Here is a 54248-nt window from a genome sequence, read left to right as displayed (position 1 = left end):
TGTGATTCAGCCGATGTGATGTACGAGAAAAACCCCTATTCGATGCCGGTCTCGCTGACCATCGGAGACGAGGTTCTGATCGAAGGTACCGGGGCTTACACCACCACTTACTCGGCCGTTGCCTTCAACGGTTTCGAGCCTCTGCGATCCTACGTGATCTGAACAGCAGTCCGTACCGATCTGGCTTTCCGCAAGCGGTCGGTCGCTTGCGGACAGGCCTTTGTAACCAGTTTTTCGTGATTGTCGCAGTCGAGGATCAGCCCATGACAATCGATCTGTCAGTTTTCAGTGAAACCAGCTTCGTCGTTGGCGAGGAAATGCAGGGTGACGCGAATGTGCGGGAAGCCCTGCTTGATCGTGCGATGGGGGAAGGCCGCCGGCGCAAAAGCTCGGAGAAACTGCGTTGCGGCAGACTTCCGTCAGCCGGGCTTGCCTTCGTTGCGCGCGACGATTCGGAGCGTGTTATCGGCAGCGTTCGGCTGTGGGATGTTTCGTGTGGGGCAAGGCCGATGTTGCTGCTCGGACCGCTGGCGGTCGAGCCGTCATGCGCTGGGCAAGGTATCGGTACAGCCCTGATGCAGCATGCGATTACCCGGGCTGCTGACATGGACCACGGCGCAATCATTCTTGTCGGTGATGCGCCATACTACGCCCGTTTCGGATTTTCCGCCGGCAAGACCAGCGGAGTGATGATGCCGGGTCCCGTCGAGCGCAACCGTCTGCTGGGGTGCGAACTCAAGCAAGGGTCTCTTGATGGCGCCAGCGGACTGCTGATTCCTCGTGGCCGTCGCGTGGATCGTCACCAGTCGCACATCACTGCCGAGCGGCCCATCGTTCAGGGCCGGCTGGTCCAGGTGGCCTAGGCAACCATCCGTCTGACGCCTGGTGTCAAAAAGAATGCGCCGGAGCGGAGGGGCGTCCGGCGCATTCACAGTGATCGCGGGGTGTCGCGATCAGAAAACGATCCCGTTGCCGAAATTGACCGGGCCTGACGGGTATTGTTTTGCGGCCTTGTTTTCATCCCGATCGATGGCGGATGTAGCGGTGCAATCGATACCTGCCTTGGCGGCCTTTGCCGGGGCTTCGGTGCAAAGGGTGGCCTGCGACTTGGCTGTTTCAGCGAATGCCGGCGCCGAAGCGAAAGGCAGGATCGCGGCCAGTGCGATGGTTGCTGCTGCGAGGTTCATCTTGTTCATGATAGTCTCCTTCAAGTAGACTGATAATTGACGTGCCGGCCAGGTTTCATCTGGTGTGGATCAACCGAACCGGCGATGAGATGAAACTGGGGATTGAATGGCCGGAGTACCGCGCGAGTTCGAAATCCGAAGCGGAAGTTTCAGTTTCGGCGCGTGATTTCCGGAATCGATTGGACTCTTCGCAGGCCAATGCCTATCTCGGTTGCGTTGTCTGAGACGCACCGGATTGGCCGTGCGCAAAATGCGGACCTGTACATGTCAATGGAATTGACCCTGGCCGGTTTTATCGACCTCATCCTGCGTGGTGGAACCTTTGGCGTGCTGCTTTTGCTCATCATCCGTTTCGCCCGGAGACGGGAGTTCGGATCGCTGTGTGCAACCGGAATCCTGTTTGGCGTCACAGGCCTGATCGAGATTATTCTCAATGCTCCGCCGGTTCTTGGCATGCTCGCGCCGGCCACATCCGTGGTTGTCGGCTTCCAGCAATTGCATTTCATCACGTTGTGGTGGTTCATCGTGGCGCTGTTTAATGACCGGTTCAGGTGGCAATTGAGCTATTTCTGGCCAATCGCTGTCTCTGCGCCACTGATTGCCGGAGCGGCCCTGGCGCCGGTCGGCCTGCAATGGGGATTCACCTTCGGGCTGGTTCTGCTCAATACAGCGCTTCTGGCGCTGATCATCCACACAGCCTTGCGCCATCGGGCAAGCGATCTGATCGATGACCGGCGCGGCTTCAGCCTGGCACTGGCTTTTTCCGTGCCGCCTTTCACGCTGTTGGTGTTTGTCACAAACCTGATCAGTGTCGAAGGGCCTCAACTGTCAGCGCTGTGCCTTGTCTATTCGGCTGTGTATTTTGTTCTCACACTGGGATTTTCTGTTTGGCTGACAACGTTGAAAGAAGGGTTGTTCCAGCGCGCGGCAAACGGCTCGGTGCCTTCGGTTGTCCGTGGCGAGTTGTCCGGCGCGGACCGGCTGGAACTCGACCGCGTCGTCAAGGCGATGGATGGCGGACTTTATCTTGAGCCGGGCCTGACCATTGGAGGATTGGCCGACATTCTGCATGTTCCCGAACACCGGCTGAGACGTTTGATCAATGGTGGTCTCGGATACCGCAACTTCGCGGCATTCGTGAACGACTACCGGATCGAGGAAGCAAAGCGCCGGTTGGCCGACCCGGAGCTGGCGCGCGAACAGATCATCCAGCATGCCTTCAGTCTGGGCTATGCGTCGCTTGCTCCGTTCAACCGGGCCTTCCGCGAGCGGGTCGGCGTCAGCCCGACCGAGTTCCGCGAAGGCGCGCTGACGCGAGTGGCCGCGGAATAGCTCGAGGCCGCGTCTCCGGCTGCCCTATTGACATGGTGATTGCGCGTGCCTATCTGAGCGTCTTCGGGTCTGGAGCCCCGGCCGTCCGCAGGCATTACGCCATGGTGAAGTCTCCAGCTTTCAAGCAGTCACCTTTTTGATGACATGCCAGATGGTGGAATGCGGACACCCCTCGAACACGGTATGTCATGACAGGAGAACTGCCATGCGTGACCTCACGTCATTGCCAAATTTGAGCACACTGAAAGATCAGGCCAAACGCCTGAGAACCCGACTGGAATCCGGTGGTGAAACGATTGGACATTCCAGAGCGCTGGAATTGATTGCAGCCCAGCACGGCTTCAATGACTGGAATACGCTGCATGCCGCCCTGGGCAACCGGCCCGGCCCCGAAAGCCTTGCACCCGGTGCGTGCGTAACCGGAGCCTATCTCGGGCAACCTTTCTCGGCTCGGGTGGTCGGCATCCAGGCCATGACATCCTCACCGGGGAACTATCGGGTATCGCTGGATCTCGATGAAGCGGTCGACGTTGTCACCTTCGACAGCTTCTCGTCGTTCCGCAAGCGGGTTAACGGTGTCATTGGCAAGGATGGCGTCAGCCAAGCCCGGACGTCCAATGGCCGTCCGCACCTGGAACTGTCCTGGTCGTAACCGGGATGGCTGTTACCCAGCGATGTCGACAACACCACAGTCGCCTGCTTGCGATCCAAACGCGAGCAGGCGACCTGGCTTGTTCCAGGCCATGGCCGTGATCGGGCCCTTGCCGGGTCGACGCAACAGGGCTTCCTTGCTGTCGGCGATGCGGACGGCAAGCACCATGCCGTCACCGAACCCGATGGCGACAAGATCCTCTACCGGATGACAAGCGACACATGTCACCATGGTATCTGCGCGTTGTCCGAGCTCCAGCGGAGCCTTGCCCATAGGCCCGTCCTTGCCCGAGAACGGCCAGACAATCGCAGAGGGCGCGCCGGATGAAGCGAGCCATTTGCCCTTGTTCGACCATGACAGTGATTTGACTTTGGCGGGATAGCCGGTCATGCGCATGTGACGCTGTTCGCCGCCCGGCTTGCCATCAAGCTTCCAGCCATGCAGCGCGTTTTCCTGCATCGCGGTCACCAGAAAGCGGCCATCGGGGCTGAACATGACCTGATTGTGGGCGCCCTTCCATTCGAAATCGATTGCAGGTGCACTGCCTTGCACAAAGACCAGAGAGACGCCGTTGTAGCGTGCCATGGCCAGCCGTAGCCCCTTGGGAGTGAAGCCAAGGCCTTCAATGGTGCGCGCTTGCTCGAAACACCGCTCGGTTCCGTCGGCAAGCAGCACTGTTGCCGCGCGGCCTTCGGCATAAGCAACCGCGCCTTGCGGACCGGCCGCAACGGTGCTGACCCATTTGCGGGCAGAAGGACGCAGCGTGGTTTCGGTTCCGTCGGCGTCAAGCCGCATCACCTTGCCATCTTCACCACCGGTGATCAGGCTTTTGCCGTCCAAAGTGACGGCGGTGGCTAGCAAGCCATCATGCAGTTCATGGCGGTGGGTTCCATGGTCGAGGCGGACCACTTGTCCGGAAGCCATCGCAAACACCGGAACGTCGTCCAGAAATGCAGTTGCTAGGCAATGGTCATCGACATCGATCGGGGCAACTGTGGGCATGATCAGAAATCCCTCAGGCCTGGCACGCCAGGAAGGTCCGCTCGAGCTTCTCGCGGTCGAGATCCCGCCCGATGAAGACGATGCGGCTTTCGCGTTTTTCGTCCTGTTTCCAGGCGCGCTGGTGGTCACCTTCGACGATCATGTGAATGCCCTGGATGATGTAGCGGTCAGCATCGTCCTCAAAGGCGATAATGCCCTTGAGGCGGAGGATGTTGGGGCCATCCAACTGGGTGATTTTTTCGATCCAGGGGAAGAACCGCTTCGGGTTGAGCGGCCCGGCGCGCAACGAGATCGATTCGATGGTTGCATCGTGAATATCGGACGGGGCGGCGTGGTCATGATGGCTGTGGCCGTGATGGTCATGATCGTGCCCGTGGTGATGGTGGTCGTGATCGCAATCCGGTGTGCAGGCATGATCGGGGTGGTCGTGATCGAGGAAATGCGGATCGTTGTCGAGCGCGCGGCTGAGATCAAACGCGGCGCGGTCAAGCACGGCGTCAAGCGGCACGGCGGCGCGCTCGGTGCGGTGAATGCGGGCTGACGGATTGATCGCCCGCACGGTGCGTTCGATGGCTTCGAGCTGTTCCGGCGTCACCAGATCGGTCTTGTTGAGAATGACCACGTCGGCGAAGGCGATCTGGTCTTCGGCTTCGCGGCTGTCCTTCAGGCGGGCCGGCAGATGCAATGCATCGACCAGTGCGACGACGGCGTCGAGTTTGGTCTTGGCGCGGACGTCCTCGTCCATGAAAAATGTCTGGGCGACCGGCACGGGGTCGGCCAGGCCGGTGGTCTCGACGATGATGGCGTCAAAGCGGCCGGGCCGGCGCATCAGGCCTTCGACCACACGGATCAGGTCGCCGCGCACGGTGCAGCAGACGCAGCCATTGTTCATTTCGTAGATTTCCTCGTCGGATTCCACGATCAGGTCGTTGTCGATGCCGATTTCGCCGAATTCATTGACAATCACCGCATACCGCTTGCCGTGCGGCTCGGAGAGAATGCGGTTGAGCAATGTGGTTTTCCCAGCGCCGAGATAACCGGTCAGAACGGTCACGGGAATTGGGGAAACAGGGGTGGGGACGGGCGCTTCGCTCATGAGGGCTCTCTGTCAGGATGGAGTGTTTGACACCATATAGGCGCTTGGTGCGACATATGCCACTCACAAGGATATGATGTGATGCGCCAGTGCCAATCCGGGCAGATGTGGAGACTGTTCGGACGATCAATCCAGTTCGCTCACATCAAAAGCCGCCATGTCGGCCAGCAACTGGCTCAATCCGCGCACCGCGTGGGCCAAAATCGCTTCACCTTTTTCTGCGTTGGCCCGGCTGGCTTTGCCCGCCGCTCCATCCTTGTTGAGATCGGACATTTTCCAGCCGAATGCGTGCGGGCCATAGGCGCGCAAATGGGTGAACTGCCGGGCATAGTCAGCCTGCCGTGAAGGGAAATCCCGCAATGCGTCCAGGCGGACAAGCTCAGGCCGCAGCGCCAGCATCACCGAGGTTTCGATGTCGCCTGCATGAATGTCGAATGCCTTGTCGTGAGGTTTGATGATTTCAGCGGGAACCCCGAACCTGGTCCAGCTGGTGGCCACTGCGAGCATGTTGAAACGCACGCGGGCTTCAGTGGCCACAATCATGAGCAGGGGCGAGTTGCCGCCATGGGCGTTAAGCAGCAGCAAGCGGCGTATGCCGCGGCCGGCGCAATCGGCGGCGATGCCGATCCAGCGGTTGACCGCTTCGTCGAAAGCCAGCGTTCGCGTACCTGACACATCCATATGTTCGATAGAGTAACCAACTGATTCGACCGGCAGGAGCTCAAGCTGGATTGAGCCCTGTACAGCTTCGCGGAGTCTTTGGGTAACTGCGTGCGCGATCAGTGCATCGGTCTCGAACGGAAGATGCGGACCGTGCTGTTCATGGGCTCCCAGCGGCAATATCGCGATCGGCATGGATTGTGAGGGCATGTAGTGGTTTTTCCGCTCAGGCTTGGATAGGCTCGGATCAGCCTAGGGTGATGGAACAAAGGCCGCAAGAAGGAGCTATCCATGTCCGGTAAAAAGAAAAACAAGACCAAGAAGGCGAAGAAGTCCGCTCAGGCCGAAGCACTCTCGCTGATCAATCAGGTCGCACGTAACGCACGCACCGCACTGTCGCGCCAATTGCTTGATCTGGGGCTTTATGGCGGTCAGGACGGTGTCATGCTGGCGCTTGACGGAAACGACGGCCAGACGCCGGGCGCAATCGCCGCTTCGCTGGGAGTCAAGGCGCCGACGATCACCAAGACCATCGGCCGTCTCGCGGCCCAGGGGTTCGTGCGGCGCGAAGGCTCCAAGGATGACGGCCGCATGATGCTGGTGTTTCTTACCGATGCCGGGCGGGATCAGATCAAGTCGGTTCGCAAATCGCAAAGGCGGACCGAAAAGGCGGCCTTTGCCGGGCTGAAAGAGAAAGACGTCGCGCACCTGCTCGATCTGTTGTCCAGGGTTGATGCCAGCATTGCCGCTGAGCTGAGTTCAGGAAGCGTGGTGGTTGCCGACCGGCTGTTGGAGACGGACCCACTGGAGATCCATGGAAGCGATCTTCCCGGTGACGATGAGCAGGCTGCGGAAACTGTTTGATTGCCAGCCCGGTTTAAACCTTTTAGATTCGTTTAAACGTTTGAATCGGGACAGTGCCTCGGCAATGGGAATGGGGATTTGGCGCAAAAAATAAAACTTTCCACAATCGCGGAGGCTCTCGGGCTTTCCACGGCAACAGTTTCGCTGGCCTTGCGTGACAGCCCTCTGGTGGCCGATGTGACGCGCGACCGTATCAAGGAAAAGGCCGTCGAACTCGGCTATATCTATAACCGGCGCGCGGCTTCTCTGAGAACATCGCGGTCGGGTATTATCGGTGTTGTTGTGCATGACATCATGAACCCGTTTTATGCCGAGATCCTGAAGGCGATCGAGACGGAGCTCGACCGCAGCCGGCAAACCTTCATTCTTTCCAACCATTATGATTCGGTCGAGAAGCAGCGCAACTTCATTGAAACCCTGCTGCAATTGGGCGGCGATGGGGTGATCATGTCGCCGGCGATCGGTACGCCGGCGTCGGACATCCGCCTCGCTGAAGACAATGGCATGCCGGCCATTCTGATTGCACGGTCTGTCCCCGAGATCGATGTGCCGACCTTTCGCGGTGATGACGCCTATGGAACCGCTCTGGCGACCAATCATCTGATCAGCCTGGGACACACCCGCATTGCCATGATTGGCGGCACCGACCACACCTCAACGGGGCGCGACAGATATGCGGGTTATGCCAATGCGATGCAGAAGGCAGGGCTCGCCCTGGATCCGGCGCTGAGAATACCCGGACCACGCACCAAGCAGAGCGGCTTCGAGGCGGCGGTGAATTTTCTCGCCAATCCACTCAAACCAACCGCGGCGGTGTGCTGGAACGATCTGGTGGCCATCGGCCTGATGAACGGCATTGCGCGTGCGGGCCTGGTGCCCGGCAAGGACATATCGGTCACCGGGTATGACGATCTCGAGGAGGCTGCGATTGCCACGCCGGCATTGACGACGGTCTGGAACGGGCAGTCCGAAGTCGGCCGTTTCGCAGCCCGTGCGCTGCTTGACAAACTCAACGGGTCAAGCGAAGCCGACGGCTTGCATCTGATCAAGCCGGAAATGCGGATCCGGCAATCGACAACACCGCTCAATCCGGGAGCAGGACGATGAACAGCACTCAACCCACAATTCTCATTCCAGGCGGCATAAATCCCCGGGTCCGAAGCCGCGTCGAGGCCGAATTCGACGCCATCGCGATCGAGACGGCCGACCCAGCGCTGCTGGATGCAGGAACCCGGGCGAAGGTAACCGGCATCGCTTCGGCGACCATCATCGACGCGGGCTTTATCGATGCATTCCCCAACCTGGCGATTATCGCCAATTTCGGGGTTGGGTATGACGTTGTCGATGCCAGGCATGCGGCTTCACGTGGCGTGATGGTGACCAACACCCCTGATGTCTTGTCCGATGAGGTTGCGGATACAACGGTTGGCTTGCTGCTCAACACCCTTCGCGAGCTTCCGAAAGCAGAGGCTTACGTTCGCGCCGGCCGTTGGGCTGCTGAGGGTCCCTATCCGCTGACGTCTCTCACCTTGCGCGGGCGGACAGTCGGCATATTCGGGCTCGGGCGGATCGGATTGGCCATTGCGCGGCGTCTGGAGGCTTTCGGCCTGCCGATTCACTATCATACGCGCAACAAGAGAAATGATGTCGATTTCACATGGCACGACACTCTTGGCGGGTTGGCCAAAGCTGTGGACACATTGGTCGTGGTGGTTCCGGGAGGGGCGGCGACGGAAAAGGCTGTCAATGCCGACATTCTTGACGCACTTGGTGCTCAAGGTGTGCTGATCAGTGTCGGTCGCGGATCGACGCTGGATGAGGACGCGTTGATTGTGGCGCTGAGGGAGCGGCGCATCGCCGCGGCCGGGCTTGATGTGTTCGCCCATGAACCGAATGTGCCGCAGGCGCTGATGGACTTGCCGAATGCCTGTCTGTTGCCTCATGTGGCTTCGGCGTCAGTATCGACGCGCAACGCAATGGCTGATTTGGTGGTGGACAATCTTGCAGCCTGGCTTGATGGCCGTCCGGCGCTAACGCCGGTGCCCGAATGCGCCGGCCTTGACAGAAAACCCGGCTGAGGCGCCACCCAAGTCGGGCGCCGCGAAAGAGCAAGCTGAAGGCGTGAGCGCAGGAAGTTACGCGGGATCTATGCCGCTGCTTCCGCAGGGCGGGTATGGCGGGCCCGGACGGCATCACCGAACGCGGCGAAAATCTTGTCCGAGATCGTGTCGCTGCCAACCCAGTATTCGGGATGCCATTGCACGCCGATTGCGAACCCCGGCGCGTCGATGACACTGACAGCCTCGACGGTGCCGTCTTCCGCGATCGCTTCCACGGCAAGTCGCGGCGCAAGTTTCGATATCGCCTGGCGATGCAGCGAATTTACCTGGACTTCGCCCTCGCCGACAATCGAGGCGAGACAACTGTCCTGCTTCACCTGGATCGAGTGGCGGATCGCAAATGCGGCATCCCGGTCTTCGGTTTCAGGCTTGCGATGGTCGATCCGTCCAGGAAGTTCCTGTATTTCGGTTGCCAGCGAACCGCCCATTGCAACGTTTAGTTCCTGTATGCCGCGGCAAATGGCGAGCAGCGGAATACCGCGCTCGATTGCCCGGCGAATGAGCGCCATGCTGAGACGGTCACGGGCCGGATCGAACGGGCCGTGGCTTTCCGTCTCTTTCTCTCCATAATTGGAAGGATGCACGTTTGTCCGCGAGCCGCTGATGAGGACGCCATCGACCCTGTCCAGCACCATGTCCACATCCGTGCCATCGCTCAAGGCCGGGACAATGAGCGGCAAGACATTCGAGCCATTGACGGCGGCCATGATGTATTGGTCGGGTGCCGCATGCCATGTGTATCCATCGAAGCTTCGGATATCGGCCGGTATCGCGACAAGTCCACTGTGCATCGTCATTTTCCCTGATCCGCGGTGCTGGCTGTCTGCCACATCGTCATGATGTTTTCACGTTTCACTCAAACTTTGTCAATTCCCCGTCCCAAACGGCAAACCCACAGAAAAGATGGTTCTGAAGCCAATCCGTTTGAAGTTATAACTGGCAAAAAAAATTGACCATTGCCGCTGAAATCGCCGCCTTGTGCTTGAAAGCATTGCTGCAACATGGTTAGGTCAATCGCATACCGCTGGGACGCAACAGGGAGTAAACCCTCAGCTTGGCGGCTTCGTTCAACTGGGAGGTTTTTATGGATCGTCGTTCTTTTATCAAAAAGGCTGGGGTAACCGGAGCAGGGGCTGCAGCAGCGACAACGCTGGCTGCGCCGGCCATCGCGCAGACAATGCCGAAAATCACATGGCGCTGCTCGTCGGGTTTCCCGAAGGCGCTTGATACCATCTACGGTGCTGCCGAAGTGTTCGCACAGGCCGTTGCTGAATCCACCGACGGCAATTTCGAAATCCAGACCTATGGAGCCGGCGAGATCGTTGGCGCACTTGAAGGCGCTGACGCGGTTCGCGACGGCACCATCGAAATGGCGCATACAGCATCGTACTACTTCTTCGGCAAGGATCCGACATGGGCGTTCGGAACCGGCGTCCCGTTCGGTCTCAACCAACGCATGACCAATGGCTGGCTCTATGAGGGCGGCGGGCTGGATCTGCTCAACAACGATTTTTATGCCGACAACAATATGATTGCTTTCCCTGCTGGTAACACCGGCGCCCAGATGGGCGGTTGGTTCCGCAAGGAAATCAATACTGTGGCAGACATGAAAGGCCTGAAGTTCCGCATTGGCGGTTTTGGCGGGCGCATCATCCAGGAAGTTGGCGTCGTGCCGCAGAACATTCCGGGTGGCGACATCTACGCTGCGCTTGAAAAGGGCACCATTGATGCTGCCGAGTTTGTCGGTCCTTACGATGACTCCAAACTGGGCTTCAACAAGGTTGCTCCCTACTACTACTATCCTGGTTGGTGGGAAGGCGGCGTGACGCTGATGAACCTGATTAATCTGGACAAGTGGAACGAATTGCCGAGCTCCTATAAGGGTATCGTCAAGTCGGCTTCCGCACTGGCCAACAGCGTCATGATGGCGCGTTATGATACCTTGAACCCGCCGGCTCTGAAGAAGCTCGTGTCCGAGGGTACAAAGCTTCGTCCGTACAGCCTTGAAATCCTGGAAGCCTGCTTCAATGCGGCCAACAAGGTCTATGGCGAAATCAGCGCGGAAAACCCGACCTTCAAGAAAATCCATGACAGCTATATGGGCTACCGTGGTGACGGTTATCTCTGGTTCCAGCTGTCTGAATACAACATGGACACCTTCATGATGATCCAGCAGCGCGGCGGCAAGCTCTAAGCAAGTCCTGCGAAAGCCAAGCCTTCAAGGCCCCGGAATCGAATGGTTCCGGGGCCTTTTTGTGTGTGGGTGGGATCTTGTGCGGTGAATCTGTTTGGTGGCGAAGACGCAGACGACTCCGCTGGAATAATGGTATTCCGCAACGCTGGATCGTTCAGTTGAAATTGGGTAATCCGGTCGCGCCACCGGGTGCCGGAAGGCCGCCGGGTGCAGGCAATGCGCCGTCGCCGGCAGGCTCGGACGGTTCACCGAGATTTGGTGTGCCTGGCAGACCGAAGCCACCATCCAGGCTCAGTCCCGAGCCGGGCAGACCGAACCCACCACCGCCGATATTGTTGATCGCGTCATCAATATCGCTCTGGTTCATGATTACCGGGGCGGTCTTGTAATGTGTCACAAGACCTGGGAAGGCGATCAGAATACCCAGCATCACGACCTGAATGATGATGAAGGGCAGCGTGCCAGTGTAAATCGATTTTGTTGAAATCGACTCGATCATCCGATCGGTTGTCTTATCGTACCAGGCTTTCATCGGCGCCACTGACCGCAGGTAGAAGAGCGCAAAGCCGAACGGTGGTGTCAGGAAGCTGGCCTGCAGGTTGAAGCCGAGCAGCACCCCAAACCAGATCAGGTCGATGCCGAGTTTTTCGGCCACCGGAGCCAGCAACGGGACCAGGATGAAGGCAATTTCGAAAAAATCCAGGAAACAACCGAGAATGAAAATGATGATCGAGACGGAGATCAGGAATCCCACTTCCCCGCCCGGCAAGGCCAGCATCAGCTCTTCGACCCAGCGATCACCGGAAATGCCATAAAAGGTCAGCGAGAAAACCCGCGCGCCGATCAGGATGAACATCACGAAGGTTGCCAGTTTTGCGGTGGAATCCAGCGCTTGCAAAAGCGTCTTCATGTCCAGCCGGCGCTTCAACAACGACATCACCAGCGCGCCTGTGGCGCCCATGGCACCGCCTTCGGTGGGTGTCGCGATGCCCAGAAAGATCGTGCCCAGGACCAGAAAGATCAGGGCGAGCGGCGGGATCAACACGATAACCACCTGCTCAGCCATCTTGGACAGATAGCCAAGTTTCATGGTGCGATTGATCAGAGCAAAGCTGTAGGGAATAATCGTTGCAGTAAGCGCCGACCAGACCACCCTTGTTTCATACCGCAGATGATCGAAAACATAGAAATAGCCGACTACGAACAGCGCCAGCGCCGTGCCAAGTATGATGAAAAGCGAGCGTCCACCGTTGCCGAGCGGTCGAGCCTCAGGCGGCAGTGCAGGCGCCCATTGCGGTTTGATCAGGGTAATGGCGAAGATGTAGGCGCAATACATCCCGACCACGATCATGGCGGGGAAAAAGGCGCCGACATACATGTCGCCGACTGACCGGCCGAGCTGGTCAGCCATGACGATGAGGACCAGCGATGGCGGGATAATCTGTGCCAGAGTGCCGGACGCCGCAATTGTACCGGCAGCCAGACCCGGATGATAGTTGTAACGCATCATGATTGGCAGCGAGATCAGGCCCATGGCGATCACCGATGCCGCGACGACGCCGGTTGTGGCGGCAAGCAGAGCGCCGACCAGAATGACTGCAAATGCCAGACCGCCGCGAAGGGTTCCGAAGAGCTGACCGATGGTGTCGAGCAGATCTTCCGCCATGCGCGACCGTTCGAGAATCAGCCCCATGAAGGTGAAAAACGGAATCGCCAACAGCGTGTCATTGCGCATGATGTCGAAGACACGGTTCATGTTGGCCTGGGCCAAAGGCCAAGACAGCTGAATCTCAGGTGAAAGGTGGCCGAGTTCGACGCCGACTATAAAAAAGTACATGCCTCCCGCCGCCAGGGTGAAGGCGACCGGATAGCCGATGAGAAGCATCGCCATGACGGTGATGAACATGATCGGTGCAAGGTTGTGGGCAATCAGATCAAGCATCGCTTCGGGCCTTCATATCGGAAGCTGCTTCGACTTGCGGCGGCATGGAATGATCATGGCCAGGCTCCTCTTCAAGGAGGCCGCGAATAATGGCGATGCGCTTGATGATCTCGGAGACAGCCTGCGCGGTCAGCAGAATGAAGCCGGCAAGAACCACTGCCTTGGCAGGCCAAATGATCAGGCCGCCGGCATTGCTGGACAGCTCGCCACTCTTGAAGGAGCGCCAGAAAAAAGGCCAGGCGAGGTAGGTCATCATCAGGCAGAACGGCAACAGAAACAGGAAATGGCCAATCAGGTCGATCCAGTCACGCGTGCGCTTGGAAAGATTGCCGGCCAGCACATCGATGCGGACATGTTCGTTCTTGCGCAGTGTATATCCGGCGGCAAGCATGAAGACCGCGCCGAACAGGTACCACTGGACCTCCAGCCAGGCATTGGACGACATGTCGAATACCTTGCGGATCGTGGCGTTTCCAGCACTGATCAGCACCGCAGCCAACACAAGCCAGGACACATTGCGCCCGACAAAACCGTTGATCCGGTCAATGAACCGGCTCAACGCCAAAAGATTTCCCATATTGTCCTCCGGTCACTTCACCTCCTGTTTTCAGGAGTGTGGATAACCATGGTTCCCATCACCGCCATCTTTACCATCTATGAGGCGTCTTGCCAGTCCATATCAGGAAAAAAGCATGTGAAGCAACAAGTGGTGCACAAATTTTACCAGTTGCATTGCCGAGCTGTGTGGCTTTCAATGATGGTTGCCGCTATATCGCCTTGAAGGCGCCGTGGGAAAGGGGACCAAAGTGCGAGCAGCCGAATTATTCGATGTTTCGGGAGAAATTGCACTGGTAACTGGCGGAGGCACCGGAATCGGTTTCAAAATCGCCCGCGTGCTGGCGGTAAACGGCGCCAGGGTCGTGCTTGCCGGCGAGGATCAGGGCACCCTCGAGGCTGCGGTTGCCTCTCTTTGCGAACTTGGCGGACATGCCATCGCAATTCCCATTGATGTGCGCCGGGATGACATGATCGCTCCATCCTTCGATCGCATCGAAAAGGAATTGGGACCGGTCAGCCTGCTGGTGAACAACGCCGGCATTGCCCATCGCGACAAGGCAGTCAAACTCGCACGCGAGACGCTTCGCGATGTCATGGCTGTCAATGTCGAGGGAGCGGCCATGATGGCGCAGGAGGCAGCCCGGCGCATGATCCGCGATGGCCGCGGCGGATCCATCATAAACGTCTCCAGCGTATTGTCCGAATTGCCGATGCGTCAGGTTGCGGCTTACAGCGCATCGAAAGCCGCCATTAGCCAGATGACCCGCTGCTTTGCGCTGGAATGGGCCAAACACAAGATTCGCGTCAATGAGATCAGGCCCGGCTGGTTTGAGACCAGCCTGACAGATCCGTTTCTCAAGGGGGCGGGGGCTGGTGTTATGGCCAACCAAAACCCGACTGGACGGCTTGGCGACAGCCACGATCTGGATGGCGCCATCCTGCTGCTTGCGTCCAGGGCCAGCGTTTACATGACCGGCAGCGCCATTACCGTGGACGGGGGGCATTCCATCGGACGCTAATTCGGTTGCCGCAGGCTCGTCCGGCGAAAGAAAATTTCGTTAGGCGACTGTCGGCGATGGTCTGATTGCGCAGTCGGGTCCGGCATGTGAATTCGATTGACGACGGACCTGTGTAGCCCAAATATCAAGGATGAGGTCAAGGACCCGGAAGAGGGGCCCTGGCTGTTCGCAGATCGTGCGCGATCGCGATCCGAATGGTTTGAGGAGGCCGCAGATGACAGTCCACGATGTTTCACTCGACGACAAATTCGACCTCGAGAAGGATCGGATTTTTGTCACCGGCTCACAGGCCGTGGTGCGAATGCTGATGATGCAGCATGAGCGTGATAGCCGCGCAGGGTTGAACACAGCGGGCTTCATCTCGGGGTATCGCGGTTCGCCGCTGGGTGGACTCGACCAGCAAATCAGCCGGGCCGCAAGGCAACTCGCGCCGCACAACATCGTTTTCCAGCCCGGATTGAACGAGGAACTGGCGGCAACGGCCTGTTGGGGATCACAACAGGCGGGACTGGACGGGACCGGCAAATATGACGGCGTGTTCGCGCTTTGGTATGGCAAGGGACCGGGGGTGGACCGGTCCGGCGATGTGTTTCGTCACGCCAACCTTGCCGGATCTTCGCGGCATGGCGGTGTTCTGGCGCTGATGGGGGATGATCATACCGCGGAGAGTTCTACCAACGCCCATCAGACCGAGTTCAATTTCGTTGATACCATGATCCCGATCCTTAATCCGGCGGGTGTGCAGGAGATGATTGATTACGGGCTGCATGGTTTTGCAATGTCGCGGTTTGCCGGCACCTGGGCGGCACTGAAATGCGTCAAGGACAATGTGGAATCCACCGCCTCGGTTGATGCCGGACTTGATCGCCTGAAGATCATTCTTCCCGATTTTGCGATGCCGCCGGGCGGGCTTAATATCCGGGCAAACGATCTCGATTTCCTCGGGCAGGAAATACGGCTTCACGAATACAAGCGCGATGCCGCAAGCGCCTATATCAGGGCCAACGGGCTCAATCGCATGATTTATTCGGGCGGCGCCAACGCCAAGGTCGGCATATTGACGGTCGGCAAGAATTATCTCGATGTGCGTCAGGCCCTGGACGATCTTGGAATCGACGAGGCCAGAGCCAACCAGATTGGCGTCCGCTTGTTCAAGGTTGCCTGTCCGTGGCCGTTTGATCTGGCTGACATGGCCGAGTTTGTCGACGGTCTCGAGATGGTGATTGTTGTCGAGGAAAAGCGGTCGCTTCTGGAGAGCCAGTTGCGCGAGGCGTTGTACGGAGGCGCCCGTCAGCCCGTGGTGGTTGGCAAGCGCGACGAGCGCGGTGACTGGCTGTTTCCAGTCAAGGGTGCGCTTGATCCCAATGATATTGCGGTCGCGGTGGGAGAACGGCTGCTCAAGGTCATAGGCTATTCCGAAGATATCGACGCCAAGGTCAAGCGAATCCGGCAGTTCCAGAGCATGTTGGCGAGTGTTTCGGATGTAGCGTCCCGTACGCCATATTTCTGCTCGGGTTGTCCGCACAACACCTCGACGAAGGTTCCGGAAGGATCAATCGCGGCGGCAGGGATAGGGTGTCATTTCATGTCGTTGTGGATGGACCGGGACACCACCGGTTTCACCCAGATGGGCGGTGAGGGCGCGCAATGGGTCGGCCAGGCGCCCTTTACCACACGGAAACATATTTTTCAGAACCTTGGCGACGGGACCTACAATCATTCGGGCGTGCTGGCGTTGCGTTTCGCTATCGCATCGGGCGCCAACATCACCTACAAGATCCTCTACAATGACGCGGTTGCGATGACCGGTGGACAGCCCCACGAGGGCAGCCTGAGCGTTGATGCGATTGCCCGGCAGGTTCGCGCCGAGGGTGTCGAGCGGATAGCGCTGGTCAGCGACGATCCCGACCGGTACCCGGCGGGAACATCGTGGCCATCGGCGATGAGCCTTCATCACCGCTCAGAGCTTGATATGGTACAGCGGGAATTGCGGGAGGTTTCGGGCGTCACCGTCCTGCTTTACGACCAGACATGTGCCGCGGAAAAGCGCCGCCGTAGAAAGCGCGGTACCTATCCCGATCCAGACAAGCGGGTGATCATAAACGAACTGGTATGCGAAGGTTGCGGGGATTGCGGCGTCAAGTCGAACTGCGTGTCCATCCAGCCGGTCGAAACCGAATTCGGACGCAAACGCCGTATCGATCAATCCAGTTGCAACAAGGATTTTTCCTGCATTGAAGGGTTCTGCCCGTCGTTCGTGACGGTTCACGGGGCGCGTATCCGGAAAACGGACAGTTCTGTGCTCAAATCCGCTCCGGATCCGCTCGAGGGGTTGCCGGCCCCGGACATCGCTTCGCTCGAGCGTGGATGGGCGTCCATCATTGACGGTATCGGCGGAACCGGTGTTGTGACCATCGGTGCCATCCTCGGCATGGCGGCGCATCTTGAAGGCAAGGGATGCGGGATGATCGACATGGCCGGGCTTGCGCAAAAAGGCGGCGCGGTATTCTCGCATGTCCGCATTGCCGAAACGCCGGAGGATATTCACGCCATCCGGATATCGGCAGGCAAGGCGGATTTGATCCTGGGGTGCGATCTGGTGGTTTCCGGATCACGCAAGGTCCTGACTGCGGTTCGGGAAGGCGAAACCGTTTTTCTGGTCAACACCAGTGAAGTCATGCCGGGCGATTTTGCCCGTAATGCTGATTTTTCATTGCCGATGGAACGGTTGAAGCGGGCGATTGTCAAATCGGCCGGCGCTGACCGCACCAGTTTCTTCGATGCCACATCCGCCGCCACACGGTTGTTCGGCAATGCGATCGCCGCCAACATGTTCATGCTCGGCATGGCGTCGCAGAAGGGAGCATTGCCGCTGTCGCCGGAATCTGTCGAGCAAGCCATTCGTCTCAACGGTCAGGCCGTCGCCATGAACATTGCCGCGTTCCGCTGGGGGCGTAAGGCAGGGTATGATCCTCAATCGGTGCACGCTTTTGTCTCCGGTCCGCTTCCGGACGCCGATACTGCGGCGCAGGAGTCTGTTGCCGATCTCATTGAACGTCGCGCCGATTTTCTGCGTGACTACCAAAACGAGGCGTGGGCCGCCAAATACCGGGAAGCCCTCAGGCCACTTGTCGACTCCGAGACGCTTGTGCTTGGCAAGCCCGGGCCGGTGTCAACCGCTGCCGCGCGGTCGCTTTTCAAGCTGATGGCGATCAAGGATGAATATGAAGTAGCCCGGCTTTACAGCGATGGCAGTTTCAAACGGCAGCTTGCCAAGCAGTTCGAGAGCTTCGAGAAGCTGGAATATCACATGGCGCCGCCATTGCTGGGGCGCAAGGACGCCAATGGCCATCCCGCAAAAACCTCGTTCAGCAGGGGGATGTCTGCGCTCTTTCCGCTTCTGGCATCGCTCAGATTTTTACGGGGAACTCCACTGGATGTGTTTGGGTACAGCGAGGAAAGACGCATGGAACGGCGTATGCTCGCAGAATTCAACGAGGAACTGCGCGAAATGAGTCGTGCCTTGAAGACTGAAAATCTGGCGCAGGTCGCAGAATTTCTTTGTTATCCCATGGGAATTCGGGGGTATGGTCATGTGAAAATGAAAAACAAGGAAAAAGTATATCTGGATAAAAATAGTATTATTCAAGTCATACTTAAGGAAAAAAATATAAATCATGAGATGTTTGCGGAGTAATGTGATGGTTTGTCATTTGGGTTTTGATATTATTGGAGTTAACCTAAAATATTGAAACAGGGGTTGTGAAGGATTCAGGGCTGAAATCCGTCTGTGATAAATCTGTTCTTAATTTCCGTTTGTTAGGTTGCCGTCTTGAATTCAAGGACAGGTGTTCATGCAAGCGGCAGACAACACAGCATTCGCGGATGACGTCCGTCTTTCCTTCGTGGCCTCGCTTTATCAAAAGCGGGGCACGTTGTTTGCGGGCATGATCGCGCATGTGGTCACCACAATGGCGGTGTATCTGCGCATCGACGATCCGTTCTATCTTTACGCAGGATTCGCGCTTTTCATAATCTGGAATGGCCGCAATCTCGACATGATGCTCTTCGACAAGCAGGACAAAACCAAGTTTGGGCTTGCGGAAACGCTGCATTGGGAAAAACGGTATGTTGCGGGATCGCTGATCGCCGCTTTCGTGCTGGGTACGGTTTGCGGTCATGCGCTGGTGGTGGCGCAGGATCCGTTTGCGGAACTGGTGACAATCTCGGTGACATTGGCGACGATGATTTCTGTTGTCGGGCGGAATTTCGGTTCGCGGCTGAATGTCGACATGATCATCCTGGCTGCATGCCTTCCCATATTGGCCGGTCTTGTGATGGCCAGGGACCCCTATATGGGGTTGATGGCGGTTTTGCTGCTGCCGCTGTTTCTTACCACGCGCTCCATGGCAAATGGCGTCCGGGATTTTCTGTTCAACGCAGTGACCGCCGAACGAAAAGCTTCCGAGATTGCTGAACGGTTCGACACAGCACTCAACAACATGTCGCATGGATTGTTCATGCTTGATGGCGACGGACGGATCGAGGTTGCAAACCGCAAAGCCCGCGAATTTTTCAATGTCGATCCAAACATCGACCTCAGCGGGCGGATACTGAAAGCCGCGCTGCGGCTCAGCGCCCGCAATGGTGTGATTGCACGAGAAAATTTCGCCCAGATCAACGAGCATCTCGATCGCCTGATAAATGGGCAGGAAGACCGCTCGCTGGTGCGTCTGGACAAGAACTCCTGGCTTGAATTCAGTGCGCGTCATCGCGGCGAAAAGGGCGTGGTTCTCATATTCGAAGACGTGTCGGCCCGTATTCAGTCGGAAAAGCGCATTTTGCACATGGCGCGTTTTGACAGCCTGACCGAATTGCCAAACCGCTCCTGGTTCAAGGATATTGTGGCGGCAAAAATTGCAAAGGCGAGACCGGACCAGAAGCTGGCGCTCGCGGTTCTGGATATCGACGACTTCAAGCATGTCAACGACACGATGGGTCACCTCAGCGGCGACAAGTTGCTGAGCGCGATTGCCAACCGGCTTCGCTCGCTTTCGCGGCAGAAATTTGTGATCTCCCGGTTCGGGGGTGACGAGTTCGTGCTGTTTCTTCCCGATCTGGAAGATCTGCCGGATCTGAACAGAACCATGGACCACGTCATCGACACGTTGCGCGGCACTTACATGATTGATGGCCACAAGCTTTTCATAAGCTTGTCCGGCGGGGCCTCATTTGCGCCGGCGGTCCACGCGCAGATCGAGGATCTGCATATCCAGGCCGACCTTGCGCTGTACGAGGCCAAGCGACGTGACAAGAACCGCTGGACCCTGTTTGAAGAATCAATGGACAAGCAGTATTCCGAACGGCAACGGATGAAATCCGACCTTCGCGAAGCAATCCGTACCAACTCGATGGATTTGTTCTACCAGCCGATGTTCAATCCCGAGGGCAACCGGATCGCAGGCGCGGAAGCGTTGTCGCGCTGGAACCATCCCGAACTTGGCCCGATCTCGCCGGCTGATTATATCCCCCTGGCCGAGGAAATGGGGATCATCGGTGATTTGACACGCTGCGTAATCGAAAAGGCGGCGCGTGAATGCGCAACATGGCCCGGCCACCTCTTTGTCTCGGTAAATCTGTCGGCGCTCGATCTTGGAGACCGTGCGATCGTGTCAGTGATCGCCAACGCGCTTGATACCACCGGCCTGGCTCCCGAGCGGCTGCAACTGGAGATCACCGAGAGCGGCTTGATGAATGATCTGGAATCCGCGCGGGTGATCCTGACGGAGCTGCGCTCAATGGGAATGTCAATTGCCATTGACGATTTCGGAACGGGCTATTCAAGCCTGAGTTACCTCGACATGTTGCCGCTCAACAAGATCAAGATCGACCGGTCCTTCGTCAGCGATCTCGCCGCAGACACCCGAAAGTTGAAACTGCTGCGGGGCGTTGTCCATCTGGCGCGTGAGCTTGGGCTGGACGTGGTTGTCGAAGGTGTGGAGACAGAAGCTCAACTGGTTTTGATCCGCGAGAACAACTGCGCCGATCTGATCCAGGGCTATATTTTCGGAACTCCGATGCCCAAGGGCGCGTTCCGCGAACTGGTAGCGAAGCTGTCCAAACAGCACGCGGTTGCGCCCAATGAGCTGCTCCTGTCCAGTTCAGTGAATTCGGACCGCTAAAGCAGCCCCCCCGAAAACCAATCGCCAGGGCGTGACGTGAAATGTCTCCGGTGCTTTCTGACAGCCGGACTGTTTTCCTTGAGTTTTTGTCGATTTTGTTAACCATAATAGAGTGTTAATGGGGTCAGTGCGGTTCCGCGTGATTGATTAGTAGAAAATTAACGTTAAGATTTCCATGTATTCAATCATGGGACTTGTCATTGATGACGGCGGCAGCAGACAGGGTTTCGAGCTTCAGTGCCAGCGTGATGCGCTTGCTTGAGAGCATAGAGTATCGCCGGATCGATAACGCGGATGACCTCGAAGACGTGGCGCGCATCCGGTACAAGGCTTTCTCGATGGTTGGGCTGGCGCCGCAAAATGGCTCACTCCTGATCGATGAACTGGATTTCAAGCCCAATGCTCATGTGATGGGCATTTTCTTCGATGAGCAGCTTGTCTCGACCATTCGTGTCCATCATGTCACCGGTGCCCAACGCGACAGCGTCGCGGTTGCGCATTTTCCCGATGTGATGAATCCGCTTCTGGATGCGGGCAAGACCTTCATTGATCCGGTCCGGTTTGCCGCGGATCCCGAGATCATGCGTGAATACCCGGCCTTGCCCTACCTGACCCTGCGGGTCGCAACCATGGCGACCGTTTATTTCGATGTCGATTACTGCCTTTCGGTAATCAAGCCGAACCATCGTGCTTTTTACAAACGCGTGTTTCAATCCATCGAACTTACGGAGCCGCGGTATTTCGAGCGCTATAACAGCAATATCGAACTGCATGCAGCCAATGCGGAGGAGCTCAAAAGAACGCTCTTCAACCGGTTTGCATTCTTCCGGTCGCAGCCGCATGAGCGCAGGATGATGTTCGCGCCTCGTGAAACCCTGGGGCAGACGCCGTTGACCATTCTTCCAACGGCGAGATACGCACTTCAGCAATCGAACTGAAGTAAGTCACCGGTCTTGCGGCAATTTAGATGTTGAGCGCAAACCACGGTCATGTTTGCGACGGCTTGTCCATTGCACATTGCGGGCGGTTTGTGTAATCCCTCGTTGAATTGTAAATTGGGGAGCTACAGCATGGCTGAACAGATGAACGGTCCTGTCGAAACCGGTGCTGCGATGGATTATTCCGAGCACGACAAAACTTATGCAATGTTCCTTGCCGGAGCGAAATATGGCACGATCACCCTCGTGGCGCTGATGATCGCCATGGCGATCTTCTTCTTTACCGGCGCGGGAGGCATTGTCAGCTTCCTGTCGTTCTTTGTTCTCAGCATCGGCGGTGGTTGGCTCGCGCGCTGATACCGACGCCACCGACCGGGCCGGTTCCTGAATGAACCGCCCGACCCATCCAATCCGCATTTACAGAGGAGGGGCTCTCTTGGGCACCACCGTTTTTGTAGCCAAAGAGTCTGATTCTCTTGAATCTCGCGTCGCCGCATCGCCGGAGACAGTCAAGAAAATGACAGCAATCGGGCTAGACGTCATTGTCCAGAAAGGCGCCGGTGACAAATCCCGGATCGCCGACGCGGATTTTGTTGCAGCCGGTGCAAAGACCGGAACCGCAACTGACGCCAAGAAGGCCGATATTGTGCTGCGTGTGCGGCGTCCCGCGAGCACTGAGATCAAGTCGCTCAGGTCCGGCGCCATCGTGCTTGCGCAGATGGACCCCTACGGCAATGAGAAAGCGCTGGCGGAACTTGCAAAGGCCGGAGTTACCAGCTTCGCCATGGAACTGATGCCCCGCATCACGCGGGCGCAGTCGATGGACGTTCTGTCGTCTCAGGCAAACCTTGCAGGCTATCAGGCAGTCATCGAAGCCGCCCATGTCTTTGACAGGGCGATGCCGATGATGATGACCGCGGCAGGAACCGTGCCGGCCGCGAAAGTCTTCGTGATGGGAGCCGGAGTTGCAGGTTTGCAGGCAATCGCCACGGCCCGCCGTCTCGGTGCTGCGGTTTCGGCCACGGATGTGCGTCCGGCCGCCAAGGAGCAGGTGGCTTCGCTCGGCGCAAAATTTATCGCGGTTGAAGACGACGAGTTCAAGGCCGCCGAGACATCCGGCGGTTACGCCAAGGAAATGTCGAAGGAATACCAGGCCAAACAGGCGGCCTTGGTGGCGGATCACATCTCCAAGCAGGACATCGTCATTACCACGGCACTGATTCCCGGACGCCCCGCGCCGAAGCTGATATCCCGCGACATGCTCAAGAGCATGCGCCTTGGGTCGGTTGCGGTCGATCTGGCGGTTGAGCGTGGCGGCAATATCGAGGGCGCAAAGCCCGGAGATACAGTCACCGTCGACGGCGTCACCGTAATCGGAATTCTCAATATGGCCGGCCAGATCGCTGCAAGTGCGTCGCTGCTTTACGCCAAGAATCTGCTGACCTTCCTCGACACAATGATCGACAAGGAAACCAAGACGGTTTCGGTCAATCTCGACGACGAGTTGGTCAAGGCAACGGCGCTGACCCATGGCGGCGCGGTCATTCATCCCGCATTTGGCGGCGAAACCAGCAAGGGAGCAGCATGATGGCGGGTTCCGCACTTGATAGCGCGCTTGAAACTCTCGAACAGGCGGTCTCCGCGGTTCGTACGGCAGCCGAAAGCGCCGGTCCTGCCGGTGATGGCGTAGCGGCTGCGGTGCACGCGGCCAGCGGTGGGGCAATCGACCCCTTCATTTTCCAGTTTGCGATTTTCGTGCTGGCGATTTTCGTTGGCTACTATGTGGTCTGGTCGGTGACCCCGGCCTTGCACACACCGTTGATGGCGGTGACCAATGCGATCTCCTCGGTGATCGTGGTTGGTGCGCTGCTCGCGGTAGGCGCATCGCTTTCAGGCTGGGCGACCGGATTTGGATTCGTTGCGTTGATGCTGGCCTCGGTCAATATCTTTGGCGGCTTCCTCGTCACCCAGCGCATGCTGGCCATGTACAAGAAAAAAGAGAAGTGAGGCCCGGCTGATGTCAGAAAACTTTGCCGCATTCGCCTACCTCGTTTCGGGCGTTCTTTTCATCATGGCGCTCAGGGGCCTGTCACACCCGACCACAAGCCGGCAGGGCAATACCTACGGTATGGTCGGCATGGCTATCGCCATTGTCACGACGCTGCTGCTGGCCAAACCCTCATTTGGCGGGTTTGCACTGATTGTCACCGGCCTTGCCATCGGGGGTGGCGCGGGGGCCTATATCGCCCGCAAGATCGCCATGACCTCCATGCCTCAGCTTGTTGCGGGTTTCCACAGCTTGGTTGGCCTTGCTGCCGTGCTGGTGGCAGCCGCGGCGCTTTATTCGCCGCATGCATTTGGCATTGGCGAAGTTGGGGAAATCCACGCGCAGGCGCTGGTCGAGATGTCATTGGGCGTCGCCATCGGCGCGATCACCTTCACCGGATCGATCATTGCTTTTCTCAAGCTTGACGGACGCATGTCGGGCAAGCCGATCATGCTGCCGATGCGGCATTTCATCAACGCGGCACTGGCAATTGGAATTGTCCTGCTCGTCGGCGTGCTGGTGGCAACGGAAAGCTACACCGTATTCTGGCTGGTCGTGGTTCTGTCACTGGCCCTTGGTGTCCTGATCATCGTACCGATTGGCGGGGCCGACATGCCGGTTGTCGTGTCGATGCTGAACTCCTACTCGGGGTGGGCTGCGGCCGGCATCGGTTTTACGCTGGGCAATCTGGCGTTGATCATTACCGGGGCGCTGGTCGGATCTTCGGGCGCAATCCTGTCCTACATCATGTGCAAGGGCATGAACCGGTCGTTCATTGCCGTGATCCTCGGCGGATTTGGTGGTGATACCGCGGCTGCCGGCGACGACGATATCGATCGATCGGTCAAGCTCGGTTCCGCTGATGATGCCGCCTTCCTGATGGCCAATGCGTCGAAAGTGATCATCGTGCCCGGATACGGCATGGCGGTGGCTCAGGCGCAGCATGCCACCCGCGAGCTCGCCGACAAGCTCAAGGAACACGGTGTCGAGGTTAAATACGCCATTCACCCGGTTGCAGGCCGGATGCCCGGACATATGAACGTGCTGCTGGCGGAAGCCAATGTGCCTTATGACGAAGTCTTCGAACTTGAAGACATCAATTCCGAATTCGCCCAAGCCGATGTGGCCTATGTGATTGGTGCCAATGACGTGACCAATCCGGCGGCACGCGATGACAAATCATCGCCGATCTACGGAATGCCGATCCTTGATGTCGACAAGGCGCGTACCTGCCTGTTCGTCAAGCGTTCACTCGGGTCGGGGTATGCCGGGATCGACAACACGCTGTTTTACAAGGACAGCACGATGATGCTGCTCGGCGACGCAAAAAAGATGACCGACGATATCGTCAAGGCGATCGATCATTGACAGCGTCATTCTTGTATTAATATGAAACCGGCCCGGATCGAAAATCCGGGCCGGTTTCGTTTTTGAGATCAGGTCTGCGGTTAGTCAGCTGCCGAACGCAGCTGCAATTCGGCAACCGCAACGGCGACATTAACACCTTCCTGTGCCTGCACGCTGACCGGCTGCAGCGATATGGTATCTTGCGACCCGCCGACCAAAAGGTTTACGCCAGCGCCTGCCGCTGCCGAAGCCTCCGCCGAAACACCGGTGTAGTCACCTGCAAACGAGCCCGGCTGGTATTCGTAATCGGTGGTGGGAGCGAGAACGATCCACTCTATAATCGTCGTTCCGGTCACTCCGATATCAATGCCATATTTGTTGATCACACCAAAATAGGCGTCCTTCGGCTGATCCTCGTTTGCCGGTGTGAACTCGCACGACAGGTCTTTGGAAGAGCCGAAAACGAAACCGGCGCCACCTTCCACGACACATTCCAGCAGACCCAGTTCAACGCTGTCAGCCTTGGAAGGTACAGTTGCGGCACCGAGGGCAACGGTTGCAATGAGAGCTGCAGCGGCGGCGGATTTTGTCTTGTTGATCATGATTGAACTCGCTTTCTGGATAATTGGTTCGCCACGACAACGGGTTGGAGCGCCAGATGTTCCGTATTGGCGGGGTTTTATCGCCTGTGCGGCGCCGTGCCTGGGGGAAGACGCAATCATTGTCGCGCCTGAGGGGCTTCCCTGGAAACGCCATCGACACGGGTGACGGCCCGCCTTCGTCTGTTGCCACAGCCGCCAACAGCCAAGGCTCTTCCTCGCGATTGCCATGAGGTAGTCAGGGTTTCTTGTGGATGTCATCTGGAACCGTCCTGGAACACCGTAGCGCGGCTATTCCAGTCTCCTAACTCCGCCTGGAACGGACTGCCTGCCGGAAACTCAGGTCTAACGCGCGTCGCATTCAGACGGATTCGGGTGACGCGCGACAGCTCTTTGTTTCTGCCTGTCGCTATCGCAAAACCGCGGGGCACTTTTGCGCGACATGCATTAGCCGCCGCGGACGCGGGCAAGGCCATCTATCGCCGGGCGGTATTTGGGATCAAGCTGCGCCGCGCGCGCATAGGATTTCGATGCACGTTTCTTGTCGCCGCGACGTTCATAGATCAGGGCCTGGTTTGCCCAGGATTCGGCGATGCGCTGGTTCAGTTCAACGGCGCGATTGAAATCGGCGAAGGCGTTGTCATCGTCGTTGAGAGCAACATAGGAGATGCCGCGGCCGTTGTAGGGCTCGGGCGAATTGGGCGCCAGCGAGATGGCCGTCGAGAAATCCTCGATCGCTTGCGGATGCTGCCCGCGCAACTGCTTGATCAAACCGCGATTGTGGTAGGCGCGCGGATCGGTCGTCTGCAGATTGATAGCACGATTGTAATCGGTCACCGCCTCATTCATCCGGCCGGCCTGGCGATAGAGATTGCCCCGCCCGATATAGGCGACATCGTAGCGCGGGTTGATCTGCAGGGCGCGATTGTAGTCGTTGGCGGCGTCAGCAACATTCCCCATCGACCGGTTGATCAGCGCGCGATTGGCGTATGCCTGATAGAATGACGGGTTAAGCTGGATGGCACGGTTGAAATCATCCAGCGCATTTCGGAATTGCCCGGACCTGCCATAGGCTGCGCCGCGCACATTGTAACCCTCGGGGTCATTCGGATTGCGGCGGATTACATCGGTAAGCGACGAGATGTTCTCGTTCGTGCCCTGGGCCTTATCGATCGAGATCGCATCGATCGGCGATGTGGTCGAGCACCCCGACACTGCAATGGCGATTGCAGACACAGCAGCCAGCACCAGCGCTCGAGCGGCGTTTGTTGCCCGGTCTCTTGTTTCGATAGCCGCAATCAAACGCATCACTTGTGCCCCAATTCGTTCATTCGAGAACCACCCGATCAGCCACATTGAAAAAGGCGGAGACGAATCATCGCCTCCGCCTCACAATCATGCAACCCCAAAAGGGCTAAAAAACGGCTCGATCAGCGGCTGGCAGCCGGACGGCCACCGCCGATAAGACCTTCACGCTGGGCGCGCTTACGGGCCAGCTTGCGAACACGGCGAACGGCTTCGGCCTTTTCACGTGCGCGCTTCTGCGATGGCTTCTCGTAAAAATCACGCATCTTCATTTCGCGGAAAATGCCTTCGCGCTGCATTTTCTTCTTGAGAGCGCGGAGCGCCTGATCGACATTGTTATCGCGGACAAGTACCTGCACGTTAATCCCGTTCCTTCGAGTTTTCGGTTGGTTGAAACAACCTTGGCAAACAAACAATTCCCATTCGTTCGGCCATGGGCGTTACGATTGGTTGGGCAAATACCAGTTCCAGAGCCGCAAGTCCAGTCCCAGGCAGCTTGACAATGGATGCTTCGGGGTATTTTTCATCTTCTCCAGGGTATGCCGGATTGGCCGTACCGATCAATCCGGGGCCTGTGACAAAACGCAGTGCGACATTCATGGCCTTTCTGAAGTCGCAAAAGAGCCGATGTGGGCCCGATGAATTTGCTCTTGCTTGCCTGAAGACGACCCGAACCGTTTGGAGCCATAGAGCCATGCGCAAGTATTCTGTTTTTGCCGTTGCCCGTGAGGCAATGCGCGGCCACAAGGGCTGGCCCGCGCAGTGGACCTCGCCAGAGCCGCGAAAAGAATATGATGTCATTATCGTTGGCGCGGGAGGGCACGGTCTTGGCACAGCTTATTATCTCGCCAAGGAACATGGCATCACCAATATCGCAGTGATCGAGAAGGGTTGGCTTGGCGGCGGCAACACTGGTCGCAACACCACGATCATCCGTTCCAATTACCTCTATGACGAGAGCGCCGGACTTTATGATCATGCTCTCAAGCTCTGGGACGGCTTGTCCCAGGAGATCAATTACAATGTGATGTATTCGGCGCGCGGCGTGATGATGCTGTCTCACAACGTGCATGACACGCAGGTGTTCAAGCGGCACATCCATGCCAATCGGCTCAACGGTATCGATAATGAATGGCTGACGCCGGAGCAGGCCAAGGCCTTTTGTCCTCCGCTCAACATACATCAGTCTGCGCGCTACCCCGTGGCTGGCGCCGCGTTGCAACGGCGAGGTGGCACGGCGCGGCACGATGCAGTGGCCTGGGGCTACGCGCGGGCCGCCGCGGCCATGGGCGTGCATATCATTCAGAATTGCGAAGTCACCGGCATACGCCGCTCGGCGGATGGATCGGTGTCGGGCGTTGACACCAGTCGCGGCGTCATCGGGGCCAAGAAGGTTGGCGTGGTTGCGGCGGGGCACACTTCGGTGATCATGGAGATGGCCGGAGTTCGCATGCCGCTCGAAAGCTATCCCTTGCAGGCGCTGGTGTCCGAACCGGTCAAGCCGATCTTTCCCTGTGTGGTCATGTCCAACACGGTGCATGCCTATATTTCGCAGTCGGACAAGGGTGAACTGGTGATCGGTGCGGGCACCGATCAGTACACCTCCTATTCGCAGACCGGCGGATTGCACATTCTCAGCCACACGCTCGACGCAATCTGCGAGATGTTCCCGATCTTCACCCGAATGAAGATGCTGCGCACCTGGGGCGGCATTGTCGATGTGACGCCGGACCGGTCGCCGATCCTGTCGAAGACCCCGATCAAGGGTCTTTACGTGAATTGCGGCTGGGGCACCGGCGGATTCAAGGCGACCCCGGGTTCGGCCAATGTGTTCGCCCACACCATCGCCCGAGACGAGCCGCACAAGATCAACGCGCCGTTCACGCTGGAACGCTTCAAGACCGGGCGGCTGATCGATGAGGCGGCGGCTGCGGCCGTGGCGCACTAGGGATACGAGTGATGCCTGAAACCCCCATCAACCTGCAGGAAAAGCTCGGCGGCTTTGACGATTTTTGGTCGCCGAAGATCGTTACGGCCTTCAACGGTCATGATGTGATGGTGGTCAAAGTCAATGGCGAGTTCAATTGGCACTCCCATCCTGACACCGATGATTTCTTTCTGGTGCTTTCGGGACGCCTGACCATCCAGATGCGGGATGGCGACGTGGTGCTCGGCCCGGGCGAGATGTATGTGGTGCCCAAGGGGGTCGAGCATTGCCCGCGCGCCGACGAGGAAACCCATCTTGTCATCATCGAGCCTGCCGGTACGCCCAATACCGGCGATCCTGAAACTGCCGTGATCAAAACCAAGATCTGACCAAGGACCAAGCGATGCTTCTGATCCATTGTCCCTACTGCCAGGAAGAAAGGCCCGAGCTCGAATTCCGAAACACGGGCGAGGCGCATATCGAGCGTCCCAAGGATATCGCCGCGATCAGCGACGAGGATTTCGAGAAGTTCTTTTTCATCCGGGCAAACCCCAAGGGTGTCACCTATGAGCGGTGGCGGCATATCCACGGCTGCGCCCGTTTCTTCAACGCCGTGCGGGATACGGTGAGTGACAGATTCGTCACCACCTACAAGGCCGGAGAACCACGGATCGAGGTGGAGCGTGGTGAGGATGGCATCTTGAAGATCAAGGGATCTGAACAATGAGCGGCGCGAACCGGATCAAGGGCAAGGGCCGACTGACGCCTGCCAGAACCCTGCGTTTTACATTCGATGGCAAGACATTGTCCGCGATCGAAGGCGATACGCTTGCCTCGGCGTTGATCGCCAACGGCATCCATCTGACGGGACGGTCGTTCAAGTACCACCGGCCACGCGGCATGCTGTCGGCGGGTCCCGAAGAGCCGAACGCGCTGATGGATGTCAGCCGCGACGCAAGCAGGCGGACGCCGAATGTGCGGGCCACCGTGCAGGAGGTTTTTGACGGATTGCGGGCAACATCGCAAAATCGCTGGCCGTCGCTGGCTTTCGATATCGGCGGGCTCAACAATCTTGCCTCCCCGTTTTTCGCCGCCGGCTTCTACTACAAGACATTCATGTGGCCGAAAGCCGCCTGGAAAAAGGTGTATGAGCCGATCATCCGTGCGGCTGCGGGTCTGGGTGTCGCGCCAAGCGAGCCGGATCCGGATCATTACGCCAACCATAATGTATATTGCGATGTTCTGGTGATCGGCGGCGGTGCGGCGGGATTGTCGGCGGCGCTGGCCGCTGCCCATGCCGGAGCACAGGTCATCCTGTGTGATGAGCAGCCGGAAACCGGAGGTGCGTTCCATCACGAGACCGGAGCGTTCCTTGACGGCGTGCCGGGCTGGGACTGGGCGCAGGCAGCGACTGCCGAACTCCGTGCCATGGACAATGTCCGGGTGCTGACCCGGACGACGGCGTTTGGCTATCAGGCGCAAAACCACGTAGCGCTTGTCGAGCGGGTGACAGAACATCTCGCCAATCCGGATTCGGCTTTGCCGCGCGAACGTCTGTGGCAGGTGCGCGCCAGGCAGGTGGTGATTGCAACCGGTGCGATCGAGCGACACATGGTGTTTGCCAACAATGACCGGCCCGGGATCATGCTGGCCTCGGCGGCACGAACATTTCTCAATCATTTCGGCGTCGCCGTGGGGTCTAAGGTCGGCGTCTACACGGCCTGCGATTCAGCATGGGCTGCGGCCTTCGATCTCAGGCAGGCCGGTGTCTCTGTGCCCGCAATTGTCGATGTACGCCCAGATCCGGATCCTGCGCTGCTGGCGCGCGCCAGGGAACTCGGTATCGAGGTCCTGGCCGGCCAGGCGGTTCTCGACACGTCCGGCAGCCTGCGCGTCAAGTCCATGAAGGTCGGCAAGGCCTCGGGCGGATCAACCCGGGACATTCCAGTCGACGCGCTGATCATGTCTGCCGGTTGGACGCCCTCGGTTCACATGTACTCGCAATCGCGCGGCAAGGTGGTCTGGGACGAGGCAAGCCAGCGCTTTCTTCCCGGCCGCCATGTTCAGGATTGCGTCAGCATCGGCGCCTGCAATGGTGTTGACGATCTGGGCGAGACGATTGCTGGTGCTGCCAAGGCCGGTCATTTGGCTGCCAAGGCCGCTGGCTCGAAGGTGAGAAAATCCTGGTCCGCGCCAAAGTCCGCGAGTGCCCCCTCATGGGCCGGAAGCATGATGGGCTCGGCCGGTGGCGCCGGGGCGGAGACGACAGTCAAGGCCTTTGTGGATTTCCAGAATGACGTAACCGCCAAGGATATCCGCCTGGCTGTGCGAGAGGGCATGCACTCGATCGAGCATGTCAAACGGTTCACCACCAATGGCATGGCCACCGATCAGGGCAAGACGTCCAACATCCATGGCCTGGCGATCGCAGCAGAGATGCTCGACAAGCCGCTGCCGCAGGTGGGGTTGACCACATTCCGCGCGCCCTACACGCCGGTGACTTTCGGCGCCATCGTCAATCATTCGCGTGGGGATCTGTTCGACCCGACACGGCGGACACCGATGCATGGCTGGGAAGAAGCCCATGGTGCAGTGTTCGAGGACGTGGGGCAGTGGAAGCGCGCCTGGTATTATCCGCGTGCCGGAGAGGACATGCACCAGGCCGTCAATCGCGAGTGCCGGACGGTGCGCGAGAGTGCGGGCATGTTCGACGCCACAACGCTTGGCAAGATCGAGGTTGTCGGTCCCGATGCGGCCGAGTTCCTCAATCTCATGTACACCAATGGCTGGGACAAATTGCAGCCGGGCCGCTGCAAATACGGCATCATGCTGCGCGAGGATGGCTTCATCTATGATGATGGTGTGGTTGGGCGGATGGCCGAGGACCGGTTCCATGTGACCACCACCACCGGCGGTGCGCCGCGGGTGATGCACCACATGGAAGATTATCTGCAAACCGAGTTTCCACATCTCAGGGTCTGGCTGACCTCGACGACGGAACAATGGGCGGTGATCGCGATCCAGGGTCCCAGGGCGCGCGAGATCATCGCGCCGCTGGTCGAAGGCATCGACCTTTCCAATGAAGCGATGCCGCATATGAGTGTGCGCGAGGGCAGGATCTGTGGCGTGCCGACGCGCCTGTTCCGGATGTCGTTTACCGGGGAGGCCGGTTTTGAGGTCAATGTGCCGGCCGATTACGGCGAAGCGGTATGGAAAGCGCTGTGGGCGCGGGCAGAGCCGATGGGCGCCTGTGCTTATGGAACCGAAACCATGCATGTGCTGCGCGCCGAAAAGGGCTACATCATTGTCGGTCAGGATACTGATGGCACGGTGACGCCCGATGACGCCGGCCTGAACTGGGCAGTGGCGAAGAAGAAGCCGGATTTTGTCGGTATTCGCGGAATGAAGCGGCCGGACCTGCTTACACCGGAACGAAAGCAACTGGTCGGGCTTCTCACCAAGGATCCCAACACCGTCCTGGAGGAAGGCGCTCAGGTTGTCGCGGATCCGAACCAGAGCGTGCCGATGACCATGATCGGTCATGTCACATCGTCCTACTGGTCGGAAAACTGCGGCCGGTCCATCGCCATGGGCGTGGTTGCCGGCGGCCGTTCGCTGAAGGGCAAGACGCTTTATGTGCCGATGCCCGAACGGACGATCGAAGTTGAAGTCACAGACACTGTTTTCATCGACAAAGAGGGAGTGCGCCTGAATGGCTAAATCCGCTCAAGCCGTCCGTTCCGAACCGCTTGCCGGGCGCGTCACCGGCGCCGCAGGCGTTCAGCTGACTCCGGCGGCGCCTGCTGCCCGCATTTCACTGCGCGCGGATCCGTCCGATGCAAGAGCATTGTCGCGGGCGCTCGGTCTCGATTTGCCGCTCAATCCGAAAACCTCCTCGAGCAACCGGCAGGGGCGGCTGGCCGCATGGCTTGGGCCGGACGAATGGCTGGTCATTGATGAAGCCGGCGATCCGGCAGCCGATCTGGGCAAAGTCAAAGTGCTGCATTCGGCGGTCGATATTTCCCACCGCAACACGGCGATCCTGGTTTCAGGAAAGGGCGCGCGCGCCACGCTGGAAGCAGGCTGCCCGCAAAACCTCAGCGATATGGCTTTCCCTGTCGGAGCGGCCAGCCGTACGGTTCTGGGCAAGATCGAGGTGGTGATCATCCGTAGTGGAGAAGCGGATTTCCGCGTCGAGTGCTGGCGTTCATTTTCGACTTATGTCTTCGACCTGCTGTCGGAAAGCGCCAGGGATTGTCTCGCCTGACGCCGGTTTCGTGTTGGGAAACAGGCACATCGGAACGCGCGGCAAATGCAGCTACCTGCTGATTGAGAGGTGGTGTCTTGCGATTGTGCGGAGGCGCAATGATGCGCTGGCCTTTGACCGTACCGCCCTGGCTTTCACTCTGCCTTGTTTGACCATATCTCCGGGTCAAACTGGATGATGGTCAACCACACGGCGGTCAGCGCCGGCTTCTTCACGCCTTCGATCTCGACGGTGACATCAAAGGTCATCATCAGTCTGCCGGGGCCGCGAAGCCGTGCTTCCCTGAGCACGAAACGGCCACGTATGCGGCTGCCTGCGGGCACCGGCGCCATGAACCTGATCTTGTTGAACCCGTAATTGATGCCGAAATTGTCCTCGCGCAATTTGGGCACCGTATTGGCATGCATTGCTGACAGCATGGAGAGGGTCAGAAACCCATGGGCAATGGTTCCGCCGAAGGGGGTTTCGGCAGCGCGAACCGGATCGACATGGATGAACTGATGATCGTCGGTGCCATCGGCGAAGGTATCAATGCGCGATTGCGGAATGTCCATCCATTCGGAGACGCCGACTTCCGAACCGACCAGATCCGGGATTTCAGTAATTGAGATCTCGCGTTGCACGGGAAGCCCCTTGTTTGAATGATGAACTGGCTCGCCAGTTTCTTAATGCGAAACGGCCATCTTTGCATCACTTCTTTGCATCCGTCAGAGCCTTATGGACAGAGACGAGGGATTTACCCTGCGTTCAAGTGCGGTTGCCCGGCGGAAAGCCTGATTCGATCAGGCATCATTCCGGTGCCTCCTGCCAGCCAAGAACGGAACGGGGCGGGACAATGCCGTCATTTGTCGCCTCGGGCGTGGCCGGGCGCCAGATACCCACGCTGTCAGGGAGCCGGCAGCGGGTCTCGGTGCGACCCCGATTGAACGTGATCGCAATCCGTTGCCCGGGCTGCCCGAGCACCATCATGAAAGCATCGGTCGCCGGATCCTCCCAGTGAACCGGCGTCATCGGCTCCCCGTCGGGTGTCAGCCATGCAACCTGATCCGGATTGCCGGCGCTCCCGGCGTCTTGCAGGAATTCCAGCCGGGTCAGGATCTGCGAGTTTTCCCTGAATTCGGACCAGGCACGGGTGAAATCGAGGCGCTCCTGATTGACCTTGTCCCAATCCCGCCAGGTGATGATGTTGTCCTGAGCATAGGCATTGTTGTTGCCGCCCTGGCTGTGTCCGAACTCATCGCCTGCCGTCAGGAGGATCGCACCGCGGCTGGCAAACAGCGTGGCGATAATCGCGCGGGCATCGGCCTCCCGGGCGGCGAGAACGGACGGATCGTCGCTCGCGCCTTCAACACCGTTGTTCCAGGAATAATTGGCGTTGTGTCCGTCCCGGTTGTCCTCGCCATTGGCTTCATTGTGTTTGGTCTTGAAAGCAACCAGATCGCCCAGCGGGAACCCGTCATGGGCGGCGACGAAGTTGACGCTTCGGGTCTTTGTGGCGCCATGCCTGGCAAAAACGTCGGAAGAGCCCGAGAGTCGGGTCGCGAGCGCCCCGGTCATGGAAGCATCCCCGCGCCAGTAGCGGCGCATGTCGTCCCGGGCATTGTCGTTCCATTCAAGCCATGGTGGACCGAAATTGCCGAGTTGATACCCCCCCGGACCTATGTCCCAGGGTTCGGCAATCAGGAGTCTGTCATGCAGGACGGGGTCATCGACAATGAGTTGGAGAAGTTTGGCTCCGGATGAAAAGCCGTTCTGGTCGCGGCCCAGTATCGGAGCCAGATCAAAGCGAAATCCGTCAACTCCGGCATGTGTCACGAAGTGGCGCATTGCTGTCAGCACCAGTTCCTGAACCACGGAATGGTCGCAGGCAAGCGTGTTGCCGCAACCGGTATCGTTGATCAGTGTTCCGCTTGCGTCGTGACGATAATATTCCTTGTTGCCAAGTCCGCGCAGCGACAAGGTCGGACCGTGGATATCGCTTTCACCGGTGTGGTTGAAGACGACGTCGAGAATGACATCAATACCTGCTGCATGAAGCGCTGCGGTGGCGTAACGAAGATCGGCGATGCCACCGGGCGCCAGGCGGGGATCTAGCGCCAGCATCGTCACCGGATTGTAGCCCCAGGCATTGCTCAGGCCCAGGGGCGGCAGATGACGCTCATCAATCCAGGCGACAACCGGCATCAGCTCGATGGCACTGACATGCAGCGAGCGCAGATGATCGAGTATTGCGGGATGGGCCAGTGCCCGCAAGGTTCCACGGTCGCTTTTTTGAATGTCGGGATGCAGCAAGGTGAAGGCGCGCACTGGAAGTTCGTAGACAAGCCCGCAGGGCCTGGCGCGCGGACGTTCCGGATTCAACGCTGGCAACGGCCTTTCGACAATGGCTTTCGGGACAAGGTCGGCTGTGTCCGTTTCATGTTCGCCGAGACGGGGATCGTAGCGGAACGGGCGATCGATGCGAATGGCATAAGGGTCGACGAGCAGCTTCGCGCGGTCAAACCGGTGTCCGTCATCGGGTCGCCACGGTCCATCGGCGCGAAGGCCGTAGCGTGTGCCTTCGCCAATTCCCGGCACCAAGCCTGAAAACAGACCATCGCCGCCGGTTCCAAGGGCATGGCATGCCGCTTCCCGGTCGTTGTCGTCAAACAGGCAAACTGAAACCGATGAAGCCGACGGTGCCCGGACCGAGAAACGAACGCCATCTGCGGTCAGTTCCGCACCGGGTTGCGCCCGGGCGCCAAAAGCGTCGGGATCACTCATCAGGTGATGACGGTGGGGGCGTCGCGGCCGGTCCATTTGAGGATTTCAGCCAGCATTTCGGCGGCTTCGATAACGGGCGCGAGAGCTTTCTGGGTTTCCTCGCCATGACGGGCGGGGTCTGGTTCGTGGCGTTCCATGTAGACCCTCAGTGTTGCGCCGGATGTGCCGGTTCCCGATAGCCGGAAGACCAGACGGGCCCCGCCTTCGAAGAAGATCCGTATGCCCTGGTTACGGCTGACAGATCCATCCACCGGATCGTGATAGGTGAAGTTGTCGGCCTTTTCGATCGTCAGCGATGCGGCCTGAAGACCCGCCAGATTGTCAAGTTTGCTCTCCAGCGCCGCGACCAGCTGATTGGCCTGGCCGGTGTCGATCGCTTCGTAATCATGCCGGGAGTAGTAGGTCCGGCCGTACTCGGTCCAGTGATCCTGAACGATTTCCATAACGCTCTGCCGGCGGACGGCAAGAATGTTGAGCCAGAGCAGCACAGCCCAGAGCCCGTCCTTTTCGCGCACGTGGTCGGAGCCGGTGCCTGCGCTTTCCTCGCCGCAGATGGTGCAGCGACCGGCATCGAGCAGATTGCCGAAGAACTTCCAGCCGGTTGGGGTCTCATGCATTTCGACGCCGAGCTTTGCTGCGACCCGGTCTGCGGCGCCGCTGGTCGGCATCGAGCGGGCGATGCCTTTCAGACCGTCACTGTAGCCGGGCGCGAGATGGGCATTTGCGGCGAGCATCGCCAGCGAATCCGATGGCGTCACAAACACGCCTCGGCCGATAATCAGGTTGCGGTCGCCATCGCCATCCGAGGCTGCGCCGAAATCAGGGGCGTCCGGACCCATCATCAGGTCATAAAGTGCCTTGGCGTGAACCAGGTTCGGGTCGGGGTGATGCCCGCCGAAATCCTCGAGCGGCGTGGCATTGAGCACGCAAGCCGGATCGACGCCGAGCCGCTTGACCAGGATTTCACGCGCATAGGGGCCGGTAACGGCATGCATGGCGTCGAATGCAATCTGGAAACCGTCTTTGACCAGTGCGCGGATAGCGTCGAAATCGAACAACGTTTCCATCAGCTCGGCATAATCGGCGACGGGGTCTACGACTTCGATCGTCATTCCGGCTGCTTCGAACTTGCCGAGCTTGTCGAGATTTATCTCTCCCGTCTTGGCAATCATGTAACGGTCGATGACCTGGGTCCGGGCGTAGATTGCTTCGGTGATCTTCTCCGGCGCGGGGCCGCCATTGGAGATGTTGTACTTGATGCCGAAATCCTCGGTCGGGCCACCCGGATTATGGCTTGCCGAGAGGATAAGTCCTCCAAAAGCCTGGTGTTTGCGGATCATGTGCGAGGCGGCGGGCGTCGACAGGATACCGCCCTGACCGACGAGGACGCGGCCAAAGCCATTGGCAGCTGCCATGGCGATCGCTGTCTGGATGACATCGCGATTGTAGAAACGGCCGTCGCCGCCGATGACAAGCGTTTGCCCCTGAAAGCCATCGAGGCTGTCGAAAATCGACTGGATAAAGGCTTCGGTATAGCCCGGCGTCTGGAAAACCGGGACTTTCTTGCGAAGCCCGGAGGTGCCGGGTTTCTGGTCTTGGAAGGCGGTGACGGGTACAGTCCGGATCATGGATTTTCACTCTTTGAGGCAAGAAGTTCGGCATAAAGGCTCGCATAGCGCAACGCGCTTCGATCCCAGGAGACATCCGCGTTCATGCCCTGGTTTTGAAGCCGCGCCCAGACTTTGGGATCGGCAAAGCTGCGGATGGCGCGGCGCAAGGCCTCGCGCAAGGCGTCGGGCGTGACCGGGCCGAACTGAAAACCGGTTGCCACCCTCGCCGCGATTGCCGCCTCGTTGGCATCGATAATCGTGTCAGCCAGACCGCCGGTGCGCGCCACCACCGGCACATTGCCGTAGCGAAGCCCGTAAAGCTGGGTCAGACCGCAGGGCTCGAATCGCGACGGCACCAGGATAACGTCGCCGCCGGCCTGCATGAGATGCGACAGAGCTTCGTCATATCCGATAACCAGCCCGACATGACCGTGTTGGCGATCGGCCGCAGCCTGCAATGCGCTTTCGAGCGCCTGATCGCCGGAGCCGAGCACTGCCAGCTTTCCGCCCATGGCTACAATATCGTCGACGATTTCGGCGAGAACGTCGATGCCCTTCTGCCACGTCAACCGGCTGACCACAGTGAAGACCGGACCATCGGTGTCGGCGAAGCCAAACCGTTCAGCCAGTGCTTCGCGATTGGGCTGGCGTTTCTTCAGCTTTGAGTGGGTGTAGTTTGCGGCGATCATGGTATCTGTCCCCGGATCCCACACCTTGGTGTCGATGCCGTTGACGATGCCGTGCAGTGCGTCCGCGCGGGCGTTGATCAAGCCATCGAGACCCATTCCGAAATCGGGGGTACGGATTTCCTGGGCGTAGGTCGGGCTGACGGTGGTGATGGCCGAGGCCATTTGCAGGCCACCCTTGAGAAAGCTGACATCACCGTAATATTCGAGCCCGGTCATCGCGAAGTCTGATTGGGGCAGTCCAAGGTCAGGGAAGATGTCCGGTCCGAACTGGCCCTGAAAGGCCAGATTGTGAACCGTCATGACCGTCGGCGTGGCCACGGCCTTGCCATGCTTCATGTAGGCAGGGGTGAGGCCTGCCTGCCAGTCATGGGCGTGAACGATGTCGGGTATCCAGCCGTCGATCCCGTCTTCCGCAATCGTGGCCGCCGCACGGCTTAGTGCGGCAAAACGTTTCCAGTTGTCCGGGTGATCGGCGCCCGCCGCATCGGTGTAGGGCCCACCGTCGCGGTCAAACAGGCTCGGCGCGTCGAGCACTAGATACTGAACGCCATCCATCCTGCAAGCAAGCACTGCAGCCTGGGCGCCCAGAAGATCATCGAACTCAAGCAGCCGCACCGGGTTGGGGAGTTTTGCCATGACCTGCTTGTAGCCGGGGAGCAGCACCTGCATTTCCACCGCATGCGCCGCCAGTGCCGACGGCAGGGCGCCAGCCACATCGGCGAGCCCGCCGGTCTTGATCAGCGGATAGACTTCGGATGCGACGGAGAGAACCTTCATTCGTAAATCAGCCCCGCACGGTCAAGCATATCCTGGGTAATCAGGCAAATCCCGGTTTCGCTCCGGTGGAAACGGCTGGCATCGAGTTCCGCGTCTTCGCCGACGACAAGACCAGCCGGAATCTTGACGCCCCGGTCAATGACCACGCGGGAGAGACTGGCATGCCTGCCAATGACACAATCGGGCAGCACCACGGCTTCGTCCAGCTTCGAATAGGACCGGCACAAGACACCTGTGAAAAGCAGCGAGCGCTGGACTTCAGAGCCTGAAATGATGCAGTCACCCGACACCAGCGAGGAAATCGCCGTGCCGCGCCGCCCCTCTTCATTGTGCACGAATTTGGCTGGCGGCTTGATCTCCGCATAGGTCCAGATCGGCCAGGAGCGGTCATAAAGATCGAGTTCCGGCAGGATGTCGGTGAGATCGATATTTGCCTGCCAGTAGGCATCGATGGTCCCGACATCGCGCCAATAGGCTTCCTTCTCGGGGGTTTCGCGGACGCAGGATTCGGAAAACCTGTGTGCCACGGCTTTGCCGTTCTCGACAATGTAGGGAATGATATCCTTGCCGAAGTCACGGCTTGATCCGGGTGTGGCGGCATCGCGGCGCAACTCGTCCATCAGGAAGTCGGTGTTGAAAACATAGATGCCCATTGAGGCCAAAGCCATGTCGGGCTTGTCCGGCATGGCCGGCGGGTCGGCGGGTTTTTCGACAAAGGCGATGATCTCGTCCCTGTCGTTGATATGCATGACCCCGAAACCGGTCGCCTCCTGGCGCGGGACTTCAAGACAGCCGACGGTGACGTCCGCGCCGGAATTGACATGCTGCTGCAGCATCAATTCATAATCCATCTTGTAGATGTGATCGCCAGCGAGAATGACCATGTATTTGGGGTCATAGCCTTCGATGATATCGATGTTCTGGAACACGGCGTCGGCGGTTCCGTCATACCATTGGGTTTCCGATACACGCTGGCTGGCGGGCAGGATATCGAAGCTTTCGTTTCGCTCGGGGCGAAGGAAGTTCCAGCCGCGTTGCAAATGCCGGATGAGGGAATGTGCCTTGTACTGGGTGGCGACGCCAATGCGCCTGATGCCCGAATTCAGGGCGTTGGACAGGGCAAAGTCGATGATCCGTGATTTGCCGCCAAAATAGACCGCTGGTTTGGCGCGACGGTCCGTGAGTTCCTTCAGGCGGCTGCCGCGACCGCCTGCCAGGACATAGGCCATGGCGTCACGCGCCAGTGGCTGAACCCTTTTCTGCTCCATCTTTTCCTCCCCTTTTCGCTAGCTCGTACCAGGCTGGTCGGGCGTCAACATCAATGTCGCCAATGGCGGCAGGGTCAGCTTCGCGACCACGCGTCCATCCTCCAGGCGTGCATTCACTTCACCAAGATTGCCTTTGCCGGACCCTCCATAGATGGTCGCGTCCGAGTTGAAGATTTCCCGCCAGATCCCTTCCAGGGGCATCGGTAGAACGTATCCGGTCAGGAAAGCGGGCGTCAAATTGGCAATGATCACCACCGGCTTTTCACCGGGTGCGCGGCGGACCCAGGCAAACACCGAATTGGCGCTATCGTCGGCGACGAGCCATTCGAAACCTTCCGGCTCGCAATCGCGGGCATGCAGGGCGGGTGTCCGCGCATAGAGCCTGTTGAGATCGCGAACCAGGTCCTGCATGCCATAATGGCGCGGATCGTCGAGATGATCCCAGTCGAGTGACCGGGCTTCGCTCCATTCGCCGCGCTGAGCGAACTCCTGTCCCATGAACAGCAGCTTCTTGCCGGGATAGCCCCACATGAAGCCATAATAGGCTCTCAGATTGGCGAATTTCTGCCATTCGTCGCCGGCCATCTTGGTCAGCAGCGAACCCTTGCCGTGCACAACCTCGTCATGAGAGATCGGCAATACGAAATTTTCCGAGAATGCATAGAGCAGGCCGAAGGTCAGGTCACTGTGGTGATGACGGCGGTGGATCGGATCGCGCTGAAAATAGGTCAGCGTGTCATGCATGAACCCCATGTTCCATTTGAACCCGAATCCCAGTCCGCCCTCATGCACCGGAGCCGAGACCTTGGGCCAGGAGGTGGATTCCTCGGCGATGGTAACGACGCCTGGATGGCTGCCATAGACCGCCTTGTTCATCTGACGAAGAAATTCCACCGCGTCGAGATTTTCACGGCCGCCATCCTTGTTGGGGATCCATTCGCCTTCCTTGCGGGAGTAGTCGAGATAGAGCATCGATGCGACCGCATCCACGCGCAGGCCGTCGACATGGTAGGTCTCGGCCCAGAACAGGGCATTGTTGACGAGGAACGAGCGCACTTCGCGGCGTCCGAAATTGTAGATCGCGGTGTTCCAGTCGGGGTGGAAGCCCTGACGCGGATCGGCGTGTTCATAAAGCGCGGTGCCGTCGAAACGAGACAATCCATGGGCATCGGTAGGAAAATGTGCAGGCACCCAGTCCAGAATGACGCCGAGACCGACCTGATGTGCGCCGTCGACAAAGCGGGCAAAGCCCTCGGGTTCGCCGAAGCGGGCGGAAGGGGCATACAGACCGGTGGTCTGGTATCCCCAGGATGGATCATAGGGGTGTTCGGAGACCGGAAGAAACTCGATGTGCGTGAAGCCCATTTCCACGCAATAGGGGATCAGTTCATCGCCCAGTTCGTCCCAGGACATGAACGTTCCATCGGCGCGCCTTCGCCATGAACCGGGATGCACTTCGTAAATCGACATCGGCTGGCGACGGGGATCGACATTGCTCCAGTGGGCGCGATGGGCGCTGTCACCCCATTCATGGGCGAGATCGGCTGCGACAATCGACGCCGTGGCAGGCCGCAGTTCGGCGCGGCGAGCGAAGGGGTCCGCCTTGAGCGGCAATTGTTCGCCATTCGGGCCGAGGATTTCATATTTGTAGGCGGCATCGGGCCTGACGCCGGGCGCGAAGATTTCCCACACACCGATATCGGCGCGCAGGCGCATGACATGGCAACGACCGTCCCATTCGTTGAAATCACCGACAACGGAAACACGGCGCGCATTCGGCGCCCAGACCGCAAAATGGACACCATCGGACCCTTCATGATGGATCTGATGGGCGCCGAGCTTGTCGAAAAGCCGCAAGTGCGAGCCTTCCGCGATGAAATAATCATCCATCGGGCCAAGCACCGGGCCGTAGGAGTAAGGATCCTGGATTTCCCAGGTCGCGGTGGAATTTGTCGCCGCGTAACGCAATGGCTGGCGTCGCGCAATGTCTATCGGCCCTTCGAACAGGCCTGGCACGACGCCTTGACGGAGTTGTCCGGCGGGATTGCCGTCCAGGGTGAGAGCCATGATCTCGTCGGCGCCGGGCGCAAAGACGCGGGCAATAAAGCCTTTGTGAATTTCCTGAACGCCGAGAACGGAAAAAGGGTTTCCATGCTTGCCGGAAGCCAGTGCTTCTGCTTCGTCGGCCGAAAGGTGATAGTCCTTCTTATCGGCGTCGCGCACGGTTCCCTTTTGTGTCATGGGCCGGCTTTCCATATTTCCTTTGCATACTGGCGTATTGTTCGATCCGAAGAGAACCAGCCAACACGCGCGGTATTGAGGATAGTACGGCCATACCAGGCCTCTTCGTCAACCCACAAACTGTCAACTTGCCGCTGAGCCATGGCATAAGCGTCGAAATCGGCCGTAACCATGAACCAGTCATGGTCGTAAAGCCCGGCGATGAGATTGGTGAACCGGTCACGGTCGTCGGGACTGAAGACGCCGGACGATATGGCGGTGAGCGCCTGTGACAGTTCGCGCGAGGCTTCGATGATCGCTCGCGGATTGTGGCCGGTGACGCGTTGCTCGGCCACCTCATCGGCGGTCAGCCCGAAAATGACGATGTTGTCTTCGCCAACGCATTCGCGGATTTCCACATTGGCGCCGTCAAGCGTGCCGATGGTCAGGGCGCCGTTGAGCGCGAACTTCATGTTGCCGGTGCCCGATGCTTCCATTCCAGCCGTGGAGATCTGTTCGGAGAGATCGGCCGCCGGAACCATGATTTCGGCCAGGGAAACATTGTAGTTGGGGATGAAGACAATCTTGAGCAGGCCGCGCACGGCCGGATCATTGTTGATCACCCGCGCCACATCATTAGCCAGCTTGATGATCAATTTGGCATCGTGATAGCTCGGCGCCGCCTTGCCGCCGAAGAGTTTCACCCGCGGTGTCCAGTCAAGCTCGGGATGGGAGCGGATCTGGTCGTAGAGCGCAACCGTTTCAACAATGTTGAGCAATTGACGTTTGTACTCGTGGATCCGTTTGATCTGGATGTCGAACAAGGCCGACGGATCGAGTTTGATCCCCATGCGCCGAGCCACAAGGTTGGACAGTTGCACCTTGTTGTCGCGTTTGATCGCGGCGAACCGGGCGCGGAATTCTGCATCGCCGGCAAATGGTTCGAGGGCCTTCAATGCTTCGGCATCGTCCATGAACTCGTCGCCGATGGCTTCACGGATCAGCGAGAACAGGCCCGGATTGCATTGCATCAGCCATCGCCGCGGGGTGATGCCGTTGGTCTTGTTGTTGATGCGCTCGGGGTAGAGGCCGTGCAGATCGGAAAATACCGTCTGTTTCATCAGATCGGTGTGCAGCGCCGAGACGCCATTGATTGAATGCGAGCCGATGAAGGCCAGGTTGCCCATGCGCACGCGCCGGTCCCCGCCCTCGTCGATCAGCGAAACGGACCGGATCTGCTCTTCATCGTAACCGCGCTCCTTGCGGGCATGGCGCAACACCTTGGCGTTGATGGCGTAGACCAGTTGCATGTGCCGTGGCAGCAGTCTTTCGAACAGCGGTACCGGCCAGCTTTCCAGCGCCTCGGGCAGCAGCGTGTGGTTGGTGTAGCTGAAGGTCTTGCGGGTGATGTCCCATGCGAGATCGAAATCCATGTGATGGACGTCGATCAGCAGCCGCATCAGTTCAGCCACCGAGACCGCCGGATGGGTGTCGTTGAGCTGGACGGCGGCCTTGTCGGGCAGCGAACGCAGATCGCCGAATTGCTGCAGATGACGTCGCAGGATGTCCTGCAGCGAAGCCGAGGAGAAGAAATATTCCTGACGCAGGCGCAATTCCTGGCCGGCAGGTGTGCCGTCGGCCGGATAGAGGACCTGGGTCAGCGCTTCGGCCTTGTTGCTTTCGCGCAGCGCGCCGATGTGGTCGCCGGCATTGAAGGCGTCAAGCAGGATCGGATCAATCGGCTGGGCGGTCCAGAGCCTGAGCGTGTTGACCCGCTTGGCGCGCCAGCCGACGACCGGCGTGTCGTAGGCCACGGCAATCATGCGTTCCTGGGGTTTCCAGATGCAGCGCTGGGTCTCGTCGGTGCCGTTGCCGGTGGTGTCGACAGATCCGCCAAAGCCGATCTCATAGGCGCTTTCATGGCGCGGAAATTCCCAGGGGTTGCCATGGCTCAGCCAGGTCTCCGGAAGTTCGACCTGCCAGCCATCACTCATTTGCTGCCGGAACAGACCATGGACATAGCGGATGCCATAGCCATAGGCCGGGATGTCGACTGTGGCCATCGATTCCATGAAACAGGCAGCCAGCCGGCCGAGACCGCCATTGCCGAGCGCCGCATCGGGCTCCAGCGCCGTGACGGCATCAAAATCGACACCAAGCGACTGCAGGGCCTCGCGGACTTCGTCAATCATTTCGAGATTGGAGACGGCGTCGCGGGTCAAGCGTCCGATCAGGAATTCCAGTGACAGGTAATAAACCCGCTTGCCACCGCTCTCATAGGTCTGCCGGGTGGACTCCATCCAGCGGTCAATCACCCGATCACGGATCACCAGAATGGTGGCGGTCATCCAGTCATGCGGCTTGGCGACCTTGGCGTCCTTGCCGATCGAATAGGTGAGGCGTTCAATAATCTCTGCCGCCAGTGTGGCCGGGTCGGCACTGCGCGGAGCGGGGGAGGGAAGGTCGGAAATGGCGGACTTGGTTATCATCGAATGTCCCGTTCATCTTGGGCCTGCACGCAACGGATGCCGTTAACGCCTGGAAGTGATGTGATCCAGCGGCTCTCCAAGCAATGAATGATTTTTTCGGCAATATCCAGCATTTAAATCCATTAGATTGAGGTTTTTGGCATGGAAAGGCCACAGTGCTGTCGCCAGAGCAGCATAATTTCTCGTCGTTTCAATGTGAAAGCGGGCATCCTGATTTGCCTCCCGGCACATGGGAATTGCCACGGGTTCAGGCCAACCGCTGGTCTCGTGCCTTGAGCGCATAATGTCGCGGCGGCGTGTGAGAGCGCGGTGGAACGCCCGCCCGCCGGAATTTTCATCGCGTGAGAACGTGTTGGGTGGAGAAATCCAGGGTTTGTCATGGGCTGGGGATCTAGTCGCACATTGCCCCGAGTTTCAGTGAACCTGTTGTCCACTATGTAAGCCCGGTCTAAGTGCTTGAAAGGATGGTGGGCGTAACAGGGATTGAACCTGTGACCCCTACAATGTCAATGTAGTGCTCTCCCGCTGAGCTATACGCCCATCCGATGCGGGGCTTACACCACAGAAAGCCCTGCTGCGTCAATATGAAAACAACGCGTTTTTCACCGCTGTTTGTTTGCGGTGAATTATCATGGCGCAAAGCAGCCATGTGGCTGCTGGCATGAGCGGCAGGGCAAGGGGACGTTGTCGGTTCAGGCGCTGCCGGGCAGGCAGGTCCGGGATTGCGGACTTGCCGGGTGTCAGGCCGCCTGGATCATCTTGTTGACCTCGTCGACAAGGTCGCGGAGATGAAACGGCTTTGACAGCACTTTCGCGTCCCGCGGGGCCTTGGAGTCAGGATTGAGCGCCACGGCGGCAAAGCCGGTGATGAACATGACCTTGAGATCGGGATCAAGTTCGGTGGCCCGGCGGGCCAGTTCGATGCCATCCATTTCCGGCATCACGATGTCGGTGAGGAGCAGCGAGAAGGGCTCTTCGCGAAGCCGGTCATAGGCGCTTGCGCCATTGTCGAAAGAACGGACTTCATAGCCGGCCTTTTCCAGTGCCTTGACCAGGAACCGGCGCATGTCGTTGTCGTCTTCAGCGAGGAGAATTTTCGGCGTCATTATGTTTCCAAACCTGTCTTCGTGCTCATGCAGCTTTGCCTTCGTCCTCTCTAAGCCATTCCAGTAAACATCAGATGAATGATGGCGTTTGTGAGATCAGAAGTGTCCCGGACTGGACAGGTGTGGGGGCAACTGGCAAGGTGAAACAAGCGGTTGCAGGGGTAAAGGGACTAATATGCGCGAAGCCGACGTTCCCGGAGCGGCAAATGAGCCAGAAGCGGTTGCGCCATTCGAGATTCGCTGCCCGGCCTATCAGACCGAAGCCTTCGTGTTCAATTCACCGCATTCAGGCCGCGTCTATCCCGAATCCTTTCTGGGCATGTCTCGGCTTGACCGCATTTCGATCCGGCGCTCGGAGGACCATTACGTCGACGAGTTGTTCGCAGGCGTGATCCAGCTGGGAGCGCCGCTGCTTGCGGCTCAGTTCCCGCGTGCCTGGCTTGATGTCAACCGCGAACCCTACGAGCTTGATCCACGCATGTTTGACGGCGCCTTGCCGCCATTCGCCAATATCGGATCAATGCGCGTGGCAGGCGGATTGGGCACGATTCCACGCCTTGTTGCCGAGAATATGGAGATTTACCGCGGCCGGATCAGCGTCGAGGAAGGGCTTACGCGGATCGAGCGGGTCTATCGTCCGTATCACGCCACCTTGCGCCGGATCATTGCCCAGACTCATGTCCGGTTTGGAAAGACCATCCTGATGGATTGTCATTCGATGCCGGCCAATGTCCGCGTCGCCGGCGGACATCAAAGGCCCGATATCATTATAGGTGACCGGTATGGCGCCAGCGCCGCCCATGATCTTTCCCAGGCCGCGGTATCGTTCCTGTCGGAGCTTGGCTATCGGGTGGTGCGCAACAAGCCTTATGCGGGCGGATTCATCACCGAGCATTACGGGCGCCCGGGACGGGGGCTGCACGCGCTGCAGATCGAGGTCAATCGCGGTCTCTATGTCAACGAGACAACGCTTGAGAAAACCGCTGGCTTTGACCTTCTTAAAGCGGATCTGACTGAGTTCGCTGGCCAGATGATGGCGCATGTACGCCAGGACCTTTCAGAGAACCGGCTGGCAGCGGAATGACAGACGGGCATTGCTCCGCATACGCGACCGATCTTACAGGGCAAAAAAAACCGCGCATGAAGCGCGGCAAAATCTAGGGAGGAAACGCCCAAGGAGGGCATTCACAGTCAGGGACTGTAACCAAACTCTAATGTTGCATTGCACAATAGTCAACAGGACACGGCTAATTACCTGTGCGTAAGCGGGACCGGGTGCGCAGACACGCGGCCTCCCCTTGCATTTCGGCACGAGCCGGTTCAGGACGTAGGGGAAGAGGGGCAACTTCCAGTCCGCAATCACGAATCCCGCACGGAGTTCGCAGTGCTTCCTGATATCACATTTTTTGACGCCATCGCCGAAGCCGCGGCGGCCGAAACGCTTCCCCGGTTCCGCATGTCAGTTGCTGTGGACAACAAGCTTGCCAGAGGATTTGACCCGGTCACCGAGGCGGATCAGGAAGCTGAAAGGGCCATACGGCGTGTGATTGGCGAGCGTTATCCCGATCACGGCATTTTGGGCGAAGAGCATGGCAGTGTTGGCCTGGATCGCGATTATGTCTGGGTGATTGACCCGATCGACGGCACGCGGGCTTTCATCTCGGGCTTGCCGGTTTGGGGTACGCTGGTGGGACTTTATCACAAGGGTCGGGCGGTGATGGGCATGATGGATCAGCCCTTTACCGGCGAGCGATTCATCGCCGGGCCGGGCAGCGCTATCGTGCGGCACAATGGCAAGACTTTGCCTTTGCGGACAAGAACAGGCGTTACACTTGAGCATGCGACGATGATGACCACGTCACCCTCGATCTTCCCTGAAGAGCTTGACGCATCCTACAAGCGGATTGAGAAAACCGTTCAGCTCGCACGCTACGGCTGCGATTGTTACGCCTATGCGATGGTCGCTTCAGGTCACATCGATCTGGTCGTTGAAGCCGGCCTGAAGGCCTATGATGTTGGCGGTTTGATTCCGCTGGTCGAGCAGGCTGGCGGCGTCATGACCACGTGGAGCGGTGATCGGCCGGAAAACGGCGGCACCATTGTCGCCAGCGGTTCGCCTCAACTGCATGAAGCGGCATTGGAAATGCTCAACCGGACCGGCTGACAGCGTCCGCGGCAAGCCCGGGCACCTGCTCGGACGGGATGAAAGCGTCGATCGCGGCCAGCGCCGCCAACCGGTACCGATCAGCTTCCTGCAGCAATTCGTGGCGGGCGCCGTCGATGATGATCGCGCGGCCGGCGCGGAACCGGTTGCTGATGGTTTCGATGGCCTGCTGGGCGACCAGCGGATCATTGCCGGCCCCGATAATCAAAGTGGGCACCTTGATTTGATCGAGATGTTCAAACCGGCCGACACGTTTCATCGCACCGAGCATTTCGTTGATCCAGAGGGCTGTCGGCGGACCCAGCCGTAATTCCGGATGCGCCGTGTAGAGCGCCTGATTGCGGGCATACCGATCAATGTCGGTGGTCAGCGCATTGCCTTTGAAGGGGTGGGGAAAGCGATCCCTGCCGGAGCTGATCCACCCGAAACCGGTTATTCTGATGATCCGTGTGACTAGCCGGATGACCCATGAGGGAACCATCTGGTTCGAAAGTTCCACGAAAGGGGCCATCAGCACGGCTCGCTCGATCCGGTTGGACAGATCGGGCGCCATCGACAATGCCACCAGAGCGCCCATGGAGTGGGCTACCATATAGAATGGCAAGCGCGTCTCGGGGAGCACGATTGTCTCCAGAAAGATCGACAGATCGGTCTCCAGATCGCGAAAACGGCGGACGTGTCCGCGCAAGCGGTTTTTCAGCAGACGATCAGAAAGGCCCTGGCCGCGCCAGTCGAAAGTCGCCACCCAGAGGCCGCGATCGGTGAAATGACGAATGGTCTCGTAGTATTTTTCGATGCACTCATTGCGGCCGTGCAGCAAAACCACGGTTCCGCGCGCCACGGATACGTCGGACTTGAAGATTGCATAGCGCAGCCGCTTGCCGCGGGCACTTCTGAACCAGCCAACGACATGGTTGCCCGGTGCGGGATTGCCGTCCGTCTCAATCAGTATCGGGAGATCATCGCTCATGGTGATCCGGATTAGTGCTTCCCCACTGTTTGGTCAAAAGGAAAAAGCCGAGGTCGAAGAGTAAAAAAGGCCGGATCCGCTTTGGGGGCGGTTCCGGCCAGGTGCACGGACCAGAAGGGACGGGATGTTCCGTGCGGCTCAGACTGTTTTGCCTGATCGGTCCGATATTGGCGGATGCAGGTTGAACATGAACACAACGCGCTATTCATCTCATATTCACAGTGCAGCGCCGCCGCTTGCCGTGAACACTTGAAGATCTTGAACCTGTCGCAAGGAATTCCCACATTGGTTTTGCAGGCGCCGGCAACCGGGTCTGCTGGCTGGATTGCCGCCCGATGCGGGGCAGACCAAAGCCACAACGCTAAACCAGAAGTCGCTCTGAAGGAGGACACCTATGCGTCACGTTGATTTTTCACCATTCTACCGTTCCACTGTCGGTTTCGACAAATTGCTGACCATGCTGGACAGCTTGGCGCCAGCCGAGCAGGCACAGACCTATCCGCCCTACAATATCGAGCGTACGGGCGATAACACCTATCGCATCACCATGGCCGTGGCAGGCTTCGAGGAAACAGAAATTTCCATCGAAGCGCGCGAACATGTGCTGACTGTCACGGGTGAGAAGGCCGACGAGAAGGATGCCGAAGGCTCGGAATTCCTCTATCGCGGCATTGCCAAGCGGGCATTCGAGCGCCGCTTCCAGCTGGCTGACCATGTCGAGGTAACCGGCGCGTCGTTGCGCAACGGTCTTCTGCATGTCGACCTTGTGCGCGAGCTTCCCGAAGCCATGAAGCCGCGCCGCATCGCCATCAGCAGCGACGCCGGCGACACGCCCAAGCAGATCGAGGCAACAAAGGCCTGATTCTATTCCCCCAAAAGGAGAAGGCTTTATGGCGCTCAGGAGACTGGGCGCCATTTTTATTGGTCAGCTTTGAGTGCGGCGCTTTGCCAGCAGGTGGTCTATGGACAAAAGTCCGGGCCCCTTGATGGTTATAACCAGCAGCGGCACGAGCCAGAGCAGGCGCTGATCAGCAATGACGCTGTCGGGAAAGCGGTCAAACCAGGCGCCTATGGATTCAGCGCCGATTTTGTGCACCGTGATGTCAACAAGCGTCTGCACGGCGATGAAGCCGATCATGCCAATCGCCGCGATGCGCGAGAACAGGCCGATCACCACCAGCAACGGCAGGATGAATTCCGCGTAAGTGCCCATCATGACAATGAGACCCCAAGGCAAGAAAGAGACCGCATCGACATCACCGCCAGCAGCTTCCACCGCGGGCAAGGCAATCTGGTAATAGGCTCCCGGCGAGATTGAAAAGAAGCCGGTCAGTCCGTCACCGACCTTGGTCCTGGCAGAATTCAGGAAGTAGCCCCACAGCACGGCTGCAAAGGCGAAGCGGGCGACAAGGCCAAGCAGCCAGGCGTCCCCCAGGCGTTCGAGAAAGCCAAAGACACGATCATGAAGTCCGGTGAGAAAAGTGATCGTCGATGTCATTCTGGTTGCTCCGTAATTGCCTGAAAGGACGAGCAGGCTGAAAACACGCCTGCTTCGAGCAGGGCTGAAATTGCTGATGGCAGGTCAAATCCGGAATGCTGTTCCAGCGTCAGAGACGCAGCCTCCCCAAGCGTCGAACCGGCCAGCAGGGATTGAAAGAAGCAGGCTCCACCTGGCGGCAGCCGCCGGACCTGAACATCGTGGTGCGGCCGCGTGATCAGGGCGTCTTCCGGATCATGGGGCCTGATGCCATCCAGCGGGCGGTTTTCGCGGTTCGCCGAAAAAATTGAAACAGCAGCATACCGGCTTTGAAGTATTCGGACCGAGGGATGTGGCGTGAATCTCGCTTCGCCGAGTTTTTCAGGCGGGATGGCTGCGAGAGCCTGCGGTGTCAAAGGCTCCGCGTCGGCGGCGTGGAACGCATCCAGCCATGCCCTTTCCAGACGCGCGATATCGGGAAGATACGGCAATTTCGAAACCGGCTCGAACCGTTCGAGGAAGGCTGCAAAGCCACCGCCATATTCGAACAGCACCGCGGAAGCCGGCGGTTCCTGGAGCACATAGATCCGCGCCATGTTCCTGAAGAATTCTTCGCCGACAAGTCGTTGAACAGCCGGAAAAACACCGGCGAGGGCGTCGATCAGACTTACAGTGACATTGTTGCGGTAAACAGCGAAGCGCTTGCGGGCGTTCTTGCCACGTGGACCAACCACCCCGTCGGGCACAGGCAGATCCGGATCGAGCAGAGCCGCGCTGAAATCACCCTGGGATCCGGGAAGCATCGGATCATTCTGCGGCATGTCGGGATCCGAGCAGGGAGGCAGGACCGAGGCGATCAAGAATGGCGTCGGCCAGTTGGGCCTCGCGACGCAAAACCGGCCATTCGGGCACATCATTGTCCCATTCAATCAACGTTGGCAGAGCGCTGGTCTGGCTGATGATGATCTCGTAGAGTTTCCATACGGCATCGGCCACCGGACGGTCATGAGCATCGATCAGGAGCAGGTCCCCTTCATCGTCGATGTCCTCGGCATGGCCGGCGAGATGGATCTCTTCCACCAGTTCCAGCGGGAAATCACGCAAATAATGCAGCGGCTTCCAGCCGTGATTTGTGGCGGAAACAAAGACATTGTTGATATCCAGCAGCAGGCCGCAACCCGATTGGCGGGCAATTTCGCCGATGAAATCGGTCTCGCTCATCGTTGTCTCTTCGAAAGCCACATAGGTGGATGGATTTTCCAGAAGTATGCGGCGCTTGAGCCGGTCCTGAATCTGGCTGATGTGGGACACCACCCGTTCGAGTGTCCGTGAATTGTAGGGAACCGGCAGAAGGTCGTTGAAATAACCGGCATCATGGCTGGACCAGGCAAGATGTTCCGACACCATTGCCGGTTCATACCGGTCGACGACCTTGGCGAGGCGATCGAGATGGACCGGATTGATGCCGCTTTCAGATCCGATGGAGAGGCCGACGCCGTGGACGGAGAGCGGGAACTGGGATCGGATGGCGGCAAGTCCGCGATGTACGGGGCCGCCGTCCCCCATATAGTTTTCAGCGTGAACTTCGAGAAATCCGATCTTGTAGTCATCTGCCAGAATGGCGTCGATGTGTGCGGTCTTCAAACCCGCACCCGCACGTGGCGGGAGCGGGCCGTCGGGGAAACCAGGAGTCTCTACAATCGGCGAATTGAGGGCGGACTGCGTCATGTGGTAACTCCCCTTTACAATGGTTTCGGATCAGGCCGGGAGATCGCGCTCAAGTGGCTCGAGCGAACCCATACGGTCTCCCTCGAGGCTCATGGTAGTGCAGGTGCCGGCTTCGACGCTCTTCCAGGCGTTGCCCTGGTAATCGACCTTCGAAGTGCCGGCGCATGTGGTGCCGGGACCGGCGGCGCAATCGTTCTTGCCTGCCATGGCGACACCATAGCATTTTTCAGTGGCTGCGGCTGCGCCCTGGGTCGATCCGAGGAAGGTGGCGCCTGAAATTGCCATGGCCACCGCGCCTGCGAGAGCGGATGCTCCGATGAGTGTTTTCTGCGACATGATGTTCTCCTTGAAGGTCTCTTGATATTGTTTCCCGGGATTTATCGTCCCGGCAGGAGAAACATGGCGAATTGCCGCATCACTTGGAAATCAAGCGCACGTTATCTGGTATCACTTGCGTGTGATCCTGACGTGATCGGATTTTTTTCTGAGGACTTTGGCGTTGATGTACGGGAGGGGTGTTGCTAACCGAGCAAGTCCACAAACCGGTCAACGTGATCTTCAGTGGTTGCAAAGCTTGTCACCAGTCTCAGCATGGTTTCATCCGTGCCCACAAGATGGGTGGCGGATCGTGGCGGCGACCATTCGTAAAACAGTGCGCCTTTGGCCGTGAGACCCTTGGCGAGGCTCCTGGGGACAATCGGAAAGGTTTCATTGGCGGGGCTTTGCCATGCCAGCCGCGCCTGGCCGGATCCTTCAATGCCTGCTTGCAGACGGGCCGCCATCGCGTTGGCGTGACGGGCGACGTCGAGCCAGAGGCCGTTTTCAAAATAGGCGTCGAACTGGGCGGCAATGAAGCGGCTCTTGGAGAACAGGTGCGCCGCCCGCTTGCGGATGAAGGGCGCCTGTGCGGCCATGGCGGGGTCGAGAAACACCAACGCTTCGGCGCACCAGCAGCCATTCTTGGTGCCGCCGAAAGACACGATGTCGACACCAAGCTCGACGGTCATTTGCGCCGGGGTGAGATCAAGCGCAACCAGCGCATTGGCGAACCTCGCGCCATCCATGTGCAGCGGCAGACCATGCGCCTTGGCAATTTTCGAGATCGCACGGATCTCTTCGATCGAATAAACCGTGCCTGCTTCGGTCGCCTGGGTCAGGGTGATTGCCATGGGTTGGCCGGCATGAACGAATCCTTCCGGATAGCGGGCAATCTCGGCTTCCAGTCTGACCGGATCCATCTTGCCTTCGGCGCCGTCCACCGGGGCAAGCCGTGAGCCATGGCTGAAAAACTCCGGAGCGCCGCATTCATCGGCAATGACATGGGCTTCGCGGTGGCAGAACGAGACGCCGCCCGGGCGGTTGACGGCGGAAAGCGCAAGCGAGTTGGCGGCCGTACCCGTGCCGACAAAGAAAACCGCGACGTCGCGGCCGAAAATCTCGTTGAAGGTTGCCTCGACCTTGCGATCCAGGTCGCTGGCGCCATAGGCCGCTGCAAAGCCGCTCGAGTGGGTGGAGAGCGAGGCGGCAATGGCCGGATGGGCGCCAGCCCAGTTGTCAGAGGTGAAGATCATGGGTGCGGGGCTCCGAAGCTTGTGGCGATTTGGCTATGGCACGATTTCACGGGTTTTCAAAGCGCTTGGCGGGGCCAAGGCAGGGCAATCGGGTGAAGAAATGCGTGACAAAGGGGTAATAAGCTGAATCTGTCGTGATCCTCTGATTTGGAAGGAGGACGACGATGGATGATGTGGT

At 58.7% G+C, this 54248-nt stretch carries 48 protein-coding genes, 1 tRNA gene and 1 pseudogene; 24 read left to right on the top strand and 26 right to left on the bottom strand.

All coding sequences use genetic code 11. From position 1 onward, the window contains the following. Positions 1–162, top strand: a pseudogene (locus tag ABJN75_RS01120) (ornithine decarboxylase); the annotation flags it as partial. Positions 163–263: 101 nt separating this feature from the next. Further along, on the top strand, positions 264–863 hold the full coding sequence (locus ABJN75_RS01115) for an N-acetyltransferase (protein WP_348436014.1): 600 nt from the start codon (positions 264–266) through the stop codon (positions 861–863). Between the two features lie 90 nt (positions 864–953). Here ABJN75_RS01115 and ABJN75_RS01110 read toward each other — a convergent pair whose 3' ends face one another. Beyond that, positions 954–1196, bottom strand: coding sequence for a hypothetical protein (locus ABJN75_RS01110; protein WP_348436012.1), 243 nt, complete (start codon positions 1194–1196; stop codon positions 954–956). A gap of 255 nt (positions 1197–1451) precedes the next feature. Here ABJN75_RS01110 and ABJN75_RS01105 point away from each other — a divergent pair, with 255 nt between their 5' ends. Both ABJN75_RS01105 and ABJN75_RS01100 read left to right on the top strand, forming a co-directional pair. Further along, entirely contained in the window at positions 1452–2519 is a 1068-nt protein-coding gene (locus tag ABJN75_RS01105; protein ID WP_348436010.1) for an AraC family transcriptional regulator, read from the top strand. A 205-nt stretch (positions 2520–2724) separates the two neighbouring features. Then, the gene (locus ABJN75_RS01100; protein ID WP_348436008.1) at positions 2725–3171 is read left to right on the top strand and encodes a glyoxalase superfamily protein; all 447 of its coding nucleotides are present in this window, start codon (positions 2725–2727) and stop codon (positions 3169–3171) included. Positions 3172–3183: 12 nt separating this feature from the next. Here the strand turns inward: ABJN75_RS01100 and ABJN75_RS01095 are convergent, their stop codons facing one another. From ABJN75_RS01095 to ABJN75_RS01085, 3 genes are all read right to left on the bottom strand, one after another. Further along, positions 3184–4173: a WD40 repeat domain-containing protein gene (locus ABJN75_RS01095; RefSeq protein WP_348436006.1), complete on the bottom strand. Its 990-nt coding sequence runs from the start codon at positions 4171–4173 to the stop codon at positions 3184–3186. A gap of 13 nt (positions 4174–4186) precedes the next feature. After that, on the bottom strand, positions 4187–5269 hold the full coding sequence (locus tag ABJN75_RS01090; protein ID WP_348436004.1) for a GTP-binding protein: 1083 nt from the start codon (positions 5267–5269) through the stop codon (positions 4187–4189). Between the two features lie 126 nt (positions 5270–5395). Further along, on the bottom strand, positions 5396–6139 hold the full coding sequence (locus tag ABJN75_RS01085) for a creatininase family protein (RefSeq protein WP_348436002.1): 744 nt from the start codon (positions 6137–6139) through the stop codon (positions 5396–5398). A gap of 81 nt (positions 6140–6220) precedes the next feature. Between ABJN75_RS01085 and ABJN75_RS01080 the strand changes: the two genes are divergently transcribed. From ABJN75_RS01080 to ABJN75_RS01070, 3 genes are all read left to right on the top strand, one after another. Beyond that, positions 6221–6793, top strand: coding sequence for a MarR family transcriptional regulator (locus ABJN75_RS01080; RefSeq protein WP_348436000.1), 573 nt, complete (start codon positions 6221–6223; stop codon positions 6791–6793). 78 nt (positions 6794–6871) lie between these two features. Beyond that, positions 6872–7900: a LacI family DNA-binding transcriptional regulator gene (locus tag ABJN75_RS01075; protein ID WP_348435999.1), complete on the top strand. Its 1029-nt coding sequence runs from the start codon at positions 6872–6874 to the stop codon at positions 7898–7900. Continuing rightward, positions 7897–8871, top strand: coding sequence for a 2-hydroxyacid dehydrogenase (locus ABJN75_RS01070; RefSeq protein ID WP_348435998.1), 975 nt, complete (start codon positions 7897–7899; stop codon positions 8869–8871). The genes ABJN75_RS01075 and ABJN75_RS01070 overlap by 4 nt, the downstream gene beginning before the upstream one ends. Positions 8872–8939: 68 nt before the next feature. Here ABJN75_RS01070 and ABJN75_RS01065 read toward each other — a convergent pair whose 3' ends face one another. After that, positions 8940–9704 (bottom strand): gamma-glutamyl-gamma-aminobutyrate hydrolase family protein, encoded by a 765-nt coding sequence (locus ABJN75_RS01065; protein WP_348436018.1) that lies wholly within the window; start codon positions 9702–9704, stop codon positions 8940–8942. A 293-nt stretch (positions 9705–9997) separates the two neighbouring features. Here ABJN75_RS01065 and ABJN75_RS01060 point away from each other — a divergent pair, with 293 nt between their 5' ends. After that, positions 9998–11107: a TRAP transporter substrate-binding protein gene (locus tag ABJN75_RS01060; RefSeq protein ID WP_348435996.1), complete on the top strand. Its 1110-nt coding sequence runs from the start codon at positions 9998–10000 to the stop codon at positions 11105–11107. A gap of 154 nt (positions 11108–11261) precedes the next feature. Here the strand turns inward: ABJN75_RS01060 and ABJN75_RS01055 are convergent, their stop codons facing one another. Both ABJN75_RS01055 and ABJN75_RS01050 read right to left on the bottom strand, forming a co-directional pair. Beyond that, positions 11262–13049 carry a TRAP transporter large permease subunit gene (locus ABJN75_RS01055; RefSeq protein WP_348435994.1) on the bottom strand — a complete coding sequence of 596 codons (1788 nt, stop codon included), beginning with the start codon at positions 13047–13049 and terminating at the stop codon, positions 11262–11264. Next, the gene (locus tag ABJN75_RS01050) at positions 13042–13626 is read right to left on the bottom strand and encodes a TRAP transporter small permease subunit (RefSeq protein ID WP_348435992.1); all 585 of its coding nucleotides are present in this window, start codon (positions 13624–13626) and stop codon (positions 13042–13044) included. Before ABJN75_RS01050 ends, ABJN75_RS01055 begins: the two co-directional genes overlap by 8 nt. Before the next feature lie 229 nt (positions 13627–13855). Here ABJN75_RS01050 and ABJN75_RS01045 point away from each other — a divergent pair, with 229 nt between their 5' ends. The 8 genes from ABJN75_RS01045 to ABJN75_RS01010 all read left to right on the top strand — a co-directional run bounded on the left by ABJN75_RS01045 (position 13856) and on the right by ABJN75_RS01010 (position 25161). Further along, entirely contained in the window at positions 13856–14626 is a 771-nt protein-coding gene (locus tag ABJN75_RS01045; protein ID WP_348435990.1) for an SDR family oxidoreductase, read from the top strand. Between the two features lie 214 nt (positions 14627–14840). Further along, positions 14841–18323 carry an indolepyruvate ferredoxin oxidoreductase family protein gene (locus ABJN75_RS01040; protein ID WP_348435988.1) on the top strand — a complete coding sequence of 1161 codons (3483 nt, stop codon included), beginning with the start codon at positions 14841–14843 and terminating at the stop codon, positions 18321–18323. A 157-nt stretch (positions 18324–18480) separates the two neighbouring features. Next, positions 18481–20808 carry an EAL domain-containing protein gene (locus ABJN75_RS01035; protein WP_348435986.1) on the top strand — a complete coding sequence of 776 codons (2328 nt, stop codon included), beginning with the start codon at positions 18481–18483 and terminating at the stop codon, positions 20806–20808. A gap of 203 nt (positions 20809–21011) precedes the next feature. Next, entirely contained in the window at positions 21012–21746 is a 735-nt protein-coding gene (locus ABJN75_RS01030) for an acetyltransferase (protein WP_348435984.1), read from the top strand. Between the two features lie 132 nt (positions 21747–21878). After that, positions 21879–22103, top strand: coding sequence for an aa3-type cytochrome c oxidase subunit IV (locus tag ABJN75_RS01025; RefSeq protein ID WP_348435982.1), 225 nt, complete (start codon positions 21879–21881; stop codon positions 22101–22103). Between the two features lie 79 nt (positions 22104–22182). Next, positions 22183–23334, top strand: a complete 1152-nt coding sequence (locus ABJN75_RS01020) for a Re/Si-specific NAD(P)(+) transhydrogenase subunit alpha (protein WP_348435980.1) — start codon at positions 22183–22185, stop codon at positions 23332–23334. Then, positions 23334–23753, top strand: coding sequence for an NAD(P) transhydrogenase subunit alpha (locus ABJN75_RS01015; RefSeq protein ID WP_348435978.1), 420 nt, complete (start codon positions 23334–23336; stop codon positions 23751–23753). Before ABJN75_RS01020 ends, ABJN75_RS01015 begins: the two co-directional genes overlap by 1 nt. A gap of 10 nt (positions 23754–23763) precedes the next feature. After that, positions 23764–25161, top strand: coding sequence for an NAD(P)(+) transhydrogenase (Re/Si-specific) subunit beta (locus ABJN75_RS01010; protein ID WP_348435976.1), 1398 nt, complete (start codon positions 23764–23766; stop codon positions 25159–25161). An 80-nt stretch (positions 25162–25241) separates the two neighbouring features. On the opposite strand, the gene ABJN75_RS01005 is transcribed toward ABJN75_RS01010, so the two are convergent. The 4 genes from ABJN75_RS01005 to ABJN75_RS00990 form a co-directional block, all read right to left on the bottom strand. Then, positions 25242–25742 (bottom strand): DUF992 domain-containing protein, encoded by a 501-nt coding sequence (locus tag ABJN75_RS01005; protein ID WP_348435974.1) that lies wholly within the window; start codon positions 25740–25742, stop codon positions 25242–25244. A gap of 444 nt (positions 25743–26186) precedes the next feature. Then, complete coding sequence (locus ABJN75_RS01000) at positions 26187–27047, bottom strand: tetratricopeptide repeat protein (RefSeq protein ID WP_348436016.1); 861 nt, start codon at positions 27045–27047, stop codon at positions 26187–26189. A 122-nt stretch (positions 27048–27169) separates the two neighbouring features. Next, entirely contained in the window at positions 27170–27460 is a 291-nt protein-coding gene (rpsU, locus tag ABJN75_RS00995; RefSeq protein ID WP_348435972.1) for a 30S ribosomal protein S21, read from the bottom strand. Continuing rightward, positions 27405–27644: a hypothetical protein gene (locus ABJN75_RS00990; RefSeq protein WP_348436020.1), complete on the bottom strand. Its 240-nt coding sequence runs from the start codon at positions 27642–27644 to the stop codon at positions 27405–27407. The genes rpsU and ABJN75_RS00990 overlap by 56 nt, the downstream gene beginning before the upstream one ends. Before the next feature lie 94 nt (positions 27645–27738). Here ABJN75_RS00990 and ABJN75_RS00985 point away from each other — a divergent pair, with 94 nt between their 5' ends. From ABJN75_RS00985 to ABJN75_RS00965, 5 genes are read left to right on the top strand one after another with little or no spacing between them, the layout of a single operon-like run. Then, a complete protein-coding gene (locus tag ABJN75_RS00985; RefSeq protein ID WP_348435970.1) occupies positions 27739–28992 on the top strand; it encodes a sarcosine oxidase subunit beta family protein in 1254 nt (417 codons plus the stop codon). Between the two features lie 11 nt (positions 28993–29003). Next, on the top strand, positions 29004–29360 hold the full coding sequence (locus ABJN75_RS00980) for a cupin domain-containing protein (RefSeq protein ID WP_348435968.1): 357 nt from the start codon (positions 29004–29006) through the stop codon (positions 29358–29360). 14 nt (positions 29361–29374) lie between these two features. Next, positions 29375–29698, top strand: a complete 324-nt coding sequence (locus ABJN75_RS00975) for a sarcosine oxidase subunit delta (RefSeq protein WP_348435966.1) — start codon at positions 29375–29377, stop codon at positions 29696–29698. After that, complete coding sequence (locus tag ABJN75_RS00970) at positions 29695–32691, top strand: sarcosine oxidase subunit alpha (protein WP_348435964.1); 2997 nt, start codon at positions 29695–29697, stop codon at positions 32689–32691. Before ABJN75_RS00975 ends, ABJN75_RS00970 begins: the two co-directional genes overlap by 4 nt. After that, complete coding sequence (locus ABJN75_RS00965) at positions 32684–33238, top strand: sarcosine oxidase subunit gamma (RefSeq protein WP_348435962.1); 555 nt, start codon at positions 32684–32686, stop codon at positions 33236–33238. The genes ABJN75_RS00970 and ABJN75_RS00965 overlap by 8 nt, the downstream gene beginning before the upstream one ends. A gap of 134 nt (positions 33239–33372) precedes the next feature. Here ABJN75_RS00965 and ABJN75_RS00960 read toward each other — a convergent pair whose 3' ends face one another. The 9 genes from ABJN75_RS00960 to ABJN75_RS00920 all read right to left on the bottom strand — a co-directional run bounded on the left by ABJN75_RS00960 (position 33373) and on the right by ABJN75_RS00920 (position 46160). Further along, positions 33373–33861, bottom strand: coding sequence for a MaoC family dehydratase (locus ABJN75_RS00960; protein ID WP_348435960.1), 489 nt, complete (start codon positions 33859–33861; stop codon positions 33373–33375). 166 nt (positions 33862–34027) lie between these two features. Then, on the bottom strand, positions 34028–36001 hold the full coding sequence (gene glgX / locus ABJN75_RS00955) for a glycogen debranching protein GlgX (protein ID WP_348435958.1): 1974 nt from the start codon (positions 35999–36001) through the stop codon (positions 34028–34030). Further along, positions 36001–37629, bottom strand: a complete 1629-nt coding sequence (locus ABJN75_RS00950) for an alpha-D-glucose phosphate-specific phosphoglucomutase (protein ID WP_348435956.1) — start codon at positions 37627–37629, stop codon at positions 36001–36003. The genes glgX and ABJN75_RS00950 overlap by 1 nt, the downstream gene beginning before the upstream one ends. After that, complete coding sequence (gene glgA, locus ABJN75_RS00945) at positions 37626–39077, bottom strand: glycogen synthase GlgA (RefSeq protein ID WP_348435954.1); 1452 nt, start codon at positions 39075–39077, stop codon at positions 37626–37628. The genes ABJN75_RS00950 and glgA overlap by 4 nt, the downstream gene beginning before the upstream one ends. Then, complete coding sequence (gene glgC, locus ABJN75_RS00940; protein ID WP_348435952.1) at positions 39074–40345, bottom strand: glucose-1-phosphate adenylyltransferase; 1272 nt, start codon at positions 40343–40345, stop codon at positions 39074–39076. The genes glgA and glgC overlap by 4 nt, the downstream gene beginning before the upstream one ends. A gap of 18 nt (positions 40346–40363) precedes the next feature. After that, positions 40364–42586 carry a 1,4-alpha-glucan branching protein GlgB gene (glgB, locus tag ABJN75_RS00935; protein ID WP_348435950.1) on the bottom strand — a complete coding sequence of 741 codons (2223 nt, stop codon included), beginning with the start codon at positions 42584–42586 and terminating at the stop codon, positions 40364–40366. Next, positions 42583–45054, bottom strand: coding sequence for a glycogen/starch/alpha-glucan phosphorylase (locus ABJN75_RS00930; RefSeq protein ID WP_348435948.1), 2472 nt, complete (start codon positions 45052–45054; stop codon positions 42583–42585). Before ABJN75_RS00930 ends, glgB begins: the two co-directional genes overlap by 4 nt. 465 nt (positions 45055–45519) lie before the next feature. Then, a tRNA-Val gene (locus ABJN75_RS00925) sits at positions 45520–45594 on the bottom strand. Positions 45595–45794: 200 nt separating this feature from the next. Continuing rightward, positions 45795–46160, bottom strand: a complete 366-nt coding sequence (locus tag ABJN75_RS00920) for a response regulator (protein ID WP_290888078.1) — start codon at positions 46158–46160, stop codon at positions 45795–45797. Between the two features lie 175 nt (positions 46161–46335). Between ABJN75_RS00920 and ABJN75_RS00915 the strand changes: the two genes are divergently transcribed. Further along, entirely contained in the window at positions 46336–47244 is a 909-nt protein-coding gene (locus ABJN75_RS00915) for an N-formylglutamate amidohydrolase (RefSeq protein WP_348435946.1), read from the top strand. A 300-nt stretch (positions 47245–47544) separates the two neighbouring features. Next, positions 47545–48324 (top strand): histidinol-phosphatase, encoded by a 780-nt coding sequence (gene hisN / locus ABJN75_RS00910; protein ID WP_348435944.1) that lies wholly within the window; start codon positions 47545–47547, stop codon positions 48322–48324. Here the strand turns inward: hisN and ABJN75_RS00905 are convergent. Then, entirely contained in the window at positions 48308–49294 is a 987-nt protein-coding gene (locus ABJN75_RS00905) for an alpha/beta hydrolase (protein ID WP_348435942.1), read from the bottom strand. The genes hisN and ABJN75_RS00905 overlap by 17 nt on opposite strands. A gap of 394 nt (positions 49295–49688) precedes the next feature. Between ABJN75_RS00905 and ABJN75_RS00900 the strand changes: the two genes are divergently transcribed. Further along, complete coding sequence (locus ABJN75_RS00900) at positions 49689–50156, top strand: Hsp20 family protein (RefSeq protein WP_348435940.1); 468 nt, start codon at positions 49689–49691, stop codon at positions 50154–50156. A gap of 63 nt (positions 50157–50219) precedes the next feature. On the opposite strand, the gene ABJN75_RS00895 is transcribed toward ABJN75_RS00900, so the two are convergent. From ABJN75_RS00895 to ABJN75_RS00875, 5 genes are all read right to left on the bottom strand, one after another. Continuing rightward, the gene (locus ABJN75_RS00895; protein ID WP_348435938.1) at positions 50220–50792 is read right to left on the bottom strand and encodes a DoxX family protein; all 573 of its coding nucleotides are present in this window, start codon (positions 50790–50792) and stop codon (positions 50220–50222) included. Continuing rightward, entirely contained in the window at positions 50789–51592 is an 804-nt protein-coding gene (locus ABJN75_RS00890) for a DNA-binding domain-containing protein (RefSeq protein ID WP_348435936.1), read from the bottom strand. The genes ABJN75_RS00895 and ABJN75_RS00890 overlap by 4 nt, the downstream gene beginning before the upstream one ends. Beyond that, on the bottom strand, positions 51579–52499 hold the full coding sequence (locus ABJN75_RS00885; RefSeq protein ID WP_348435934.1) for a DUF692 domain-containing protein: 921 nt from the start codon (positions 52497–52499) through the stop codon (positions 51579–51581). Before ABJN75_RS00885 ends, ABJN75_RS00890 begins: the two co-directional genes overlap by 14 nt. 30 nt (positions 52500–52529) lie before the next feature. Then, positions 52530–52835 carry a DUF2282 domain-containing protein gene (locus tag ABJN75_RS00880; RefSeq protein ID WP_348435933.1) on the bottom strand — a complete coding sequence of 102 codons (306 nt, stop codon included), beginning with the start codon at positions 52833–52835 and terminating at the stop codon, positions 52530–52532. 185 nt (positions 52836–53020) lie between these two features. Next, positions 53021–54070, bottom strand: a complete 1050-nt coding sequence (locus ABJN75_RS00875) for a low specificity L-threonine aldolase (protein ID WP_348435931.1) — start codon at positions 54068–54070, stop codon at positions 53021–53023. Positions 54071–54248 lie beyond the last annotated feature (178 nt).

The organism is Hoeflea sp. (assembly GCF_039975035.1).
GTDB lineage: Bacteria > Pseudomonadota > Alphaproteobacteria > Rhizobiales > Rhizobiaceae > Hoeflea.
This window is presented reverse-complemented; position numbering and strand designations above follow the sequence as displayed.

What these genes read in the sequence shown, in the direction of transcription:
- glgX (WP_348435958.1), bottom strand. Translation starts at nt 36,001, where the DNA reads ATGAGTGATCCCGACGCTTTTGGCGCCCGGGCGCAACCCGGTGCGGAA.
- ABJN75_RS01100 (WP_348436008.1), top strand. Translation starts at nt 2,725, where the DNA reads ATGCGTGACCTCACGTCATTGCCAAATTTGAGCACACTGAAAGATCAG.
- ABJN75_RS01070 (WP_348435998.1), top strand. Translation starts at nt 7,897, where the DNA reads ATGAACAGCACTCAACCCACAATTCTCATTCCAGGCGGCATAAATCCC.
- ABJN75_RS00920 (WP_290888078.1), bottom strand. Translation starts at nt 46,160, where the DNA reads ATGACGCCGAAAATTCTCCTCGCTGAAGACGACAACGACATGCGCCGG.
- glgB (WP_348435950.1), bottom strand. Translation starts at nt 42,586, where the DNA reads ATGACACAAAAGGGAACCGTGCGCGACGCCGATAAGAAGGACTATCAC.
- ABJN75_RS00900 (WP_348435940.1), top strand. Translation starts at nt 49,689, where the DNA reads ATGCGTCACGTTGATTTTTCACCATTCTACCGTTCCACTGTCGGTTTC.
- ABJN75_RS00880 (WP_348435933.1), bottom strand. Translation starts at nt 52,835, where the DNA reads ATGTCGCAGAAAACACTCATCGGAGCATCCGCTCTCGCAGGCGCGGTG.
- ABJN75_RS01110 (WP_348436012.1), bottom strand. Translation starts at nt 1,196, where the DNA reads ATGAACAAGATGAACCTCGCAGCAGCAACCATCGCACTGGCCGCGATC.
- glgC (WP_348435952.1), bottom strand. Translation starts at nt 40,345, where the DNA reads ATGGAGCAGAAAAGGGTTCAGCCACTGGCGCGTGACGCCATGGCCTAT.
- ABJN75_RS01080 (WP_348436000.1), top strand. Translation starts at nt 6,221, where the DNA reads ATGTCCGGTAAAAAGAAAAACAAGACCAAGAAGGCGAAGAAGTCCGCT.
- ABJN75_RS01065 (WP_348436018.1), bottom strand. Translation starts at nt 9,704, where the DNA reads ATGCACAGTGGACTTGTCGCGATACCGGCCGATATCCGAAGCTTCGAT.
- ABJN75_RS00965 (WP_348435962.1), top strand. Translation starts at nt 32,684, where the DNA reads ATGGCTAAATCCGCTCAAGCCGTCCGTTCCGAACCGCTTGCCGGGCGC.
- ABJN75_RS01005 (WP_348435974.1), bottom strand. Translation starts at nt 25,742, where the DNA reads ATGATCAACAAGACAAAATCCGCCGCCGCTGCAGCTCTCATTGCAACC.
- ABJN75_RS00875 (WP_348435931.1), bottom strand. Translation starts at nt 54,070, where the DNA reads ATGATCTTCACCTCTGACAACTGGGCTGGCGCCCATCCGGCCATTGCC.
- ABJN75_RS00895 (WP_348435938.1), bottom strand. Translation starts at nt 50,792, where the DNA reads ATGACATCGACGATCACTTTTCTCACCGGACTTCATGATCGTGTCTTT.
- ABJN75_RS01035 (WP_348435986.1), top strand. Translation starts at nt 18,481, where the DNA reads ATGCAAGCGGCAGACAACACAGCATTCGCGGATGACGTCCGTCTTTCC.
- ABJN75_RS00915 (WP_348435946.1), top strand. Translation starts at nt 46,336, where the DNA reads ATGCGCGAAGCCGACGTTCCCGGAGCGGCAAATGAGCCAGAAGCGGTT.
- glgA (WP_348435954.1), bottom strand. Translation starts at nt 39,077, where the DNA reads ATGAAGGTTCTCTCCGTCGCATCCGAAGTCTATCCGCTGATCAAGACC.
- ABJN75_RS00885 (WP_348435934.1), bottom strand. Translation starts at nt 52,499, where the DNA reads ATGACGCAGTCCGCCCTCAATTCGCCGATTGTAGAGACTCCTGGTTTC.
- ABJN75_RS00970 (WP_348435964.1), top strand. Translation starts at nt 29,695, where the DNA reads ATGAGCGGCGCGAACCGGATCAAGGGCAAGGGCCGACTGACGCCTGCC.
- ABJN75_RS00980 (WP_348435968.1), top strand. Translation starts at nt 29,004, where the DNA reads ATGCCTGAAACCCCCATCAACCTGCAGGAAAAGCTCGGCGGCTTTGAC.
- ABJN75_RS01015 (WP_348435978.1), top strand. Translation starts at nt 23,334, where the DNA reads ATGGCGGGTTCCGCACTTGATAGCGCGCTTGAAACTCTCGAACAGGCG.
- ABJN75_RS01105 (WP_348436010.1), top strand. Translation starts at nt 1,452, where the DNA reads ATGTCAATGGAATTGACCCTGGCCGGTTTTATCGACCTCATCCTGCGT.
- ABJN75_RS00950 (WP_348435956.1), bottom strand. Translation starts at nt 37,629, where the DNA reads ATGATCCGGACTGTACCCGTCACCGCCTTCCAAGACCAGAAACCCGGC.
- ABJN75_RS01085 (WP_348436002.1), bottom strand. Translation starts at nt 6,139, where the DNA reads ATGCCCTCACAATCCATGCCGATCGCGATATTGCCGCTGGGAGCCCAT.
- ABJN75_RS00890 (WP_348435936.1), bottom strand. Translation starts at nt 51,592, where the DNA reads ATGCCGCAGAATGATCCGATGCTTCCCGGATCCCAGGGTGATTTCAGC.
- ABJN75_RS01090 (WP_348436004.1), bottom strand. Translation starts at nt 5,269, where the DNA reads ATGAGCGAAGCGCCCGTCCCCACCCCTGTTTCCCCAATTCCCGTGACC.
- ABJN75_RS00985 (WP_348435970.1), top strand. Translation starts at nt 27,739, where the DNA reads ATGCGCAAGTATTCTGTTTTTGCCGTTGCCCGTGAGGCAATGCGCGGC.
- ABJN75_RS01030 (WP_348435984.1), top strand. Translation starts at nt 21,012, where the DNA reads ATGACGGCGGCAGCAGACAGGGTTTCGAGCTTCAGTGCCAGCGTGATG.
- ABJN75_RS01055 (WP_348435994.1), bottom strand. Translation starts at nt 13,049, where the DNA reads ATGCTTGATCTGATTGCCCACAACCTTGCACCGATCATGTTCATCACC.
- ABJN75_RS01095 (WP_348436006.1), bottom strand. Translation starts at nt 4,173, where the DNA reads ATGCCCACAGTTGCCCCGATCGATGTCGATGACCATTGCCTAGCAACT.
- ABJN75_RS01025 (WP_348435982.1), top strand. Translation starts at nt 21,879, where the DNA reads ATGGCTGAACAGATGAACGGTCCTGTCGAAACCGGTGCTGCGATGGAT.
- ABJN75_RS00975 (WP_348435966.1), top strand. Translation starts at nt 29,375, where the DNA reads ATGCTTCTGATCCATTGTCCCTACTGCCAGGAAGAAAGGCCCGAGCTC.
- ABJN75_RS01115 (WP_348436014.1), top strand. Translation starts at nt 264, where the DNA reads ATGACAATCGATCTGTCAGTTTTCAGTGAAACCAGCTTCGTCGTTGGC.
- ABJN75_RS01050 (WP_348435992.1), bottom strand. Translation starts at nt 13,626, where the DNA reads ATGGGAAATCTTTTGGCGTTGAGCCGGTTCATTGACCGGATCAACGGT.
- ABJN75_RS01060 (WP_348435996.1), top strand. Translation starts at nt 9,998, where the DNA reads ATGGATCGTCGTTCTTTTATCAAAAAGGCTGGGGTAACCGGAGCAGGG.
- ABJN75_RS00930 (WP_348435948.1), bottom strand. Translation starts at nt 45,054, where the DNA reads ATGATAACCAAGTCCGCCATTTCCGACCTTCCCTCCCCCGCTCCGCGC.
- ABJN75_RS00905 (WP_348435942.1), bottom strand. Translation starts at nt 49,294, where the DNA reads ATGAGCGATGATCTCCCGATACTGATTGAGACGGACGGCAATCCCGCA.
- ABJN75_RS01010 (WP_348435976.1), top strand. Translation starts at nt 23,764, where the DNA reads ATGTCAGAAAACTTTGCCGCATTCGCCTACCTCGTTTCGGGCGTTCTT.
- ABJN75_RS01040 (WP_348435988.1), top strand. Translation starts at nt 14,841, where the DNA reads ATGACAGTCCACGATGTTTCACTCGACGACAAATTCGACCTCGAGAAG.
- ABJN75_RS00990 (WP_348436020.1), bottom strand. Translation starts at nt 27,644, where the DNA reads ATGAATGTCGCACTGCGTTTTGTCACAGGCCCCGGATTGATCGGTACG.
- ABJN75_RS01000 (WP_348436016.1), bottom strand. Translation starts at nt 27,047, where the DNA reads ATGCGTTTGATTGCGGCTATCGAAACAAGAGACCGGGCAACAAACGCC.